This window comes from Paenibacillus barengoltzii NBRC 101215 (assembly GCF_004000745.1).
GTDB classification, from domain to species: domain Bacteria; phylum Bacillota; class Bacilli; order Paenibacillales; family Paenibacillaceae; genus Fontibacillus; species Fontibacillus barengoltzii.
Genome location: NZ_BILV01000037.1, coordinates 1 through 57,671, shown reverse-complemented (window position 1 = coordinate 57,671; position 57,671 = coordinate 1). Strand labels below are relative to the sequence as shown.

The 57,671-nt window shown below is 50.3% G+C and carries 54 protein-coding genes and 2 pseudogenes (1 of these 56 running past the window's edge); 47 read left to right on the top strand and 9 right to left on the bottom strand.

Features of this window, described 5'->3' with window-relative positions; genetic code table 11:
• A protein-coding gene (locus tag PBA01S_RS12085; protein ID WP_127576063.1) for an IS256 family transposase crosses the window boundary here: on the top strand, positions 1-1,041 show its 3' portion. 180 nt of this gene lie to the left of the window's left edge; only the last 1,041 of its 1,221 coding nucleotides appear in the window; its start codon lies off the left edge, out of view; the stop codon is at positions 1,039-1,041.
• 53 nt (positions 1,042-1,094) lie between these two features.
• Complete coding sequence (locus tag PBA01S_RS12080; protein ID WP_127576062.1) at positions 1,095-1,634, top strand: DUF6414 family protein; 540 nt, start codon at positions 1,095-1,097, stop codon at positions 1,632-1,634.
• Between the two features lie 291 nt (positions 1,635-1,925).
• Here the strand turns inward: PBA01S_RS12080 and PBA01S_RS12075 are convergent, their stop codons facing one another.
• Complete coding sequence (locus tag PBA01S_RS12075) at positions 1,926-2,159, bottom strand: hypothetical protein (protein WP_127576061.1); 234 nt, start codon at positions 2,157-2,159, stop codon at positions 1,926-1,928.
• Between the two features lie 464 nt (positions 2,160-2,623).
• Here PBA01S_RS12075 and PBA01S_RS12070 point away from each other — a divergent pair, with 464 nt between their 5' ends.
• The 9 genes and pseudogenes from PBA01S_RS12070 (at position 2,624) to PBA01S_RS12030 (ending at position 9,607) form a co-directional block, all read left to right on the top strand.
• Positions 2,624-2,869, top strand: coding sequence for a hypothetical protein (locus PBA01S_RS12070; RefSeq protein WP_127576060.1), 246 nt, complete (start codon positions 2,624-2,626; stop codon positions 2,867-2,869).
• Positions 2,866-3,243 carry a retropepsin-like aspartic protease gene (locus PBA01S_RS12065; RefSeq protein WP_127576059.1) on the top strand — a complete coding sequence of 126 codons (378 nt, stop codon included), beginning with the start codon at positions 2,866-2,868 and terminating at the stop codon, positions 3,241-3,243. The genes PBA01S_RS12070 and PBA01S_RS12065 overlap by 4 nt, the downstream gene beginning before the upstream one ends.
• A gap of 150 nt (positions 3,244-3,393) precedes the next feature.
• Positions 3,394-3,462: pseudogene (locus PBA01S_RS23340) on the top strand (TetR family transcriptional regulator); the annotation flags it as partial.
• A 338-nt stretch (positions 3,463-3,800) separates the two neighbouring features.
• Complete coding sequence (locus tag PBA01S_RS12055; protein ID WP_127576058.1) at positions 3,801-4,553, top strand: sugar phosphate isomerase/epimerase family protein; 753 nt, start codon at positions 3,801-3,803, stop codon at positions 4,551-4,553.
• A 178-nt stretch (positions 4,554-4,731) separates the two neighbouring features.
• Positions 4,732-5,598 (top strand): helix-turn-helix transcriptional regulator, encoded by an 867-nt coding sequence (locus PBA01S_RS12050; RefSeq protein WP_127576057.1) that lies wholly within the window; start codon positions 4,732-4,734, stop codon positions 5,596-5,598.
• A 162-nt stretch (positions 5,599-5,760) separates the two neighbouring features.
• Positions 5,761-6,834 carry a Gfo/Idh/MocA family protein gene (locus PBA01S_RS12045; RefSeq protein ID WP_016311987.1) on the top strand — a complete coding sequence of 358 codons (1,074 nt, stop codon included), beginning with the start codon at positions 5,761-5,763 and terminating at the stop codon, positions 6,832-6,834.
• An 18-nt stretch (positions 6,835-6,852) separates the two neighbouring features.
• Positions 6,853-7,563 (top strand): ThuA domain-containing protein, encoded by a 711-nt coding sequence (locus PBA01S_RS12040; RefSeq protein ID WP_127576056.1) that lies wholly within the window; start codon positions 6,853-6,855, stop codon positions 7,561-7,563.
• Between the two features lie 24 nt (positions 7,564-7,587).
• Positions 7,588-8,556: a sugar phosphate isomerase/epimerase family protein gene (locus PBA01S_RS12035; RefSeq protein ID WP_016311989.1), complete on the top strand. Its 969-nt coding sequence runs from the start codon at positions 7,588-7,590 to the stop codon at positions 8,554-8,556.
• 13 nt (positions 8,557-8,569) lie between these two features.
• Positions 8,570-9,607, top strand: coding sequence for a Gfo/Idh/MocA family protein (locus tag PBA01S_RS12030; protein WP_127576055.1), 1,038 nt, complete (start codon positions 8,570-8,572; stop codon positions 9,605-9,607).
• 36 nt (positions 9,608-9,643) lie between these two features.
• Here the strand turns inward: PBA01S_RS12030 and PBA01S_RS12025 are convergent, their stop codons facing one another.
• Complete coding sequence (locus tag PBA01S_RS12025; RefSeq protein WP_127576054.1) at positions 9,644-10,810, bottom strand: epoxide hydrolase family protein; 1,167 nt, start codon at positions 10,808-10,810, stop codon at positions 9,644-9,646.
• Between the two features lie 107 nt (positions 10,811-10,917).
• On the opposite strand from PBA01S_RS12025, the gene PBA01S_RS12020 reads away from it, so the two are divergent.
• Positions 10,918-11,772, top strand: coding sequence for a helix-turn-helix domain-containing protein (locus PBA01S_RS12020; protein WP_016311992.1), 855 nt, complete (start codon positions 10,918-10,920; stop codon positions 11,770-11,772).
• 32 nt (positions 11,773-11,804) lie between these two features.
• On the top strand, positions 11,805-12,221 hold the full coding sequence (locus tag PBA01S_RS12015; RefSeq protein WP_255315349.1) for a hypothetical protein: 417 nt from the start codon (positions 11,805-11,807) through the stop codon (positions 12,219-12,221).
• Between the two features lie 20 nt (positions 12,222-12,241).
• On the opposite strand, the gene PBA01S_RS12010 is transcribed toward PBA01S_RS12015, so the two are convergent.
• The 3 genes and pseudogenes from PBA01S_RS12010 to PBA01S_RS12000 form a co-directional block, all read right to left on the bottom strand.
• The gene (locus PBA01S_RS12010; protein ID WP_028537753.1) at positions 12,242-12,811 is read right to left on the bottom strand and encodes a YdeI/OmpD-associated family protein; all 570 of its coding nucleotides are present in this window, start codon (positions 12,809-12,811) and stop codon (positions 12,242-12,244) included.
• 3 nt (positions 12,812-12,814) lie between these two features.
• Entirely contained in the window at positions 12,815-13,339 is a 525-nt protein-coding gene (locus tag PBA01S_RS12005) for a DinB family protein (RefSeq protein ID WP_085278268.1), read from the bottom strand.
• A 97-nt stretch (positions 13,340-13,436) separates the two neighbouring features.
• Positions 13,437-13,646 (bottom strand): annotated as a pseudogene (locus PBA01S_RS12000) (helix-turn-helix transcriptional regulator); the annotation flags it as partial.
• A gap of 138 nt (positions 13,647-13,784) precedes the next feature.
• Between PBA01S_RS12000 and PBA01S_RS11995 the strand changes: the two are divergent.
• The 19 genes from PBA01S_RS11995 to PBA01S_RS23335 all read left to right on the top strand — a co-directional run bounded on the left by PBA01S_RS11995 (position 13,785) and on the right by PBA01S_RS23335 (position 36,355).
• Entirely contained in the window at positions 13,785-13,994 is a 210-nt protein-coding gene (locus PBA01S_RS11995) for a hypothetical protein (protein ID WP_127576053.1), read from the top strand.
• 146 nt (positions 13,995-14,140) lie between these two features.
• The gene (locus tag PBA01S_RS11990) at positions 14,141-15,796 is read left to right on the top strand and encodes an extracellular solute-binding protein (RefSeq protein WP_127576052.1); all 1,656 of its coding nucleotides are present in this window, start codon (positions 14,141-14,143) and stop codon (positions 15,794-15,796) included.
• A gap of 61 nt (positions 15,797-15,857) precedes the next feature.
• The gene (locus PBA01S_RS11985) at positions 15,858-16,781 is read left to right on the top strand and encodes an ABC transporter permease (RefSeq protein WP_028537757.1); all 924 of its coding nucleotides are present in this window, start codon (positions 15,858-15,860) and stop codon (positions 16,779-16,781) included.
• Positions 16,782-16,791: 10 nt separating this feature from the next.
• Positions 16,792-17,673, top strand: coding sequence for a carbohydrate ABC transporter permease (locus PBA01S_RS11980; RefSeq protein ID WP_028537758.1), 882 nt, complete (start codon positions 16,792-16,794; stop codon positions 17,671-17,673).
• Positions 17,674-17,717: 44 nt separating this feature from the next.
• Positions 17,718-18,848 carry a glycoside hydrolase family 88 protein gene (locus PBA01S_RS11975; protein WP_127576051.1) on the top strand — a complete coding sequence of 377 codons (1,131 nt, stop codon included), beginning with the start codon at positions 17,718-17,720 and terminating at the stop codon, positions 18,846-18,848.
• A gap of 259 nt (positions 18,849-19,107) precedes the next feature.
• A complete protein-coding gene (locus PBA01S_RS11970) occupies positions 19,108-21,480 on the top strand; it encodes a helix-turn-helix domain-containing protein (protein ID WP_028537760.1) in 2,373 nt (790 codons plus the stop codon).
• Positions 21,477-23,147: an extracellular solute-binding protein gene (locus PBA01S_RS11965; protein WP_127576050.1), complete on the top strand. Its 1,671-nt coding sequence runs from the start codon at positions 21,477-21,479 to the stop codon at positions 23,145-23,147. Before PBA01S_RS11970 ends, PBA01S_RS11965 begins: the two co-directional genes overlap by 4 nt.
• Before the next feature lie 114 nt (positions 23,148-23,261).
• A complete protein-coding gene (locus PBA01S_RS11960) occupies positions 23,262-25,919 on the top strand; it encodes a discoidin domain-containing protein (protein WP_036699252.1) in 2,658 nt (885 codons plus the stop codon).
• A gap of 168 nt (positions 25,920-26,087) precedes the next feature.
• Positions 26,088-27,008, top strand: a complete 921-nt coding sequence (locus PBA01S_RS11955) for a TraB/GumN family protein (RefSeq protein ID WP_028537763.1) — start codon at positions 26,088-26,090, stop codon at positions 27,006-27,008.
• 242 nt (positions 27,009-27,250) lie between these two features.
• The gene (locus PBA01S_RS11950; protein WP_028537764.1) at positions 27,251-27,718 is read left to right on the top strand and encodes a hypothetical protein; all 468 of its coding nucleotides are present in this window, start codon (positions 27,251-27,253) and stop codon (positions 27,716-27,718) included.
• The gene (locus PBA01S_RS11945; RefSeq protein WP_028537765.1) at positions 27,718-28,740 is read left to right on the top strand and encodes a CehA/McbA family metallohydrolase; all 1,023 of its coding nucleotides are present in this window, start codon (positions 27,718-27,720) and stop codon (positions 28,738-28,740) included. Before PBA01S_RS11950 ends, PBA01S_RS11945 begins: the two co-directional genes overlap by 1 nt.
• Before the next feature lie 16 nt (positions 28,741-28,756).
• Positions 28,757-29,500 (top strand): glycerophosphodiester phosphodiesterase, encoded by a 744-nt coding sequence (locus PBA01S_RS11940; protein ID WP_009226562.1) that lies wholly within the window; start codon positions 28,757-28,759, stop codon positions 29,498-29,500.
• On the top strand, positions 29,497-30,531 hold the full coding sequence (locus tag PBA01S_RS11935) for a LacI family DNA-binding transcriptional regulator (RefSeq protein ID WP_009226563.1): 1,035 nt from the start codon (positions 29,497-29,499) through the stop codon (positions 30,529-30,531). The genes PBA01S_RS11940 and PBA01S_RS11935 overlap by 4 nt, the downstream gene beginning before the upstream one ends.
• A 5-nt stretch (positions 30,532-30,536) precedes the next feature.
• Positions 30,537-31,361, top strand: a complete 825-nt coding sequence (locus PBA01S_RS11930) for an ABC transporter permease (RefSeq protein ID WP_009226564.1) — start codon at positions 30,537-30,539, stop codon at positions 31,359-31,361.
• Positions 31,362-31,391: 30 nt separating this feature from the next.
• The gene (locus tag PBA01S_RS11925) at positions 31,392-32,432 is read left to right on the top strand and encodes an ABC transporter ATP-binding protein (RefSeq protein WP_127576049.1); all 1,041 of its coding nucleotides are present in this window, start codon (positions 31,392-31,394) and stop codon (positions 32,430-32,432) included.
• Positions 32,433-32,448: 16 nt separating this feature from the next.
• Positions 32,449-33,633 carry an extracellular solute-binding protein gene (locus PBA01S_RS11920; protein WP_127576048.1) on the top strand — a complete coding sequence of 395 codons (1,185 nt, stop codon included), beginning with the start codon at positions 32,449-32,451 and terminating at the stop codon, positions 33,631-33,633.
• Complete coding sequence (locus tag PBA01S_RS11915) at positions 33,630-34,469, top strand: ABC transporter permease (protein WP_009226567.1); 840 nt, start codon at positions 33,630-33,632, stop codon at positions 34,467-34,469. Before PBA01S_RS11920 ends, PBA01S_RS11915 begins: the two co-directional genes overlap by 4 nt.
• A gap of 124 nt (positions 34,470-34,593) precedes the next feature.
• Complete coding sequence (locus PBA01S_RS11910; RefSeq protein WP_255315348.1) at positions 34,594-35,859, top strand: MFS transporter; 1,266 nt, start codon at positions 34,594-34,596, stop codon at positions 35,857-35,859.
• Positions 35,860-36,064: 205 nt separating this feature from the next.
• Positions 36,065-36,355 (top strand): ATP-binding cassette domain-containing protein, encoded by a 291-nt coding sequence (locus PBA01S_RS23335; RefSeq protein WP_371859528.1) that lies wholly within the window; start codon positions 36,065-36,067, stop codon positions 36,353-36,355.
• A gap of 38 nt (positions 36,356-36,393) precedes the next feature.
• On the opposite strand, the gene PBA01S_RS11900 is transcribed toward PBA01S_RS23335, so the two are convergent.
• Positions 36,394-37,104, bottom strand: a complete 711-nt coding sequence (locus tag PBA01S_RS11900) for a GT-D fold domain-containing glycosyltransferase (protein ID WP_164744149.1) — start codon at positions 37,102-37,104, stop codon at positions 36,394-36,396.
• A 232-nt stretch (positions 37,105-37,336) separates the two neighbouring features.
• Between PBA01S_RS11900 and PBA01S_RS11895 the strand changes: the two genes are divergently transcribed.
• The 5 genes from PBA01S_RS11895 to PBA01S_RS11875 all read left to right on the top strand — a co-directional run bounded on the left by PBA01S_RS11895 (position 37,337) and on the right by PBA01S_RS11875 (position 41,577).
• Positions 37,337-38,026: a glycosyltransferase gene (locus tag PBA01S_RS11895; protein ID WP_085170328.1), complete on the top strand. Its 690-nt coding sequence runs from the start codon at positions 37,337-37,339 to the stop codon at positions 38,024-38,026.
• A 121-nt stretch (positions 38,027-38,147) separates the two neighbouring features.
• Positions 38,148-38,837 (top strand): glycosyltransferase, encoded by a 690-nt coding sequence (locus PBA01S_RS11890; RefSeq protein WP_028537772.1) that lies wholly within the window; start codon positions 38,148-38,150, stop codon positions 38,835-38,837.
• A gap of 35 nt (positions 38,838-38,872) precedes the next feature.
• Positions 38,873-39,628 carry a class I SAM-dependent methyltransferase gene (locus PBA01S_RS11885; RefSeq protein ID WP_085170329.1) on the top strand — a complete coding sequence of 252 codons (756 nt, stop codon included), beginning with the start codon at positions 38,873-38,875 and terminating at the stop codon, positions 39,626-39,628.
• Between the two features lie 108 nt (positions 39,629-39,736).
• Positions 39,737-40,765 (top strand): daunorubicin resistance protein DrrA family ABC transporter ATP-binding protein, encoded by a 1,029-nt coding sequence (locus PBA01S_RS11880; RefSeq protein WP_028540120.1) that lies wholly within the window; start codon positions 39,737-39,739, stop codon positions 40,763-40,765.
• The gene (locus PBA01S_RS11875; RefSeq protein WP_028540119.1) at positions 40,762-41,577 is read left to right on the top strand and encodes an ABC transporter permease; all 816 of its coding nucleotides are present in this window, start codon (positions 40,762-40,764) and stop codon (positions 41,575-41,577) included. Before PBA01S_RS11880 ends, PBA01S_RS11875 begins: the two co-directional genes overlap by 4 nt.
• A 68-nt stretch (positions 41,578-41,645) precedes the next feature.
• Here the strand turns inward: PBA01S_RS11875 and PBA01S_RS11870 are convergent, their stop codons facing one another.
• The 3 genes from PBA01S_RS11870 to PBA01S_RS11860 are packed head-to-tail and all read right to left on the bottom strand — an operon-like array spanning position 41,646 to position 43,815.
• Entirely contained in the window at positions 41,646-42,848 is a 1,203-nt protein-coding gene (locus tag PBA01S_RS11870) for a MalY/PatB family protein (RefSeq protein ID WP_254899701.1), read from the bottom strand.
• Positions 42,849-42,878: 30 nt separating this feature from the next.
• Positions 42,879-43,451, bottom strand: a complete 573-nt coding sequence (locus PBA01S_RS11865; RefSeq protein ID WP_028540117.1) for a beta-class carbonic anhydrase — start codon at positions 43,449-43,451, stop codon at positions 42,879-42,881.
• A 40-nt stretch (positions 43,452-43,491) separates the two neighbouring features.
• Entirely contained in the window at positions 43,492-43,815 is a 324-nt protein-coding gene (locus tag PBA01S_RS11860; protein WP_028540116.1) for an iron-sulfur cluster biosynthesis family protein, read from the bottom strand.
• 135 nt (positions 43,816-43,950) lie between these two features.
• Between PBA01S_RS11860 and PBA01S_RS11855 the strand changes: the two genes are divergently transcribed.
• From PBA01S_RS11855 to mutL, 10 genes are all read left to right on the top strand, one after another.
• A complete protein-coding gene (locus PBA01S_RS11855) occupies positions 43,951-45,468 on the top strand; it encodes a carboxypeptidase M32 (protein ID WP_085170972.1) in 1,518 nt (505 codons plus the stop codon).
• A 195-nt stretch (positions 45,469-45,663) separates the two neighbouring features.
• Positions 45,664-46,665 (top strand): ABC transporter substrate-binding protein, encoded by a 1,002-nt coding sequence (locus PBA01S_RS11850; protein ID WP_085170973.1) that lies wholly within the window; start codon positions 45,664-45,666, stop codon positions 46,663-46,665.
• Positions 46,666-46,699: 34 nt separating this feature from the next.
• Positions 46,700-47,479 (top strand): ABC transporter ATP-binding protein, encoded by a 780-nt coding sequence (locus PBA01S_RS11845; protein WP_016312018.1) that lies wholly within the window; start codon positions 46,700-46,702, stop codon positions 47,477-47,479.
• An 87-nt stretch (positions 47,480-47,566) separates the two neighbouring features.
• Positions 47,567-48,313: an ABC transporter permease gene (locus PBA01S_RS11840; RefSeq protein WP_232228388.1), complete on the top strand. Its 747-nt coding sequence runs from the start codon at positions 47,567-47,569 to the stop codon at positions 48,311-48,313.
• A 273-nt stretch (positions 48,314-48,586) separates the two neighbouring features.
• The gene (locus tag PBA01S_RS11835; RefSeq protein ID WP_028540111.1) at positions 48,587-49,078 is read left to right on the top strand and encodes a hypothetical protein; all 492 of its coding nucleotides are present in this window, start codon (positions 48,587-48,589) and stop codon (positions 49,076-49,078) included.
• Positions 49,079-49,462: 384 nt separating this feature from the next.
• A complete protein-coding gene (locus PBA01S_RS11830; protein ID WP_028540110.1) occupies positions 49,463-50,458 on the top strand; it encodes an aromatic acid exporter family protein in 996 nt (331 codons plus the stop codon).
• A 64-nt stretch (positions 50,459-50,522) separates the two neighbouring features.
• Entirely contained in the window at positions 50,523-51,068 is a 546-nt protein-coding gene (cotE, locus tag PBA01S_RS11825; protein WP_016312022.1) for an outer spore coat protein CotE, read from the top strand.
• Positions 51,069-51,225: 157 nt separating this feature from the next.
• Positions 51,226-52,734: a putative amidoligase domain-containing protein gene (locus PBA01S_RS11820; protein WP_255315347.1), complete on the top strand. Its 1,509-nt coding sequence runs from the start codon at positions 51,226-51,228 to the stop codon at positions 52,732-52,734.
• 74 nt (positions 52,735-52,808) lie between these two features.
• Complete coding sequence (gene mutS / locus PBA01S_RS11815) at positions 52,809-55,667, top strand: DNA mismatch repair protein MutS (protein WP_127576043.1); 2,859 nt, start codon at positions 52,809-52,811, stop codon at positions 55,665-55,667.
• A gap of 863 nt (positions 55,668-56,530) precedes the next feature.
• The coding region (gene mutL, locus PBA01S_RS11810) for a DNA mismatch repair endonuclease MutL (RefSeq protein WP_127576042.1) at positions 56,531-57,671 on the top strand (1,141 nt) is incomplete at its 3' end.

Genomic DNA, 57,671 nt, shown 5'->3' with positions numbered 1-57,671 from the left:
CCAAATAGCCGAAATGGCAAGAGCAAAAAGACGGTAGTCAGCGAATACGGAGAGCAGGAAATTATGGTTCCACGGGATCGGATGGGTGAGTTCGAGCCCATTGTTGTGCAGAAACACCAGAAGAATGTAACTGGCATTGAAGATCAGATCATCGCCCTGTACGCCAAAGGTGTCAGTACACGAGAGATTCAAGACCATCTGCAAAACCTTTACGGTATCGAAGTCTCGCCTACGCTCATTTCCAATGTCACCAACAAAATCGTGCCTCTCATTAAGGAATGGCAGAATCGGCCGCTTCAAGGCGTCTACGCGGTCGTCTACATGGATGCGATTCACTTTAAAGTGAAGCAGGACGGGGCCATAGTTAACAAAGCGGCCTACATGGTGATTGGCATCGACCTGGACGGGAACAAGGATGTACTCGGGATGTGGATCGGGGAGAATGAATCCAGTAAGTTCTGGCTCAGCGTGCTAAATGACCTGCGAAATCGTGGTGTCCAAGACATTCTCATCATCTGTGTGGACAATCTGAGTGGTTTCTCCGAAGCGATTGCGGCCTGCTATCCAAAAACCGAGATTCAAAAGTGCATCATTCACCAGATCCGCAACTCCACTCGTTACGTGTCGTACAAGGATTTGAAGAAGGTGACTGCCGACCTCAAGCCCATTTACAAAGCCGCAACCGAGGAAGGAGCGCTGCTAGAGATGGACCGCTTCGAGGAAGTCTGGGGCGCTAAGTATCCGCTTATAGTCCGCTCTTGGCGCAACAACTGGGAGGAGCTCTCCACCTTCTTCAAGTATCCGCCTGAGATCCGCAAACTCATCTACACCACAAATATGATTGAGAGTTACCATCGGCAGCTTCGCAAGGTGACCAAGGGGAAGAGTATTTTCCCTACCGATGAAGCCCTGCTGAAAATGCTCTACCTGGCCACGATGGATGTGACACGAAAATGGACAGGCCGTGTCCAAAACTGGGGGCAGATGCTCCTTCAGCTTTCGGTCTTCTTTCCGGATCGGGTCAGTAACTATTTACGTTAGAAGCGCCAAATCCCCCTCGGGGGGATTGCTTGGAATGAGTTTACACAGAAATCTTGACAGACCCTATTGATCAGTTGCAGATAGGAGAATTTATCGAGATTGATGGGACAGTATCATTATCACCTGTTGAATCAGCATTATCTTCTTTAGTCGACCTAGTAAATCAATTCAAGGGGCTATTCTCAGAACAGGCAGGGACTGAACAAGTGACGCTACTTGCAAACTTATTGAAACCTAAAAATGCAACTGTTATTTTGAAACCATACAATGATGTTTCAACATCCTTTATTGCTTCACTAAATTTAACCGAGGATAACTTATTTGCTGAACACTATGAAATAGAGGGAGAATTTACTATTTTCGGAAGAGTGAGAAAAATCACGCCTGAACCAGGAAAGGTTGAGTTGATCAAATTCTTGCCAGGTAAACTTCGAATGAAAGAGGACGATATGTTAAAGTTGTTTTCGGGATTTAATGATATAAGCAATCACGGATTCTCTTTCGGAAACGGCATTGATTTTGATGAAAAATCTTTTTATCTTGATGGCCCTGTCATTGAAATTAGTCCGATTGCAGTCTATCAAAACTCCTGAGGTTTCACTTGTTAAAGAGAATTTGCATATGTATATCAGAAATCAGGAACTTCATGTAGCTTCGTTTATGGAAGATGGTCAGATAACAAACGAACCAGCCTGTGATAAGGGCTGCTTCGTTTCATTAAATGAAAATTGTTAGGTCAAATACATCTAATAATTTCAAAGTCTGTTATATACATCGCCACGCGTTGCTATGCTGATGACTACGAGAGAGTAGTTCAATATGAAGAGATAAACGTCGTTTTAGGATCAAGCTTCTTTAGGTATTTATATGCTTTTTTAGATAATTCAATTTTGTAATTCATGCTTAATATCCTCGAATTTTATGGTTTTACCTTCAAGGAATTCTTGTCGTGCCTCTTTAACTGCTTGAATATCTTCATCTGTTAGAGGTTCGTCATCATATGGGATATGATGATCTGCAGGATGAATAAGGCGTCTAACCAAATCAGCTACAAGTGGAATGTCTTGATCAGAAAGTTTATTAATTAATTCATTAAGTTCACTTTTGCTTATAGACATAAGAATCATCTCCTTAAATAAGGATATGGTCACAAACAATGCGTTTAATACATTATATCATACAGAGAATGTTTGATGGTTAAGTTTCAGGCGAACAGCTTTATCGAAAACAAGAGGAAGTGAGAAAAGTGGGTTTATTTTTCGGATCAATATCCAGTTTCAATGTCTCGGTGGCAGGAGTAATGTGGGGAAGGAAACAACTGATACCCGGCCGTGCTCCATGTTTGATCGCGGACTCGTAAAATTATGCGAATACTTCATAAAATTCCAATTCACCTTCATTCTTTCGATTAAACTTGTGTTGAGGAAGAGGAGGCGGAGGCGTGGATAACTTCCTACAAGTTATTTGAGGGTAACAATAATTTACTAAGAGATGGTTATTCCGTTTATGTGAATTTATATCTAACCGACATGTCCATCTTGTTTATGATACAATTAAGAAAAATTATTGGAGGAATTAACTTATGAAATGGGATGAAGTTAGAGCCATTTATCCAAATCAATTTGTTAAATTCGAAGTTCTCCAATTCAATAAAATTGACGATAAAGAAGTTGTTTCTGAAGTAGCTGTAATTGGACCTGTTCGTGACGAAGATGCTACTTATGAACTACTAAATAGCAAGGACAATACTTTGGTTTATCATACATCCAATGACAAGATTATTGTAAGGATTAGAAAAAGTATTGGGTTAAGGAGCAAGATAAAATGAAATTTGAATATCGAGATGGATTGCTCTTTACGACAATTTTACTTTCTTATGAAGGCCGCTCAAAGACGATTGATAATATCGTGATTGACACGGGAGCGAGTCACACATTAATTTCACAGGATGCTGTTGATGATTTAGGCATTCGAGTGCAGGCTGGGGATGAGATATATACCAGCTATGGAATTGGTGGAAAAGAGCATTCTTATGTTAAGAAAGTAGACTCCATTCAGATAGCTGAACTTAAAATAGAGAATGCATTCATTGACTTTATGTCGTTTCCATACGAGCACATTAATGGATTACTAGGACTTGATATATTAATGGAAGGAAAATTCAAAATTGACCTAAACACCTTAGAACTTCGTCTGCAATAAAGATGGAAGTTTTTTTGTTTTTGACGGTAGTCGGAACAATAGTATTCATTAATCGATCATTCTTTATTAATCATTCTCAAACTTGTATGATGAAGAAGAAAGGAGGAGCTTAGAATGGAGTGACCAAGGGAATTTGATCAGGAGACCGCACTGCAGCAAGCGATGGAATTGTTCTGGGAGAAAGGATTTGAGCGAACCTCCATTCAGGATTTGGTCGATCGGACTGCAAATGTAAAAGCACCAAAAGCAAGTCCTGCGGATATTGCGAAGATTGCCATCGACGGTGTTGAAGCAGACAACTACGAAATTGTCGCCGATGAATTTAGCCGTAACGTGCAACGTGACTTTGCTGGCGGCGTACATGCTTTGTATCCCCAATTGTTCCAACAAAATTAATAGAAGGAAGTCATTATCTACCGGCTGCAACAAGGATTTCTTGTTGTGGCCTTTTATCATGTCGGTTATGAAAGCGCATTATTCAGGAGCTTTTCGGAAGAAAGCGGGAAGAATGTGGGAGGTGATTTCGCTATAATGGACTCGTGAAAGGAGGAGGTTCGATGAAACCCCAAATTGCCTTGCAATTATGGAGTATTCAGGATGCATGTAAAGCGGACTTTTATGGAGCGCTCAAAAAAGTAAAAGAAAGCGGTTATGACGGCGTTGAATTTGCCGGTTATCATGGGAAAAGTGCCGCTGAAGTGAAAAGTTACTTAGATGAATTGGGGTTACAGGTTGCGGCTTCGCATCTTTCTTTTGAGGCTCTGCAACGGGATTTCGAAGGAACGTTGGCCTTCGAGAAGGAAATTGGAAATTCTCGGATCGTGATTCCTTATGCCAGCTTCCAGACCTTAGAAGCTTGGCACGCCTTCATTGAGGAAATGGAGGAGGTCGCGAAAAAGGCGGCAGAGGAAGGCTTCGAATTTTACTACCATAATCATGCCAATGAACTCACGGAGATCCCCGGCGTGGACATTCTGGATGAAATGGTGCAACGTACGAAACAGATCGATCTGGAAGTGGATCTATACTGGCTGGCGGATGCCGGCGTGGACGCGTTTTCTTGGTTAGAGGCGCATAAGGATCGGATTGGTCTTTTTCATATGAAAGATATGCAGGATTCTCCTCGGGAAAGCACGGAAATTGGCTCCGGCGTCCTGCCGATGAAGGAATACGTCCAGATCGCCAAGCAGATCGATATTCCATGGTTAATTGTGGAGCAAGAGGAGTTTCAGAACTATCCGCCGTTAGAGGCTACAGCGATTGATTGCCAGCGTCTTCGGGCGATGGTGGATGAGGTTCATTCAGCATAGAAGGAATTATTTTAACCCACCCAAAGCTAAGATGCAGAGGGTGGTTTTTTCATGTACATTTCTAATCATAAGTGTAAAAACTAAAGGTAAATCCCCTCTCGGGTTGTCCGGACAAGTGATGCCCCTTATAATCAAACTGAACACGACAAAATCCAACGTACAGGGAGTCATCAGGTTTATGAGCGAGTACTTGGAAATCCCGGAGTTTCAGGATTCCCTCTTGTTTCGAACGTTCCAAAATGACGGAATGACGATTGTCTATCCGCATTGGCATAAAGAAATTGAAATCATCTATTCCCGAAAAGGCAAAGTGAACATCGGCGTTCGGGAAGAGATCGTTCAGCTGGAGGAAGGGGAAATCTTCATTTTTCCTAGCGGGGAGGCCCATTATTTCTTGGCTTCGCCTGAGAGTGAACGGTATGTCTATCAGTTTAATTTGAAGCTGTTTGATGAGCGAATCCTGCGGATATCGGAGGACTCCTTATTAAATCTCTTCGAGACTGGCGAACCGCATAGCCGCAACTGGCCGCAGGGGCTAGCCCAGCAAGCGACGGAATTATTGATTCATTTATATGAAGTCGACCAGACGAAACCGATGGGCATGAATTATTTGACCTTAGGGTATCTGTATCAATTAATCGGCGAGTTCTATTTGCACTTGCCAAGACGCCAAACCTCAAACTTGCCCAGCAAGCGATCCACGATTCAGCACAAAGAAACCTTGGATTTGCTGAATCAAGTCTTTGAATATGTGGAAAATCGTTATCGGGAAGTGATTACCCTAGAAGACGTGGCGAAATTCGTGGGCTTTAGTCCGTACTATTTCACTCGATTTTTTAAGGCGAATACAGGGCAGACGTTTATGCAGTTCCTGACGGAGTATCGGATCAATCAAGCGAAGTTTATTTTGGCCAATGAAAATATCCCAATGGCGGAAGTCGCCGACAAAGCCGGCTTTGCCAGTGTCAAAACGTTCCATCATGTGTTTAAAGATGAGGTGGGACAATCGCCGCTGCAATATCGCAAAAATCTAATAGAGTCTTAAAAGATCAAAGGCTTTTACGAGTTTATTCTCGCTAGAAGCCTTTGTTGTTTTTTGAAATGAAGAGCAATATTCGGGAGTATCATGCGAGGAAATTGGGAAGAAAGCTATTATCAAATTGGCTATAATGAATTCGACAATAGAAACGCTTTCAGGAGGGATAAGATGAAACTTAAAGTTGGTATTATCGGATGCGGCGGGATTGCAAACGGCAAGCATATGCCAGCACTTTCCGAGGTCAAAGAAGTAGAAATGGTAGCCTTCTGCGATATTGTCGTGGAACGTGCGGAGGAAGCGAAGAAGAAATTTGGTACTGCGGATGCGCAGGTTTTTGATAACTATGAAACGATGTTAGCGAACACGGATTTGGATGTCGTTCACGTATGTACGCCGAACTCCTCGCATGCGGTAATTTCGATTGCAGCGATGGAAGCCGGTTGCCATGTAATGTGTGAGAAACCGATGGCGAAGACAGCGGAAGAAGCTAGAAGCATGATCGAAGCGTCGAAACGTACCGGCAAAAAATTAACGATCGGTTATCAGAACCGGTTCCGGACGGATTCAAGATATCTGCATCAAGTATGTGAAGAGGGCGGATTGGGTGAAATTTACTTTGCCAAAGCTCATGCGATTCGTCGTCGCGCGGTACCTACTTGGGGCGTATTCCTGGATGAGGAAGCGCAAGGCGGAGGTCCGTTGATCGACATCGGCACCCATGCGCTGGACTTAACTCTCTGGATGATGAACAACTACAAACCGAAGTACGTGGTGGGGAAAACGTATCATAAATTGTCCCAAACGAAAAATGCTGCGAATGCATGGGGACCTTGGGATCCGGAAAAATTCACTGTAGAAGACTCTGCATTTGGTTTTGTTGTGATGGAGAACGGCGCGACGATCTTCCTGGAATCCAGCTGGGCGCTGAATAGCCTGGACGTAAAGGAAGCCAAAACGACGCTGTGCGGAACGAAAGCGGGCGCCGATATGAACAACGGCCTGACCATCAACGGGGAAGACCACAGCTTGTTGTATGAGAAGAAGATCGAGCTGCAAACCGGCGGCGTAGCCTTCTACGACGGAGCAGGGGAAAGACCGGAAGTGCTTGAAGCCCAATCCTGGATTCAGGCAATCCTTAATGATACCGAGCCAGTCGTGAAACCGGAAGAAGCTTTGGTCGTTACGGAAATCCTTGAGGCGATCTACAAATCCTCGAAGACCGGCGAGCCGGTTTACCTCTAAAATCAAGGAGCGATATCCATGATTCAAGTCACCGTATGGAACGAGTTTCGGCATGAGAAGACTAATCAAGTCGTTCAAGAAGTATATCCGGAAGGGATTCACGGGCAAATTGCCAAGTTTCTCCGTGAGGATCAATTTAAAGTGAAGACGGCAACGTTGGACGAACCAGAGCACGGCCTGACGGAAGAAGTGCTAGAAGATACGGACGTCCTGATCTGGTGGGGGCATATGGCCCATGATGAAGTCCAGGATGAAATCGTGGAACGCGTGCATAAACGGGTGCTGGAAGGCATGGGGCTGGTTGTACTGCATTCGGGGCATTTTTCAAAAATCTTCAAAAGACTGATGGGAACCTCTTGTGACCTGAAATGGCGTGAAGACGGGAAACATAGCCGCATTTGGAACGTGAACCCGAGCCACCCGATTGCTGAAGGCATCGGCGATTTTATCGAATTGGAGAAGGAAGAGATGTACGGGGAGCATTTTGATATTCCGGCACCGGATGAGTTGATTTTTGTCAGCTGGTTCCCGGGAGGCGAAGTGTTCCGCAGCGGCTGTACGTTCCGGCGGGGGAACGGGAAGATCTTCTATTTCCAACCGGGCCATGAAACGTATCCAAGCTACTATAACGAAAAAGTGCAGAAGGTCATTAAGAACGGGATCCGCTGGTGCGCCCCAACCCAGAACCTGTACCCTCTCTACGGACACTATGAAGCACGCGAAAAATAAGGTAAACCAGTAGGAGTGAGAGCAATGAAACTCGGTGTATTTACACCTTTGTTTAATCATTTAAGCTTTGAAGAAATGATTGAAGAAGTAGCCAAAAAAGGATTGCAGACGGTTGAAATCGGAACCGGCGGCTATCCTGGCAACGCTCATTTAGATATCGACAAATTGCTGGCAAGCAGCGATGAGCGTAAAGAATATCTTGCCAAATTAGCGGACAAAGGCCTCGAAATCTCTGCGCTCAGCTGTCACAACAATCCGATCTCCCCGATCCCGGAAGTGGCTGCCGAAGCAGACACTTTGCTGCGCAAAACGATTAAGCTGGCCAGCCTATTGAACGTTCCGGTCGTCAACGGCTTCTCCGGCGTATCGGGCGGTAAACCTGGGGATACCCAAGTGAACTGGCCGGTCTTGCCTTGGCCAACCGAATACGACGATAACTACAATTACCAATGGGAACAGAAGCTGATTCCTTATTGGAAGGAGATCAACGCAGAAGCGGAAGCGGCTGGCGTGAAAATCGGGATCGAGCTCCATGGCGGCTTCCTGGCTCATACGCCGTACACCATGCTGAAATTGCGTGAAGCGACCGGTAAAGCGATCGGTTGTAATCTGGATCCAAGCCATTTGTGGTGGCAAGGGATTGATCCCGTTGCTGCGGTGAAGATCCTTGGCGAAGCTGGCGCCATCCACCACTTCCATGCGAAGGATACGTATCTGGATCAAGATAACATCAACATGTACGGGTTAACGGACATGCAGCCTTATGGCAATGTGAAGACACGGGCTTGGACGTTCCGTTCGGTGGGCTGCGGTCATGACTTGAAGGTATGGTCGGATATCATCTCCGCTTTGCGCGTATATGGTTACGATTATGTGCTCAGCATCGAGCATGAAGACCCAATTATGTCAGTGGATGAAGGCCTCACGCGTGCCATTACCAACTTGAAATCCATCATGATCCATGAGCAGCCTTCTGCCATGTGGTGGGCGTAAAGGAGCAAGCAAGATGTCGAAGATCAATTTTGCCGTCATCGGCTATGGCGGGATGGGCTCTTATCATGCCCACAGCCTCATTCCGGCAGAAAGCTCTCGCTTTCATGTCGTGGGAACCTACGATATTTCCGGAGAAAGACAGCAAATCTCCAAGGGCAAAGGCCTGCATATTTATGGCAGCCTGGAGGAAGTATTAACTGATAACAACATCGAAGCGGTCTTAATCGCGACTCCCAATGATTCGCACAAGGAAATCGCGATCCGCTCGATGCGGGCTGGCAAGCATGTCGTTTGCGAAAAGCCGGTAGCAATGAATACCGAAGAGCTGGATGAGATTTTGGCGGTGGCGGAAGAGACGGGCCAGGTCTTTATGGTTCACCAAAATCGGCGGTGGGACCCGGACTTCCTCATCATTCGCCAGTTGTATCAGAACCGAACGATTGGGGAGATTTTTCAAATTGAATCCCGCGTTCAAGGGGCGAACGGTATTCCAGGCGACTGGCGTCATTTGAAGAAGCATGGCGGCGGGATGCTCCTGGACTGGGGCGTTCATCTATTGGACCAACTGCTGTGGCTGGTCGACAGTCCCGTTCAAAGCGTATTTTCGGATTTAAGCTACATCTTAGGGGATGAAGTTGATGACGGATTCATCTGCTACATTACCTTTGAGAATGGTGTCAAGGCGTTGGTTGAAGTCGGCACCACCAACTATACCAAGCTTCCGCGTTGGTATGTGAAGGGCCTTGAAGGGACAGCGAAGATTAACGATTGGGATCTGTCCGGCGAGATCATCGCAGCTACCGGCCGTGAGGATGTGGCAGCTCCAACCCCAATCCAAGCGGGCGTAGGACTCACGAAGACGATGGCGCCTCCTTCGGAGGAAGCTACGGAGAAATTGGATTTCCCTGAGCCTAGAGCGGATTTCGTACCGTTCTATCAGAACTTCTATGAAGTTGTACGCGAAGGCGCTGAGCCCATCGTGAAGAATGCTGAAGTTCGCAGGGTTATGAAGCTGATGGATGATATTTTACAATCCAATTATAAAAAATAATGCTACAGGAAGTTGAAAGGCTAACCGCCTCTGCGGTTAGCCTTTTGCTGTTTGATGGGACGCTCGAAATGATCGGAAGAACGCCCAAAGGTCTTTGGCCATCAGCTCCGGCTCCTCCATGGCGGTAAAATGACCGCCGCGGGGGAGGGTTGTCCAACGCGTGATATTTAGGTTTTGTTTAGCCCATGCCTTAGGCGGAGGCAAAATGTCCTTTTTAAACAACGCGAGAGCAGTTGGAACCTCGATGTATCCGAGAGGCGGAAGGGTATGCGCATTTTCATAATACATATGGGCTGAGGAGCCGGCCGTGTTCGTTACCCAATAAATCATAATATGGGTGAGCAACTCGTCTTTGGTGTATTTTTGATCAAGATCCCCGTTGCAATCACTCCAGGCGCGCAGCTTCTCCAAAATCCAACTGGCCAATCCAACAGGTGAATCGGAAAGCCCATAAGCTAAGGTTTGGGGGCGAGTAGATTGAATGGACATATAGCCCCCTTCTTGAGCGACCCAAGCCAAAGCAGCTTGTTGATATTCCCGTTCTTCAGCTGAGAGCTCCTCTCCTGAGGCGTTCATGAGCGACCGGATGATCCCGATGTCCGTGAGATGGATACCGTATAACAGCTCTGGATGATTTGCGGCCAGATACCGCGTTACCCCAGAGCCGATGTCCCCACCAGCGGCAGCGAATTTCTTATAACCTAGCTCCTCCGTCATCAGCTTGGCCCAAAGCTCTGCAACCTGGGCGTTGTTCGTGCCCGGATGCGAAGGACGGCTAGAGAACCCAAACCCGGGAACGGATGGGACAATCACATCAAAAGCATCCTCCGCACGGCCCCCGTAACTTGCCGGATCGGTAAGGAGCGGGATGATTTTTTCATAACGAAGGAAGCTGTCGGGCCATCCATGAGTCAGAATCAATGGCAGAGGATTAGGGCCTTTCCCGCGTTCATACACAAAGTGGATATCGATCCCGTCGATACGGCTGCGGAAATGATAGAAGCGGTTTAATCTAGCTTCTTGGGTTCGCCAATCAAATTGATCTCTCCAATAAGTAACTAGGGATTGCAAATACTTTAGTTCGGTGCCTCGTTCCCAATCGGTATGTTCGGGCTGATCGGGCCAGCGGACACGTTGAAGTCGATGGTTCAGATCGTCCAAAACTTCTTCGGGAACATGAATGCGATACGGCATAGGTGCCATTGCGTTTCCCTCCTTCTCTTGCTATATCGCTCATTATATCCCTCGGGTAGATATGATACACTGACATAAATGAAGGATCTGACTATACGATTTGATAGGTGAAGCCCATGCCGCTGCTAGACCGCTATAAGAACCGCATTGTTAACATTGAGTTTGTTCCGATGGAGGAGGTCACTCGGCTGCCTTATCCTGAGCGCCGTTCCCTGGTCTTGATTACCTCTGGAAGCCTTCAAGCCACCCTGAACGATCACCCGATTGCCATCACGGCTCCAGCAATTCTCTGTTTGGTTGAAAGCGATGATTGGAAGATTACCAAGATGCAAGGTATAGCTGCCCAATCGTTTCATTTTCACCCTGAATTTTTGAAGAGCGTTAGGGTGGCTGAAACGGAGGACCTATTTCCGTCAGCACCAAGTATCCAAACCGGGCGATCGTTTTTTCAACGCGTGGAACCGTATCCGATCATTCCCCGAATGACGAGTCAAGCTTATCCGCATATCTTTGAATGGTTTTTTGTCCTGGGGATGGAAGTGATGGCACAGAGCGATGAACGCTGGGCTTGTCGGATTAAGAAGTATCTGATTCAAATTCTGGGCTTGTTAGAGGAGTTGAATCAAATTCGGGAGCCTTCCCCGGTGGATCAAGTGCTAGAGTTCATTCATGCCAACTATTCCCGCAAAATCACCTTAGGGGATCTCACTCAAGCTGCGCACTTGAACCGGGTCAGCTTAAACAAGTTGTTCCAAGCAAGATGTGGTTCAACCGCGATGGGTTACTTGCTCTCGTATCGTTTGAAAGTCGCCTGCGAACTTCTAACCCATACCGATATGAATCTGAACGACATTGCACGTGCGACGGGGTTTGAATACGATACCTATTTCATTAGACAGTTTACGTCCAAGAAGGGGATATCCCCGACAACGTACCGGAACACTTCTCGTCATTTTTCGAATGCGCAATAATAGTATAAGTCGTTTTAGTAGGGGAGGTTAGGATGAGGAAATTACATCTTGTTGGCTTCTTTTTATTCATGTCCTTGATATTTTCGGCATGCAGCTATTCCGCTGAACCCCAAGAACCTCAAGCCCAGGATAAACGAGCTCAAATTGTTGAAGTTACCGTGGATTTGCCGCATAACGAAGGCTGGTGGGTTGTTCGCGACGGTATGAAGTCGATGACCCTTCAGGTGAAAGCCTTAAATACCGAAACCGTATTGTTTTGGGTTGTTCCTACAGGGACGGAAACGTGGGGAGAACGGCAACTCCTCGGTTATGACCTCGATGGAAGCGATGGATGGTCATTCACGTGGAACTTTGGCAGCCGTAGCATGCACGACCGTATCGTAGTTCAAGCCTTAGACAGTGATCACACATCCCAAGCTCAAGAGATGGTTCTGGTTACCACAGAGTGATTACTGCGCGATTGAAGTATCTAAACCTCCAGCAATCGTCCGCCATCATGCCATTGGCCGTACATTTGATTTGCTTTCGTGCAGGCGATAAATTTATCCAGCCTGCGCTGAAAAAGTTCCGGCTGTTGGAGGACGCTCTGGATCGTATCGATCCGAACTCGTTGATAGAGCGCCGGGAAGTTCTTGAAATTCTCGTAGACTTGCGGATCTTCTCGCAGCCGTTGTTCGATCTGTTTATTAATTTGAAAAGCCTCGGGAGCCATATTGGGAAGAACCTGTCGTCCCTCTTCGGTCATAAGCCCCAACTTCTCAAGGCGACGAACGCGTGCTTTGTTTAACTCCGTCCATGAGCTGTTTGATTGACGTGGAGACAGCCTTTGGGCGGTCTCCGTATCATTGATTTTCTTCTTGGTGCTGTCAATCCAACCAAAGCATAAAGCTTCTTCAACCACATCTAAGTAATAGAGCGTGTCGGGGCTAGGCTTCATGCGTACGACAACCCAACAACACTTCGCAGTACGGCCATGCTCTTGAAGCCAACCCCTCAATTCCGCTCTGGACCTCACGGGAAGCAGATTCTCGATCTTCATCGTTTATTCCAAGGAAGCCGCAGGCTGCTGATACCAATACAGCGCATAGTCATTCATCGTAGAGGCGTGCCCGAGCTGGCGCAACATGGTGGACACGTTCCCTCGGTGATACGAACCATGATTCACCACGTGAAGGATCATTTCCGATAAACGGGTTTGGCGGGGACCGGCAAACGGATTGTTTAACAACACCGATTGATCCCAATCGGGTTGGGTCTGGAACCATGCGTTAAACTTCTGAGCCAACTCGGTATAGGCATTCGCATAATCATCCACGGATTCTAGCACCTGTTCATTTAGCGAACGGCAGGCTTGAAAGGCTTCGGGCATGTCCATCCCAGTCAGAACCAGATACCACATCTGATCCACCGCATAAATATGGCTTAAGGCATGGGCAAGAGTGGGGAAGGAGCTATTTACTTCTTGGTGGAGCAACGAAGACGGGAGTTCACGTATTCTTCCTAGGATCGTTTGGTTTGCCCAAGCGTGGTAGTTGTACATGTCGAAAGGAATATTTTGTTTACTCATTTGAATCTCTCCTTTGGTTGTTGATGTTCTGATTATAAAAAAAGAAGTATGACAACAGGCTGTCATACTTCTTCATAAAGTTTTAGTGCTTTTTGGAGCTGTTCTCCATTTTGTACCCGTCCATCAGACCGTACCCGCCTTTGGTTCCTTGGTATGCCACAACCGGAAAACCAGCTGCGCTAAGCACATCCATATCCCGATAGATCGTCCGCGGCGACACCTGAAACTCTTCCGCCAACACCGCTGCCGACAAGACATCATGATTTAGCAATTTATAAATGATGGAGATTAATCGCTCCAATTTCATAGGCTTCTCCTTTGTTCTGCTGATAATCCGCCATTCCCATAAGTTTCGGGTAGTACCTATCAAAATAGTGCGTACGACTGCATATTTTGTGCACAGTTTATCCTATCCTTATTTTGATGTAAAGGAGAGAAAACAAAGGTGGAGATTAATTTGACTCGACCGCTGGAGGATATTGAAACGGTGATTGGATTGTTGAAAGCGGATGTGGGGGAAACCCTGCTAGGTATTACTTACTTGGTATCTCCCGAACAGCTGATCGAAATCAGCGCTGTCGCTCATCTGAATTCAAACGGAGCAAGCAAGCGAATGAGCTCACTGAACTACTGTTCGGCGGGATTTTTTACATAGATCATCAACCTCATTGCACAAATCATCAATCCGCCTCAAATGAAATCAACATGCCATTGGAGGTTTTGCCCATAGGCTGCTCTTCGAATCGTTCGTATGCTGAGGATGGGTTCACTCCCATCACAAATCATGGAGGGGAAAGGTATATGAAGACAAAATCCTTAGCCCGCTGGGTCTCCACTGGCCTAGTAATCGGCTTGCTTGGCACCATGCTGCTGGCATGCTCTAACGGGGGGCAGACGAACAGCGCGAAATCGAATGAAGGGGGAGCAGATACCGGCGGCAACAATTCAGTCACCGAAACTGCGACAACGTATCCGATCCAAACCGATAAGAAGCTAACGTATTGGGGGGATTTGACCGGGAACCTGATCGGGATCGTGAATTCCCATAACGATGTCCCGTTCTTCCAGAAGTGGCAAGAGAAAACGGGGGTTTCGCTCGAATTTACCGCACCGCCGGCAGGTCAAGCCCGCGAGGCGTTGAACGTCATGCTGGCCTCGGGCGATTTGCCGGATATGATCGAGTACAACTTTATGAGTTTTCCCGGCGGACCGGAGAAAGCAATCAGTGACGGGTATATTTTGCGCCTGAATGATCTGATCGACAAGTACGCGCCTAATCTGAAGAAGTATTTAGCGGAGCATCCCGAGATCGATAAGATGGTGAAAACCGACAGCGGCAGCTATTACGTCTTCCCGTTTATTCGGGGCGATGAGTACCTGCAGGTCTTCCAAGGCCCGATGATCCGTAAGGATTGGCTGGATGAACTGGGCCTGCCGGTGCCGGAAACGATTGACGAATGGACGACCACGCTTCGTGCGTTTAAAGAGAAGAAGGGGGCTGCCGCTCCGCTCTCGCTGGTCAGCAAGCCACGCTTCTTTAATGAATCCTACAACGGGGCGTTTCTAGGTGCCTACGGGGTAACGCAAGGCTTTTACCAGGAGGACGGCAAAGTCAAATTTGGCCCTGCAGAGCCCGGATTTAAAGAGTATTTAAGATTGTTCCAGTCTTGGTATAAGGAAGGATTGCTCGATAAAAATATTGCGACGGTGGATGGGAAAGCGCTCGACAGCAACCTGGCCTCCGGCGCCACGGGGGCAACGATTGGCAACGCCGGCGGCGGGATGGGGAAATGGCAGCCGCTGATTGAAGCCAACGATCCGAAAGCCGTGCTTGTGGCAGCCCCATATCCGGTGCTGAGCAAAGGCGAGAAGCCTAAATTCGGACAGCGCAACCAACCGTACTCCTCTGAAGGCACCGTCGCCATCACGACAACGGCCAAGGATCCGGAGTTGGCGGTGCGGATGCTGGATTACGGCTACAGCGAGGAAGGCCATATGTTCTTTAACTTTGGCGAAGAAGGCGTCAGCTACGAAATGGTGGATGGATATCCGAAATACACCGACTTGCTCATGAATAATCCAGAGAAGCTCGCACCTGCGCAAGCGATCTCGTTACATGCCCGCGGCAGCTACAACGGACCGTTTGTCCAAGACAAACGGTATGCGGAGCAATTCTTCGCCTTGCAAACCCAGCGGGATGCGATTGAAATCTGGAAGAACACCGATGTCGCGAAATACCAATTGCCGCCGATTACGCCAACGCCGGAGGAAAGCTCGGAATACGCTACGATTATGAGCGACATTAACACGCTGGTGGATGAGATGACGATCAAGATCATTTTAGGGGAAGAATCCGCAGACCAATTTGAAAGTTATGTAGAAAAAATGAAGTCGCTTCGCCTGGACCGTGCAATCGAGATCCAAACTGCAGCGCTGGAGCGTTACAACAACCGATAAGAAGCATGCGGGAGGGCGGATCTGCCCTCCCGACTTGAAATGAGGTGAACCCCTAAAGCCCATGAATAAACCCGTGTCCTTCAAACGCCGGTTCATCCGGGATTTTCGGTTAAACAAATACTTGTATCTCATGATGATTCCCGTCATCGCCTACTACGTGATTTTTCATTATGGTCCGATGTATGGCGCGATTATCGCCTTTAAGGATTTTACCCCGGTGAAGGGGATCTTGGGGAGCGACTGGGTCGGTCTAAAGCATTTTGAAGAGTTCTTCGGAAGCTACTATTTCTTGCGAGTGCTTAAAAATACCGTTCTCATCAGCTTATATACGTTAATCTTCGAGTTTCCCGCACCGATCATCCTGGCCTTATTGATCAATGAAGTGCGCCGCCGCTACTTCAAACGGGTCGTGCAGACCATTACGTACATGCCGTATTTTATCTCTTTAGTTGTCATCTGCGGGATAATTACGGACTTTACGAATGCGGATGGACTGATCAACCGGCTGTTCATGCTGTTTGGATACGATGGTCAAGCGATGCTGCAAAAGCCAGAGCTGTTCCGGCCGATCTACGTGCTGTCGGAAATCTGGCAACGGATCGGTTGGGAATCGATTATCTATATTGCCGCGTTGATGAGTATCGATCTTGAGCAGTACGAAGCCGCGCGAATCGACGGGGCGAGCCGGCTGAAGCAAATGTTCTACATCACCTTGCCCGGTCTGGTGCCTGTCATCACCATCATGTTTATTTTGCGGATCGGAAACTTGTTGAATGTAGGTTTTGAAAAAATCATTTTGCTCTACAATCCGATTACCTACGAAACGGCGGATGTTATTTCCACATTTGTGTACCGCAAAGGGCTATTGGAATTTGGCTGGAGCTACAGCTCGGCCGTAGGATTATTTAACTCGGTGATCAATCTCGCGCTGCTCATCTCCGCGAACTACATCAGCCGCAAAGTGAATGAAAACAGCTTATGGTGAGGTGGAAGCGATGAAGACGGAAAGCGGTTGGCTGGATCGATTATTTAATGTAGTGAATTATACGCTGCTCATTTTGCTCGTGATCGCGACTTTGTATCCGTTGGTCTATGTTCTGTTAGCTTCGCTGAGTGATCCAGCACGCCTGTTGGCCTATAAAGGGTTCCTCTGGAAACCGATCGGTTTTAGTCTGGAAGCTTATCGGGCTGTGCTCGCCAACCCAGGTATCGGGATCGGGTTTCGCAATACGTTGTTTATCGTCGTGTTTGGGGTGACCGTGAATATTTTTATGACCGCCCTGGGCGCTTACGTCTTGTCCCGCAAAAACGTGATGTGGAACAAAGTCTTTATGTTCATCATCGTGTTCACCATGTTTTTCGGCGGCGGCTTAATTCCGATGTACCTGATCGTCAAGGGCGTAGGTCTGTTGGACTCGTTATGGTCCACGATCATTCCGTTTGCTGTCAGCACGTTTAATTTGATTATTATGCGGACGTCGTTTATGGGCATCCCGGACAGTTTAGAGGAGTCGGCCAAGATTGATGGAGCGAACCATTTTACGATTTTGTTCCGAATCATCATCCCGCTCTCAATGCCCGTGATTGCTGTAATGATCTTGTATTATGCTGTAGATAAATGGAACGGTTGGTTCTACGCCTCGGTATTCATTCGAAGCCGGGAGCTGTTCCCTTTGCAGCTCGTACTCCGTGAAATCCTGATCTCGAACTCGACGGACAGTATGTCGATTGGTGCCTCCGCTGGAGATCGGTTCCAGATCGGGGAGACGATTAAATATGCCACGATCATTGTGGCTACGTTTCCGATCATGTGCGTGTATCCTTTTTTACAACGATATTTCGTGAAAGGTGTTATGGTCGGATCCTTGAAGGGGTAATGGATGAAGGGGATATCCACGAGTACAGGTAGAGGAGGAGAAGCATGACAACGACCTTAAATACGATCGGTCAGGAGATCTGGCCGCGGTTGGAGTCCAAGGTGTCGCAGATGAGGGATTCCTTGGGGACCAAGGCTCCGCATGTTGCAGGACAAAACGGGATTTATGATGATACGAAGCTGGACTGGTGGACCTCCGGATTCTGGCCGGGAATGCTTTGGCTGATGTACGACATGACAGGAGATGAAGGTTGGCGGGAGGCGGCCTGGTCTTGGGATGAGCGGTTGTTTGCGCTGTTCCAGCAGGAGAATGCTTTTGATCATGATGTTGGGTTTCATTTTTTGCCGACAGCGGTTTTTAAGTATAAACTGACCGGCGACAAAGACGCCTTGCGGCGAGGCTTGTTCGCGGCAAACTTCCTAGCCGGTCGTTTCAACCCAAAGGGCGGCTATCTTAGGGCCTGGAACGGCATCGAAAAGACCGGCTGGTCAATCATCGATACGATGATGAACATCTCACTGCTCTTCTGGGCTTCTGAGGAAAGCGGCGACCCGCGGTTTGCGCATATCGCCAAGGCTCATGCAGATATGGTTATGAAGCAATTCGTACGGGCGGACGGGTCGACCCATCACATCGTGGTGTTTGATCCTGAAACAGGTGAACGTGTGGGGGCATTAGGCGGGCAAGGTTCGGGTCCTGACTCGGCTTGGAGCCGGGGGAACGCCTGGGCGCTATACGGTTTGACGAATACGTACCGTCATACGAATGATGCCGTGTACTTAAGTGCAGCCCAGCGGGTGGCGAATTTCTTTATCGCCAGCTTGCCTGAGGACAATGTCCCTCCGTGGGACTTCCGGGCTGTGCGGGAAGGCGGAGAGGAAGAAATTCCTCGTGACACCTCGGCCGGAGCGATCGCTGCCTCCGGATTGTTGGAGCTTGCCGACCAGCTGGATGAACCCACTGGCCGACCGTACCGCTCTGCAGCTGAGCGGATCTTAAGCTCCCTCGCGGCGAATTATGCTACTTGGGACGTGCCGAAGCATGAGGCGATCCTGCTTCAAGGCACGGGTCATAAGCCAGCGAATCAGAACGTGAACGTGTCGCTGATCTATGGAGATTATTACTTCGTTGAAGCTTTGGCGAAGCTCCAAGGTTGGAGGCGGCGAATTTTCTAAGAACTTGAACTCGATTATAATCAGCCCGAAGGACGACTAAGTCCCTCGGGCTATTGGCATTGGATAGGTTGCAGAACGGCCTGTAAGCAGAATTATCAATCGAATTGAACTTTTTATCTATAGGCTTGGGCCGGGGAAACACGTTATAATTAGGTCTTGATCTGACATACTGACAAACGCATAAAGCCAACGTACCAACGAACCGATTAACCCAGTTACCTGCTTATTTACAAACCAGAAGGATACGGGGGAGGAACGGATGTTGAACATTCAATCTTTGTGGCGGAAACGGGAAAGCGTGATCGTAACCTGGCTCGTTTCGTACAGTGCAGTGTTGTTTGTGCCGATTCTGTTCAGCCTCATCATTTACGCTCAGGCCAATACGGCATTAAAGAGCGAAATTCATCGGGCGAATGATTCATTGCTGAAGCAAATGCGCTACACGATCGATACGCAAATCGATTTGATGAAGCGGCTCAACATGGAGATGACCTGGAGTCCGAACTTGCAAACTTTGATGTACTCAAGCCAATCTGACGCCGAAGCGCCTTACACCGCATATCAGCTTGTCAAGGAGTTCCGCCTGTTCAAGACGTCGTACGCCACGATCGATGAATTTTACGTAGTCTGGAAAAAAGGGGATGCGGTTCTCCGGGCGGGGAATATTCGGGATATCCCTACCGCCTTTCATACGATTCACGAAACCGGAGACCTTAGTTTGGAGACATGGAAACGGTCAGTTTTGGAAGCGGATACAAAGCGCTTTATGGTGCTCCCTCACCTCAATGCGGGGCCTGCGGAATCCTCGATCGCTTATGTCACGCAGCTGCCTGCTGATCTAAATGGGCAAGAGACCGGGACCGTTGTGGTGATGACGGATACGAGCCGATTCCAGCAGGCACTTGAGGGGATCTCCGGCTTCAGTGATGGTCTGCTAATGATCCTCAATCAGAATGACGAAGTGCTGATGACCAATCGGGACCCTGCCGAGGAGCTGCTTCCCTTTATGGAGGGCAACCGCGTAAGGCTGGATCAGGCGAAGGTCGGAGAATCGGAGCTGTTCTATATGGATTCGGCGGTATCGGATCTTAAATATGCGTTGATCATCCCAAGCGGGTTGTATTGGGAAAAAGCCGTGAACGTCCGCAATTTCACGTATATCAGCATCCTGGTCAGCTTGGTCGGTGCCAGCGTGTTGACGTGGTTTTTTATGCGCCGTAATTATTCTCCTATCCAACAGCTGGTGGAGTCGTTGAAGGACAAAACGTCGCAGTCTGTACCTGGAGAACCGAATGAGCTCCGGTTTATCCAGAACATGATCCAGCGGGCCCGGAGCGAGAAGAATGAGATTGCCCAGCAACTCCAGAAGCATCAGCAGGTGCTTCGTTCGAATTTGATCTATCGACTGCTGAAGGGGAAGACCGACCCGCTTGTTCCTTATGAGGAATCGTTTCGTTCCTTTCAGATGCCGCTGTATTCGCGGGATTTTGCAGTTATTTTATTTGTGATCGAAAATGAAGATCGGCTCTATGACAAGTTGCCTGGCGTGGGATTAAGCGAACGGAGCAAACTGATTCAGCTGATCATCTCCAATGTGGTCGAGGAACTGGTTGCCACGCGAGGACATGTGGGCTATGTTGCGGAGGTCGACGAGATGATCGTATGCCTGGTGAATTTGCAGGCGGATTCCGTGACATGGAGCGAGGATTTGAGAGCGATTGCGGCGGAAGCTCAGCGATTCTTGGAGCGTTACGAGATGGAGCTGACGATTTCGTTCAGCGGTCGCCATCCATCCTGGATTGGCATTCATGAGGCGTATCAAGAAGCAGTGGATGCGATGGAATACAAGATGGTTTTGGGGAAGAAAGGGATCATTGCTTACGGGGAAATCCAGCAAGAGACGACAGGTGGGATGTATGGGTATGACTATCCGCTGCAGACCGAGCAGCAGCTGATTAACTTCATCAAAGCCGGGGATGCCGAACAGGCCGGTCATTACATGAATGAGATCATGAAGCGGAATTTGGAGAAGCCGGTGATGTCGCTGAATGTGGCTAAATGCCTCATGTTTAATTTGGTAAGTACGATGATCAAGGTCATCCATGAACTTGGCGGACATGAGGATGATTGCCGGCTGGCCGATTATCCGCTATGGATCGATGAGGTGCTGGCCTGTGATACCGTACAGGAAATGCAAAGCGCTCTGCAAAGCTTGCTGCATGAGGTCTGCACCTTTGCCGCCGACAAACGTGCAAGCCATCTGTTAAGAGAACGGGAGGACTCGCTCCGCAACCTGATCGAGAAAGTGTCGGCGTATATCGCGGAACGATATAACGACGCCAACTTAAATGTCAATGCGATTGGTGATCATTTTGGGATGAAAGGCAGTTACCTCTCCAAGCTTTACAAGAATCAGACGGGAGAAGGCTTGCTGGACAGCATCCACCGATGTCGAATTGAGAAGGCGAAGGAGCTCATGCGAGCGCAATCGGAATCGATCAGCGAGCTGTCCAAAGTAGTGGGGTATAACGATGCCGCTACGTTTATTCGGGTGTTTAAGAAGTATGAAGGCATCACGCCAGGCAGATATAAAGAGATCAGCGGCATGAATGGGAAGGAGGTTACGGTATGAGTCGGAATCGAGATCAGGTTCAGCCTTATGCAAACCGAGGACTCGCGATGGTGGTGATCCTGGCGTTGTTTGTCTTGTTGAGCTCTTGTGATTCCAGTGTGAGGCCTTTCCATGGGTCATCCGCTGCTTCGGTGGAGAGTCCACAGGAGATACAACAATCGGTCGGGAAAGAAGCGAAGGAACAGGTGACGCTGACCTATTGGGCTGAGCTCAACGGAAATGCAGCCAGTATCAAATCTAAGTTCAGCGAAGTTCCCTTCTTTCAAGAATGGCAACGGAGAACCGGAGTCCAGCTTAATTTCATTCAGCCTCCAGCCAATCAAGGGAAGGAGGCAATCAGCGTCCTGCTTGCTTCCGGAGAACTGCCGGATTTGATCGAATATGAATGGATCAATTATCCGGGCGGCCCGGAGAAGGCAATGAACGATGGTTATATTCTGAGGCTTAACGATATCCTGGACCAATATGCCCCGAATTTGAAAAAGTATCTCCAAGCCCATCCCGAAATTGATCTCCAAGTTCGTACTGCAAACGGCAGTTACTACGCTTTCCCTTTTATTCAGGGTGAACCGCGGCTTCGCACTTACCAAGGCCCGATCATCCGCAAGGATTGGCTGGATGACCTTGGGCTTGAGATTCCGGAGACAATCGAGGAATGGCATGATGTGCTGAAGGCGTTCAAAGAACGGAAGGGAGCAGAGGCTCCGCTCACCTTCCTTGGCGTACCCAATCCGTTGTTTGGTATCGAAGGCGGTGGATTCGTTGGCGCTTTTGGGATTAAGAAAAACTTCTACCAGGAGCAGGGGAAGGTCAAATTTGGCGCCATCGAGCCGGAGTACAAGGCGTTTCTTGCACTGTTCCGCGACTGGTATCAGGAAGGGCTTATCGATCCCAACCTTGCTGCAGTGGACTCGGAAACCCAGGATACAAGCATGATTCTCGGGCGCAGCGGCGCCAGCATCTGGAACGCCGGGGCGGGAATCGGGACTTGGTTGCCGGTGATGCGAGCCCGGGACCCGAAGGTCGAACTGGCGCCGACGCCTTATCCGGTACTGAAAAAGGGGGATCGTCCGAAATTTGGTCAACTTGCTCCGGTCGCGGGAGTCAGCGGCAGTGTTGCGATCTCAACAAGCAATCAGCATGTGGAGGAATCGGCCCGGATGCTGGATTATGGTTACAGCCCTGAGGGGCATATGCTGTTCAACTTTGGGATCGAAGGGGTTAGCTATGAAATGAAGGACGGTTATCCAGCTTATACCGACCTCATTTTAAACAATCCGAACCAGTGGGCTCCATCACAAGCGCTGGCGATGTATACACGGGCTAGTTATTTTGGTCCGTTCGTGCAAGATGTACGGTATATGGAGCAGTATTATGCGTTGCCAGAGCAGCAGGAGGCTGCCCGGCTGTGGTCCGACACGGACGCTGCGCTGCACATCTTGCCGGTACTGCCGAAGACCGAGGAGGAGAGTACGGAGTTTTCGGTCATTATGCAGGACGTGAACCGCCTCGTGGATGAAATGTCGCTTAAGATCATCTATGGGATGGAGCCGCTGGATGCGTTTGAAGGTTACGTGGAGCAAATCCATGCCATGGGGATCGACCGGGCAATTCAAATCCAACAACAGTCCCTTGATCGATATAACGCGGCATTATCTGCGAGATGATGGTTGGATTTGGATAAAATGGCAACGCGAGTGGCGTTTTTGAGCATCGATAAACAAGCTTTCTCGCTTTACAATCGGGGGTGAATCCCATATACAAAGGAGGAAGATGATGTGATGCGCAAAAGATGGCCCGCTCTGCTGCTCGCCCTCGCCGTTGTCGCCGGATTCGCTGTTCCGGGAGGAGGTGCTGTCTCGGTGTCAGCTGAAGAAGCGAATCCTACAGCTAATCAAGGTCCGTCCCTTGGTCGTGATGGGAGAAGCCTGCTTTATCCCAAGGGGTGGTATCCGGGATACCGGACGGAAGAGGGGCAATTTTTGCATGACTTCTCCTATGCAGGCTATCGGAGAGGTGAGATGCCGATCCCTTCCGTTAACAAGCACCGGGGCATTAATGTAACGAAATCTCCGTACCGTGCGGACCCTACGGGGCGTACAGACTCCACACGCGCCATTCAGCAAGCGATTGATGATGCGGCGGAGCGCGGTGGAGGCGTGGTCTACCTTCCCAAAGGGACGTACCGTGTGACACCCCAGGAAGGGAAGGATTATGCTCTGAATATCCACTCCAGCGGGGTGGTGCTTAAGGGTGACGGGCAGCAACAGACGCATATTTACAATACTCAGGAGTTTATGAAACAAAAGGACATCATCCGGGTTGGCAATGGAGATTGGAAACGGACCAGCACGGTGACCAAGCTGCGCAAAACGGTGTCCGAACCTACGGTGCTGTTGCCCGTAGAAAGCACGGATGGCTTTCAAGTGGATGACTTTGTCGTGATCACCTTTGAGACGACGGAAGGCTTCCTGAAGGAGCATGGGATGCAGAATAAATGGGCTTCCCGTCTAGGTAAGGTGGAGCCGATATTTTATCGGCAGATCGTGGCGGTTGATCCCAAGGCCAGAACCCTGACCCTAGATATTCCTACCCGATATCCTCTGAAGCTTCGCGATGACATTACGATTACCAAAACGGAAGCCCCCATTACGGAAGTTGGCCTGGAGGACTTCTCGATCGCGAACGTTGAGAACTCGAAGCCGGGGCTTGGGGAAGATGATTTCAAAGTGGAAGGAACCGCCGGGTACGAATCTGATAATGCTAAAGCGATCAATATGATTGCAGTGGCTAACAGTTGGATCCGCAATGTTAGCACGTACAAGCCGCCGGGGAATGCCACCTACCATATTTTATCGAAGGGCATTATTTTAGACCGGACAAAAAATATCACCGTCGACAACGTCACGATGCAGTATCCGCAATACCGGGGAGCCAACGGAAACGGCTATCTGTACCAATTCATCGGAAACGATAACCTGATTAAGAACAGCCGTGCCGTTGGGGCGAGACACAGCTTCACCTATGCCAATTTCTCAGCAAATGGCAATGTGTTGCTCGATTCGTATTCTGAGAACTCTTTTTACCTCACGGACTTCCACATGTATTTGAGCATGGCCAATTTGATTGATAATTTCACGGTGAACGGGGACGCGATATCCGCGATTACAAGGGATTACGGCTCGTCCGCAACGAGCCGGCACGGCGTAGTGACAACCGAAAGCGTATTTTGGAATACGAAAGGCATCGCTGCCCATTCAAGTAAACCTGGGGTCATTATCGAATCGGAGCAGTTTGGCAACGGGTATATCATCGGTACCCAAGGGAAAGTGAACGGGGTGAAGGTCGATATTGTAGGCTCGATCCCGGATGCCGATACCTCGCCGTTTGATTGGGTTGAAGGCGTTGGGCAAGGGGAGCGGCTATTCCCGCAAAGCTTGTACAAGGATCAAACGAAGCAACGGTTGGATCTTCAGGCCTTAGGTCTCCAGTCGATCCTCGTCAACGGGGAAGCCGTAGCGGGCGTGCAATTTTTGCGAACGCAATATGATTACGTACTGCCCTTTGGCACGACAGAAACCCCAGTCCTTTCTGCACAGGCGGTTTCCGAGGATGCCCGTCTCAAGATCGATCAACCTAAAGGGATCGACGGAACTGGTGTAATTACGATTACACGGCGTGGAAAGACACAAACGGTTCGGGTGAAGTTCAGCGTGGCGAAGACGCCGGTGCTGCCGGAGAATATTACGATTGCTCCGGACAAAAGCGTACCGGGCTGGCGTTCCGCCGGTTATGCGATCAGTGCAGGCAAGACCGGACGTCTGCAATCTTTCCTGACGCTCGATAATGGAGAAGTCGTGAACACTTCCGAGTTGAATATCCCGGTAACGTACCGGGTTAGTGACGAACAGGTGGGCTATATCGAAGGGAATACATTTTACGCTGAACGGCCCGGTGTCGTTGATATCATTGCCAGCTGCCAGCTCCAAGGCGTGATTGTTGAAGCGCGCCAGACCTTTGAGGTGCTGGAACCTATCCCTGAGCCGGAGGGACCTTTAGCCGCAATTGCCAAAGTATCGGCCAGCGCAGATGACGGCAATGTGCCGAGCAACACACTGGATCGTGATCCGGACACCCGTTGGTCGGCGGATGGGAAAGGCCAATATTTACAGATAGAGCTGGATGAGGTCACGACGGTAGATGGGGTGAGCCTGTGGTTTTATAACGGTCACACCCGTTCGAACTATTTTGATCTGGAGGTCTCCGTGGATGGCGTGCATTTCGAACCCGTTCTAACGGGGATGGCCAGCAAGAAACAAACGGAGCTGGAGACGTTTGAGTTTACGCCGACGCCGGCAAAATTTATCCGATATGTGGGGCAAGGTAACGAGATCAATACGTGGAACAGCTTGCTTGAAGTTTGGGTTCACGCTGAATAATGTCGAATAATCAGGGCTGGAATCCCTCTACAATAGGCCAAACAGATCATTTGCGCTCCTCCGTTTTATGTTAATCTCATTCTGAATCAAATCGCCCTGGAAGAAGTACGGACATTTGAGGATCGCATCACAGGGAAATCAGAGAAGGAATGGAGTGTAGAGGAACGAGTGAAGAACAAGGCAATCTTGCTGTTGTTGGCAATCTGTTTGGCGGGAATTATGGGAGTCACCACTCCGGCCCAAGCAGAGGCAAGATCAACCAAAGCCATTTGGGCATGGGATTTCTATGATGCGGCTTCCAACTCACAAAAAATTACGTCTTTGCTGGAGTTTTTGAAGGACCAGAACATCAACCTGTTGTTTATTGGAACAAGCAGAACGCTGCCGGATCAACCGGCAACCTATACGGAGCTGATCAATCGTGCACATGCGGAGGGGATCCGCGTCTTTGCGCTGGTCGGAAGAGCCGAGTGGGCCTTGGAAGGACGACATCGCGATGCGCTCGCAGAGCTTCGTCAGGTGCTGGCGTTTAATGCTTCCCACCCGGACAGCACCTTTGACGGCATTCAATTTGATATTGAACCGCATGTCTTGCCGGAATACCAAACGAAGCGAGGTTCTGTCAATTATCAATACCTGCAGGTGTTGAAGAAAATCGCGGCAGAAATTCGCACCAGCGGCAATCCGCTCGAGTTTAATGCGGCGATTCCTTGCTGGTATGCGACAGGGGAAAATCCGGTGATGGTGGAGACAGGCGGACAACGGAAGCCGTTAAGTTACTTCGTATTGGATATCGTGGATACCGTATCCCTAATGGCTTACCGCGACACGGCTGACCGGCAGATTCGCGCGTCATTGGCGGAAGCCGATTATGCCGCAAGCTTGGGGAAGAAGGTTTATATCGGTGCAGAGACCAGTCCGCCTAATGGCTCTACGATTCCCAGTGAGATTACGTACTATAATAAAGGCTTAGTTTACATGAACCAACAGATTCAGGCCATCAACGCTTATTTTGCGCAGCATGCCGGGTTTGGCGGCATCGCCATCCATCAATACCCTGCTTACCGAATTATGCTGCAAGACCGGTAAGAAGCAATCGGCGGGTAAGGCTTATCTGTACGCATACGGACAACTGAACATGAATAAGGATGAAAAAAGAAGGATGCGAACCTGTTCGCTTCCTTCTTTTGCTTTTACACAAGATTAACACGCGGATGATACCGCCTTGATGTTCGAGCAGTACCATGAGAACATGTGGGACCGTTCCCACTTCAAGATAGGTCATTAGGCTTTGTGATGATTCTATAAAACAAGAAAGGCGATGAGCCGTATTGCTAGTACTCGATGTGATGGGGCGTGTGACGCCGGACAATAACAAGACGCATATTCGTATTCCGTTTCAATTGGATGAGGATTGCAGCCGGTTGCGACTGAAATTTGAATATACTCCGAAGCTGCTGGAAGAGCGCGGACGATCTTTGGAACTGCTAAGTCAAAGCTTCGACGCATATCTGCTGCCGGAACAGAAGGCACCGGCATTAGCCCAAGCAGACAAATATATCCCCCTGAAAAACCTGATCACGCTCTCGCTTGACGATCCGCTAGGTTATCGGGGCGCCTGTCATCGTCATGATCCGGTACAGGAGCTGGCGCTTTCGGCAAGGGAAGCTTCCCCTGGGTTACTTCCAGGCCCTCTACCCGCCGGAGATTGGGAAGTCACGCTAAGCGTTCACTCGATCGTCACGGATACCTGTAATTATTTGCTCCAAGTTTGGGCGGAAAAGGAGAATGAGGCGTAATGAAATGGTTGGCTTGTGAGCTGCATACTCATACGCTGCATAGCGACGGCGCCCAGACGCTGGAAGAGTTAGCAGAGGGCGCGGCAAAACTTGGGTTCGATGCAATTGCGCTTACCGATCACAATACGATGACCGGGCTCGCAGGGAAGGAGACGATCTCCAAAAAGTTTGGACTGCTCATCGTTCCTGGGATGGAGTGGACGACATTCTATGGCCATATGGTGACGATCGGATTAAGCGAATATGCGGATTGGCGGAAAGCCGACCGCAGCAAGATCGATGAGGGGATTCAAGCGGTGCATCGACTCGGCGGGATTGCCGGTTTGGCTCATCCGTTCCGGATCGGCAGTCCGGCTTGCACCGGATGCTTCTGGGAGTATGAGATTCAGGACTGGTCCGTTGTTGACTATATTGAGGTTTGGTCTGAGACGTTTGCTTCCATTCGCACCAACAACCGACGAGCGTATGCCCTCTGGACCGACAAGCTGAGTGAAGGCTTGCGGATCTCAGCGACGTCTGGCCGGGATTGGCATGTGCAGAAGGAGACGGATGAGCCGCTGTCGGTGACCTATCTCGGCATCCCGGAAGACGAATTGCCGAAGGAGGAACATCTGGTCAACGCACTTCGAGAAGGGAAAGCTTCGGTGACGATCGGCCCGTTGCTGCTGCTCTCGGTGAGCTGCGGCGGCGAAAGCTACGCTCTGGGTTCCGTCATTCCGTCACCTCTGCAACCGGAAGAGGACACGGATATGCAAGCGGAGATCACGATTGATTTCTCCGTTCGGCCGGGGTTATGGTCGTTGCCCGATCAAAATTTCAAGCTGATCCTCTGCTCGGACCGGGGCCAGGAGCTGGATACCGAGGTGATGTGGAACGGCGGCAAACCGGGCGACGATGTCATCCGTCTATCCGGTTTGCCGCTCTCGTCTGAGCCGAGAAAATGGCTGCGAGCCGAGCTTTGGGGGAGGGTGCGCGAAATTTATACGTTAATTGCTTTTACCAATCCGGTTTATTTCGATTAAGGAGGTAATTCATGACATGAAGCAATTCCCTTTGATCACAGCTCATACCGGGTGCATGGGGCACCCCGATCATTCCTTAGCCTCATTTAATGCTGCATTGGCCCTTGGAGTGGACGTTTATGAAGACGACATTCGGATTACGCGAGACGCAAAGTTGGTGTTGGCTCATGACGACGAGGTGGTGCTTGCAGATGGACGGCAGACCCGATTATCAGACATTACACTGGCGGAGCTGGAGGAATTTTCGAAGGAGGAGCGTCTCCCTCTGGAATCCGTTCTGCGTTGGATCAAAGAAACCGGAAAAACGATGAACCTTGATATCAAATCAGCGGCCTGCCTGGAACCAGCGGCTGCGACGCTGCTCCAAATGGGAATGACGAATCAAGCCTTCTTCAGCGGATGTGGGTATGCGGTTGCCATGGAAGCTGAACGTCTCACCCCGTCCATTCGTAAGCTGCTGAACGTCAATATCGACAGCTTTCGATTGAGCTCATATGCAGAGGCTGTTGCCCAGGCCTGTGATGAAGCCCGTTCGGCGCGATGCTTCGGGTTAAACGTTCCGTACCAGTTGGTTCGACCGGAGCTCATAACCGCGGCGAGACAAGTAGGGCTGGCGGTCTATGTGTGGACGGTCGCAGAGCCAGACGTTATGCGGCGAATGGCTGGCTTGGGCGTAGATTCGATCACATCCCGGAATGTTGCCGAGCTGATCGCTGTGAAAAACGAAATGATCGCAAGTGAAGGAGAGACTCTACGTTGACTAGGAAGCCGAACCATGGCTTGCGGGAGATAGCCCGGGTGGCGGGAGTATCCAAGTCCACCGCCTCCCGGGTGATCTCCGGCAACGGATATGCCAGTGCGGAGGTGAAGGAACGGGTGCTGCAAGCGGCGGAAGCTCTCCATTACAAGCCGAATGCTGTCGCCCGGGCGATGGTGACCAAACGCACCTACAATCTTGGGGTCATCGTATTTCGTGAGAAGCCGCCGATCGTCTCTCATCCGCTGTACGGCAAAATCATTGACGAAATTCTGTTCGCTTCCGAAGCCCGCGGGTATTCTGTCTTCTTGAAGACGGATCGAGAGATGAGCTTACGCTCCACCGATTTTTTACTGGAACAGCGGGTGGATGGATTGATTCTGGTCAGCCGTTTGCAGAAGAACGTGATCGATTACGTCAAAAAATTTCATCTGCCTTACCTCATGGTCAACGGTTCGACCGACGATCCGGATGTGATTCATCTCGTCAGCAACGATGAAACTGGCGGCGCGCGGGCAGCCGAATATCTATACGGGCTGGGACATCGTCAATTTTTCGTCATCGCCGGACCCATAGAGCATCGCAGTCACTCGCTCCGCTTAACGGGATTCCTCCGGCGTCTGGAACAATTAGGCCTCTCGGAGCAATCCGGCGCTGTAAGGGTGATTCCTTCTCCGGAGTCCAGCTTTGATACCGGCTTCCAACGGATGGAGAAGCACTTCTCGGACTTTCGGAAATACGGATATACCGCGCTGTTCACGACCAACGACATGCTGGCGCTGGGCGCCATGAAGTTGCTGCTGGATCGAGGCGTTCAGATTCCCCAGGAAGTTGCTGTCTTGGGGTACGACGATATCGAGCTTGGCCGCATGTACTCACCGTCGCTGTCAACGGTTACCGTAGATGCCGTCGGGATCGGACGAGATGCGGTGGAGCTGTTGGACAAGCTGATCCGCGGCGAAGCCGATTTGCCGAAGCTGGTGGAATATGAGAGTTATGTGGTCAAACGTCAATCAACGGAAGGGAAGGAGTGACCTGAATGGGATGGTATTGGAAAAAAGTAGGGGCAAGGCGAATTATCGAGTTTGTGCTGCTTACCGTGTTTGCGATATTTTTCGCCGGCCCGCTCTTGAACCTGCTGGTGCTGGCGTTCAGTGAGAAGTGGAACTATCCGGACGTCTTGCCGACGACTTGGGGATTCAAATGGTGGAACTTCGTATTAGCCAAGGACGACATCGTCTCCTCGATTTCATTGTCGTTCTTGATCGCAGTGATCGTAACGGCGTTATCCATCCTGATCTGTATTCCAGCTGCGTATGCATTCGCGAGAATCCAGTTTCCGCTGAAGCGAATGTTCTTGTTCTCGTTCCTGCTGACGCATGCATTCCCGAAGATGGGGTTATATGTCTCGATTGCGGTGTTGTTTTATCGAATTGGTCTCATGAATACCCTGCTGGGTGTCGTCTTGATTCATATGATTAATGTGTTGATGTTCATGACTTGGATTCCTACGGCTGCCTTCCGTAATGTGCATCGGGCGCAGGAGGAATCGGCACGGGATGTTGGGGCAACTCCATTTCGGGTGTTTCGGAGTATCACGTTGCCCATGGCGATGCCCGGCATTATGGTTGCTTCGGTCTTTACCTTTCTCAACTCGTTGGATGAGGCGCAAGGGACCTTCCTTGTGGGGATTCCGGATTTCAAGACAATGCCGATCGTGATGTACTCCATTATTTCGGACTTTCCGAGCAGCGCAGGAGCGGTGTTCTCCATCATTTTAACCTTGCCGACCATTATCTTGCTGCTTGCTGCACAACGTCTGGTCAGCGCAGATGTGCTGGCGAGCGGGTTCCAAACGAAATAAGCCGACCCAAGGGAAAAGGGGGTAAACCGCATGCAATTAGTGGTGCAAAATTTGACGAAACGTTATAAGACAGGGGACGGAGTCAGCGATATCAACTTAACCGTGAAGCAAGGTGAGCTCGTGACCCTGCTGGGTCCATCGGGATGCGGAAAGACGACGGTGCTGCGCAGTATCGGCGGCTTTCTCGAACCAGATGGGGGGGACATCCTGATCGAAGGCCGTAGCGTTATCGGGGTGCCGCCGGAGAAGCGCCCTACGTCGATGGTGTTTCAAAGTTACAATTTATGGTCGCACATGTCTGTGTACGAAAATTTGGCGTTTGGGCTGAAGATCCGTAAAATGCCCAAATTGGAAATCCGTGCTGCCGTCGCTGACGCGTTGAAGCTGGTCCGGTTATCGGGTTACGAGAAGAAGTATCCTGCTGAATTGTCGGGCGGACAGCAGCAACGCGTCGCCTTGGCCCGCTCCTTGTTGCTGAAGCCGGCTGTGCTGCTGTTGGACGAGCCGTTCTCGGCGCTGGATGCGAAGCTACGTCACGAGATGCGTGAGGAACTCCGTGAAATTCAAATGCAAACCGGACTTACGATGGTGTTCGTAACGCATGACCAAGAGGAGGCCTTGTCGCTCTCCGACCGGATCGTGGTGATGAATCACGGGCAAATCGAGCAAATCGCAGGCCCGCAACAAATTTACGATGCGCCTGAGACTTTATATGTGGCAAGCTTTATCGGCAAGATGAACTTTTTGGAGGGGGTGGCGGATGAACGAAGCATCCGGATCGGCGCGCTCCGCTTTCCGAATGAGAAGCGGCTCAGCGGCAAAGTTACCGCAGCTATCCGACCGGAGGATGTCGTGTTAAGTGAGGCAGAGGAGAATGAAGAGAAGTTGGCGGGGAGAATCAAGCAAGTGATGGTACTAGGGCATTATGCCGAAGTGACCGTGGAGCTGCCGGGATGGGGGACGCTGCGTACGTTCCAATCGAAGGAAGCAACACAGCACTTGTCGGTTGGGAAGGACGTTGGCGTCAAGATTGTCAAATTGATCGGGTTTCCGTCAGGTGAACCCAACTAAGGGAGGATAAACGAACATGAGATCCAAGAAACCGTGGTTAACTCTATTGTCTACTGCGTTGTTGTCAATGACCTTGCTTGCCGGATGTGGGGGTGCGGGTATAAATGGAGCGGCGTCAAATACACGAGCACAGGGCGAATCAACGACAACGCCGGCAACGGCGAATGCACCGGTGAAGTTTAACTTTTACTTTACAGGCTCGCAAAACGTGAAGGATCTGTGGGATACACTGATTCCGATGTTCGAGAAGCAAAACAATCAAGTAGACGTGAACCCCGTTTATATCCCGTCCGGAACCGGTGCGCAGCCGACCTATGATCGGATTCTGGCTGCCAAGCAGGCTGGCAAAGGCTCGGGGGACATCGATTTGTATGAAGACGGAATCGGCGTTGTATCCCAAGGCACGAAGGACGGAGTGTGGCAGCAGTTAGATTCGAACGCTATCCCGAATCTGGCCAAGGTCAATCCCGATACTATGAAAGACGTGGATAACTACGCAATTCCTTACCGTTCCTCCGCCGTTGTTCTAGCTTACGACAGTACGAAAATCTCCAACCCGCCAAAAACGTTGGACGAGCTGTTGGCTTGGATCAAGGCGAACCCTGGACAATTTGCTTATAATGACCCGTCCACCGGCGGTGCGGGCAGTTCCTTTGTTCATACGGTAATCTACAAGGACTTACCAGAGGAAGATATTCACAATTCCGATCCATCCGTGATGGCCAAATGGGATCCTGGATTCCAAACGCTCAAAGAGCTGGGTCAATACGTTTACGGTGATGGGATTTACCCTAAGAAGAACCAAGGCACCTTAGATCTTCTGATGAACGGCGAGGTATCGCTGATTCCGGCATGGTCGGATATGGTGCTGCAGCAAATTAACGAAGGCTTGCTTCCCGATACGATCAAAATGCAGCAAATCACGCCTGGCTTTAACGGCGGGCCTACGTATCTGATGGTCAACGGAGAGTCCGATAAAAAAGAAGCAATCTACCAGTTCCTCGACTTTGTCCTGTCGCCAGAAGCACAAAACGTCATCGTCGAGAAAATGAACGGGTTCCCGGGGATCGAATTGTCCAATATGCCGCAGGAAACACAGGATAAATTCAAAGGGGTGGCCGAAGGCTTCCGCACCTTCAACATTGGCGACCTCGGCACAGAAATCAACAAACGTTGGCAAAGTGAAGTTGCTGCACAATGAGTAAAGAGTGGAAACAAGCGATGGCGGGGCTGGCAATGGTCCTCCCCTCCTTCGCCATTTTATTGGTTGTCGTCATCATCCCTATCATCCAATCATTGGTGCTAAGTCTCACGAACGAGGCTGGGGGATACGATTTGAGCCGGTACCATTACCTGTTTGCGGATAAAGGGATGCGGGCGAATTTACTGTTTACCTTGCGGATCACCCTCATTACCTGTGCCTTGGTGCTGCTAATCAGCTATACGCTGGCGATCTACATGCGTTTTAATCAGGGCCCCATCGTCGAGCTGATACGCAAGACGTATATGATCCCGTTGTTCATTCCAGGGGTGATCGCGACTTATGGGCTGATCAATCTGCTCGGGAACCACGGCTGGTTGGCGCGCCTGCTTACGCACATCGGCGTCACGCTGCCGCGGATTATTTTCGATGAGAAGGGGATCATCATTGCGAACCTCTGGTTCAATATTCCGTTTACGACCATGCTGCTCAGCTCGGCGCTGGCCGGAATTCCTTCATCGGTTATCGAAAGCGCCAAAGACGTCGGAACAGGGAAGTTAAGATTGTTTGCGAGATTTATTTTACCGTTGTCCTACAAAACGTTTCTCGTTGCGCTAACCTTCGTGTTTATGGGGGCTATTGGCTCCTTTACGGCTCCATTCTTGCTGGGGGCTAACTCACCGCAAATGCTGGGCGTGTCCATGCAGCAGGTGTTTAGTGTCTTTCAGGAGCGAGAGCAGGCAGCAGCGATGGCGTTCTTCTCGTTTCTGCTTTGTTCCGTGCTGGGAGTGTTCTACATTCGTTCCATGGCCAAAGAGGAGAACGCCAAATTATAACAAGGCTCGATGTACCCCGGGATTCGGGGTTCTTTTTTTATAACCATCTTTTCCATTGATTTGGTGATTTGGAGTCGCTTACAGTATAATTATTCTGTAATTTTCAGATCGAGAGGGGATGTCCGTGAATAACGTAGACAGGTCAAATCAAGCGACAACAAAAGAGCAGTGGAAAAGAAATATCATCCTGTTCCTGAGCAGTCAAACCATTTCACTGTTTGGTTCTTCGCTGGTGCAGTATGCCATCATGTGGTATATTACGCTGAATACGAAGTCGGGGATTATGATGACGTTATATATCATCTGCGGGTTTATTCCCACGTTCCTGTTATCCCCGGTGGCGGGTGTTTGGGCGGACCGATACAACCGAAAATGGTTAATTATGCTGTCAGATGGCATGATCGCTTTGGCCACCCTGATCCTCGCGCTCCTGTTCCTGATGGGATATGAGGAAGCATGGCTGCTCTTTGTTATGGCTGCGATTCGTGCGCTTGGCTCGGGTGTGCAGACGCCGTCAGTTGGGGCAATTTTGCCGCAAATCGTACCGTCCGACCAATTAACGAAGGTGAACGGAATTAACGGAAGCATTCAAGCCGTCATTATGTTTGTGTCCCCTATCGTCAGCGCTGCACTGCTTACCGTGGCTACGATCGAAACCATTTTCTTCATCGATGTGGTTACGGCGGCGATCGCAATTTTGACACTGTTGCTTTATTTCCGGATACCGCCGCATCAACGTGCCACCGACCAGCAGTCGTCCAGCTATTTCAGCGATCTTAAGGAGGGGCTGCTCTACATTCGTCGGCAAGCGTACTTAAAATCCTTTTTCGCTTTCATGGCGGTCTTCTTTATTCTGATGGCCCCCGCCGCATTTTTAACCCCGCTTCAGGTGACTCGAACTTACGGCGAGGAAGTCTGGCGGCTTACTGCAATTGAAATTGCTTTTTCCGTCGGCATGATGGCGGGTGGGGGATTGATTGCCGCATGGGGCGGCTGTAAGAATAAAGTCCATACGATGACGCTGGCTACCGTTCTGATGGGGGCATGCACGTTTTTGCTCGGCGTCATTCCCGTCTTTTGGATCTATCTGGCGTTTATGGCCTTGTTTGGGGTAGCCATGCCGGCTTTTAATACGCCAACGATGACGATGATTCAGGAAAAAGTCGATGAGAGCTATTTGGGAAGGATTTTCGGGGTGTTCAGCATGATTTCCACGTCGATGATGCCGATCGGGATGTTGATCTTCGGGCCGATCGCCGATGTGATCGCGATCGAATGGCTGCTGATTGCGACCGGCCTTCTCATCTTAATTCTTTCGATCTTTCTTGGACGGAATCAAGCATTGCTGGAAGCCGGCAAACCGGTCATTCAGGAAGGCGCACTGCCGTGACAAACGTAGCCTCGAAATCGATTCATGTTAAGTGACAGCGCAACTCGGAAAGCATAAAATCCCTAGGCTTATTTAAGTGTGCTTGAAACCGGTGTATGAATGGATGGGCCAAGGACAATGTTATGTCCTTAGTCCTTAGCGTTTTTTAAGGGAGTTCCCGTAGCAGAGGACCGGCGCCGACAGGCGCTAGTTTCTCTGCTTTTTTATTTTTTCAGCGATAAGGGAAGTTAGCTATAAGGTTATTAGAAATAAGCGGTGTAACGCACCGAATTGGAGACAAGGAACTTCTCTGGAATTACATGCGAGTGAGCATATGGGGTTTGTCGGACAGAACGGTGCAGGAAAAAGTACGCTGATCCGCATGCTTATCGGCGAGTTGATTCCGGATCAAGGCCTCATCAAATGGCAGCCGCGTCTGCGGCTAGGACACCTGGATCAATATGCCCGAATTCCGGGGGCGATGTCGATCCGGGATTATATGCGGATTGGAAAGTAAGACAGCTAAGTTTAAAACCTAACGAGGGCGCCCACAGGTTAATTGGGGCGCCCTTTCAATATGATATTGTTAGCTTTGCCAAAGTCGAGAGCGACTTTGCCCGTTTTCGCCGCAATCTGTTCCGCGAGAACTACTGCACTGACTCCGCAGGAAATCAGAGACACGTCAAAGCTATTCTTATGAGCGATAACCCACTTCATCGTATTCCGATACTCCGACCATTGGTCAAACGGCAGTGCATGTACGATCTTTTGATTATAGGGTTCTTGTTCAAGCCGTTCCTTGAGCTTTGCAGCTTCCCGTGTGATGATCAGAATTCTCCGGCCGGAAAGGAGGGACCAGAATTCCTCCATTTTGGCCAACTCCCGGTTCACTCCGGCATGGCAAATCAAAGGCGGCTCAATCTTGTAATAGGAGAACACTTCGTCCGTTAAGGGTCTTTTTAAATAATTCGGTGCTTTAATCGTGTTGTCTCCGGGAGGAAGGATTCCAACAACGGTCGCCTTTTTTACAGAAGAAATCACGGCGTTTCGCAGATGTAAATTTGGTAGGGTCAGGCCTTTTTCCCCTCGGTTGGCTTTGATGGCCCACCGTTCCTGAAGCACTTTAGACACAGGCCAGACATGATGTTGAGACATGACCAAATTCTCCCCGTCACCAATCCTTACTAAGGAAAATGCCTTCTGATTCTTGAGTGCGTCTTCGATTGTCTTTAGCAAGTCTTTAGTATCTAAATAGATTTGTTGCATCCGACAATTCATTCCTTTCGCATGCTTAATCATTTCAGTCTATGATTGCGAGCACGGAATGAATTGTGTGCTTGTACTGCCAAGTAGTAGAGGAGGGTACAAGACTATTTTCAGCAAGCAATGGAATCCGTCCTGTCCGTTCGTTATCACAAACATATAGTAAAAAGTAGAAGGCCTGTTTTCCAGAACTAGATTAAGCTGAGTGAGCGGCTATAAGCAAGGAGGATTGTAGATGTCAAAAAGGATCGTAATCGAAAGCAATTTTAATACATTTGGATTTAGTCCGCACCGGCTGACCCGTCCCTGGCTAGAGAATCGAATTCAGATTTTTCGCGAGTTCACACTGAAGTCGCTGTTAGTTCAAACCAATCAAGACTTTATGGCGATCTTCAAGGTCGTGCCCGAGACAGAGAAAATGATCAACGAGATTTTGGCTAAATACCCTCGTCTACCGAAAAACATCATGTTTGTAACCCATCAAGAAGGGATGGAGCGCATTAAAACCTATGCTGGATCCTGCGAGAATTTGTATTTAGTTCGCATGGAATCTGACGATATGTACCATAAATCCTATATCCAACAGCTGCATGACCATCGACCGAAGCCAGGCACCCTTGCTTTAATTAATCAAAACGGTTACGCTTACGACTCGATCCATGGAGAAATGGTACCGATGTTTCGAAAATCTCCTCCATACTATGTCTTCTTGTATAAGACATCGGAATTTACATCCGGATATCGCATCAAGCTGCCAGGAAGGGCCACACACGGGAACGTGATTGAATTACCTCATGAAATCTTAACTCCTCGTAACTTTGTCGAAGTTATTCACCGCTATAATTCGATCCCGAGAACGCTCCCGGTTAGAGGACGACTGTCGAAAGAGGAGCAGAAAAAAGTGCTAAAAGAATTCATGGGGTAACTGCGTTATTGGAAGACGGCCCTGTCCTTCTCCTCACGTCCAACATATAGTGAAAGATCGGTAGCTCCGTTACACGAAAGTAAAAGTAACATACGGGCTATTATGACAAGGAGGGAAGTGCATGACTAGAAAAGTAGTGATTGAAAGCAATTTCAATACGTTCGGGTTATCGCCAGATCGGCTGACTCGGCCGTGGTTGGAGAAGCGCATCGCGATCTTTCGTAACTTTACCTTGAAATCATTAAGAGCCCAAACGAATCAAAACTTTCTGGCGATATTTAAGATTGCCGAAGAAAGCGAAGCGATTGTAGCAGATATCCTGTCAAAATATCCGCCGCTGCCAAACAATATCTGGTTTGGAACGAAACGCAACAGTATCGAGAAAATGAAAGCATACGCCGGAAATAGCGAGGATTTATATATCGCACGTTTGGATTCTGACGACCTGTATCATAAAACGTATGTCCAGCAGTTGTACGATTATCAACCGAAGCAAGGAACGATTGCTTTGATCAATCAAAACGGCTATTTATGGGACACGGTCAATGGAGAAATGGCACCAACCTTTCATTATTCCCCGCAATTCTATGTTTTTCTTTACAAGACTGCCGAGTATATGAAGGGATATCGCGTGAAGCTTCCAGGGCGGGGTACACATGGCAATGTGATTGATTTACCCCATGAACTGTTGGCTCCCCGAAATTATGTGAATGTCATCCATCAAAATAATACCTTAGTCAAGAAGGTACCGCAAAAAGACCGTCTAAGCCCGGCAGAAATCCAGAAAGTCCTGAAAGAATTTATGAGTTAACCGCGGTTTCCTCGAAATAGAGGAGGTGAAGGATTTTGGTAAACCAAGATCGGGTCAACGAGCGCTATTATGGTCAGGTGAACTCGGAAAAGTCCCATGAAGCAACAAGAGCACGCATTCATTGGATTTGCCGTCAAGTAACGGGTAGAAGAGTGCTCGACGTTGGGTGCAGCCAAGGGATTACTTCGATCCTGCTGGGCCGAGAAGGACGCAAAGTTCTTGGATTAGATTTGGAAGAAGGGGCGATCCAGTATGCGAAAAGGGAGTTGTCCCGGGAATCTAAGCCTGTCCGATCCAAGGTTCAATTTAAAGTCGCCGATGTTACGGAATTCCAAGGTCATAAGCTATTTGATACCGTCATTCTAGGACAAATTCTGGAGCATTTTGCGAATCCCGGAGTGTTGATCAGTCATGCTTATCGATTGCTGGCAGACGGCGGCACTCTGATTGTAACGGTGCCATACGGATATCATCCCTTCCACGATCATAAGCAGACCTTTTATGCCGGGAACCTAGGTATCTGCCTGGATCCTTGGTTCGAGGTCACGAAGATGGAAGTTCATCATAACTATTTGTGCTGCGTGGCTGTGAAACGTAAAGAGATTCGGAATCAAATCTTTCCTGATGCTTCCATGATGAAGCAATGGATTCTTTTTGACAGTGTAAAATTTGCCGAGATTGAACGCCAGCACATGAAAGACATCGAGCAGCGAAAAAAAGCGCTGGGGCAAGCAAATGAGCAACTGAAAGAACTGCGAAAATTGAAGTCCAATCAAGCGCCCAAGGTTTGAAAACACCCGATCCATCGGGTGTTTTTTATTGTTTAAATTCAGTTTAACTACCTCCGTTACTCTCCTAACTGTAAAACAAATTGATTGAAGGATAGGAGGACATCATCGATGATGACGAAAACTTCCGCTTTCACGGGCGGCGCAAGTAAGCCGGCGATTGAGGCTGAGGGACTCGTGAAAATATTTGGAACGAACCGTGCGGTTGATGGAGTGAATTTGCAGGTGGGGAGCGGGATGATATATGGCGTTCTGGGACCCAATGGAGCGGGAAAAACAACGACGATTCGTATGCTGGCGACTTTGCTGCGTCCCGATGCGGGTTCCGCCCGCATTTTTGGACACGATGTTGTCAAAGAGCAGCATATCGTCCGTCAGTTGATCGGGGTGACCGGACAGTACGCCTCGGTGGACGAAACGCTGAGTGCTACGGAAAATCTCATAATCTTCTCCAGGCTGTTAGGCTTGGGGCGCAGCGAGGCTCGCCGGAAAGCGGCAGAGCTGCTGGAGGAGTTCGGCTTGTCGGAAGCGGCCAAGCGCCCGCTGAAGCACTTCTCTGGCGGAATGCGCCGGCGGCTGGATTTGGCCGCGAGCCTGATTGCCCAGCCGCCGCTGATCTTCCTGGATGAACCGACAACCGGGCTGGATCCGCGGACGCGCTCGCAGATGTGGGAGACGATTCGCCGTCTTGTGGCGACTGGATCAACGGTGTTGTTAACCACTCAGTACCTGGATGAAGCTGACCAACTGGCAGACCGGATCGCCGTTATTGATCGCGGACAGGTCATCGCAGAAGGCACAGTCGATGAGTTAAAGACGTCGGTAGGGGCTTCGTCGTTACAGTTAAGAATTAAGGATCCGCTTCATTTGACAGCAACTCGCCAAATTGTGGAGCGGGTGCTGAAAGTGCCTTCCACCCTCACAGCAGAGGCAGGGAAAATTACCGCCCCAATGGCGGAGGCTGATCTGGTGACTGATCTATTGATCGCTTTGCGTGAAGCAGGCGTGGATTTGGCGGAATTAAGCGTTCAGAAGCCAACGCTGGATGAAGTCTTCTTAACACTGACCGGGCGGGGTGTTGAAGAGAACACTGCAGATCCACAGGCGTATGTTCTTGATCAGAAGGGGGTCATTGCATGAATCATGCGGATATTAATGCGAAGGCCGTACAGCCTCTAAAGAATCAAACGAACTTCCGACAATCACTTCATCACTCGTTGACCATGGCGTATCGAGGATTGTTAAAAATCAAGCGGACACCGGAGCAATTATTTGATGTGACGTTTCAGCCGATTATTTTTACACTGATGTTTACGTATATTTTTGGCGGAGCGATCTCGGGGGATGTGATGAGCTACTTGCCGGTGATTATTCCAGGGATTTTGGTGCAAACCGTCATTTCTACTTCTGTCGTTACGGGCGTACAGCTGCGCGAGGATATGGAGAAGGGCGTCTTCGACCGCTTTAAGTCGCTGCCAATCGCGCGGATTGCGCCATTAGCCGGCGCCCTGCTGGCCGATACCGTCCGATATACGATTGCAACGGTGCTGACGTTTGCCATGGGTTACATCATGGGACTTCGTCCAGATGGAGGATTGGGTAATGTCGTGCTAGCAGCGTTGCTGGTGATCGTATGTTCCTGGGCAGTTAGCTGGATCTTTGCTTTCTTTGGCGTCATCGCACGAACGGCATCCAGCGTACAAGGCATATCCATGATCGTGTTGTTTCCATTAACGTTCCTGTCCAATGCGTTTGTTCCAGTTGAAACGATGCCGAAATGGCTGCAATGGTTTGCAAACATCAATCCGATTTCGCATTTGGTGACAGCGGTACGGGAACTGGTGAACCATGGAACCATCGGTGGGGATATGCTGAGCTCGCTCTTTGGAGCAGCCGTGATTGTAGCGGTATTTGCACCGATGACGGTGCGCGCTTACATGAGAAGAGCATAAAAAAATAAGCCGGAAGACTTATCGTCTTCCGGCTTGATATGTTTACGCTGATTTCATGATACTGGCCATCAAGCTTGATGAGCAGCAACGGCTGTGCAAAAGCGTTCCAGAGCTTCCTCCAGCAACGAGCGTGGACACGCCAGGTTGATCCGCAGGAAACCTTCGCCGTTCTGGCCGTAGATGGAACCTTCGGTAAAGGCGATTTTCGCTTCTTTATACATCACTTGCTTCATCTCGGCTTTCTTCCATCCGAGTGCACGGCAATCCACCCATAATAAGTAGGTTCCTTCGGATAGAACAGGGACCACCGCTGGCAGATGTTCGGCGAGATAGGCGACGGCGAAGTCACGGTTGGCACGAATATAGATCAGGACGGCATCAAGCCATTCTTCACTTTGCGTATACGCTGCGATTGTCGCGGTAGGGCCAAAAAAATTCAGCGAACCGATGGCTTGGGCTTTGATCCGTTCGCTAAATTGCTTACGGATAGCCACGTTGGGAATAATCGTATAAGCTGTCGCGAGTCCAGGGATGTTAAACGTCTTGGAAGGAGCCGCGCAGGTAATCGTAATTCCCGCCAGGGCTTCGGACATCGAGGCAAACGGCACATGACGGTATTCGGCGAAGACCAAATCGCTGTGAATTTCGTCCGAGACGACCTTCACACCATAGTTCAGACACAACTCGCCAACCCGTTCCAGCTCCTCCCGGGTCCAGACCCGTCCGCCGGGATTATGGGGGCTGCACAACAGCAACAGCTTCGCTCCGTCTTGCATCAACGATTCCAGATGATCGTAGTCCATCCGGTAACGTCCATCCTTGAGAATCAACGGATTTTCGGCAACTTCACGGCCATTGTTGCGGATCACATCATAGAACGGATTATAGACCGGGGATTGCAGGATCACCCGATCTCCTGGCTCGGTTAATACCTGTACAGCTACGCTAAGCGCTGGTACGACGCCGGGAGTGTCGGTCAACCAGGACGGATGAACGTTCCAGTTATGACGGCGCTCCAGCCAACCGGTGATCGCCTCCAGATATTCTTTAGGCCGGGAAGTATAGCCGTAAATCCCCAGCTTGGCCCGTTCCGTGACGGCTTGGACAATGGCTGGTGCACAACGGAAATCCATGTCCGCTACCCACAAAGGCAATACGTCTGGATCCCCAAACAGCTCCTGTCCAGTATCCCATTTCTCGGAGTAGGTTCCTTTTCGCGGCACACGTTCGTCGAAATTATACGTCATCTCTCTGTTCCATTCCTTTCCCATAGATGCAGGTAAACTCCAGTCGTGTCGGACTTATTTCGGAAGAGGCTGGTACCCGTCAATAACCAGCTCCAGTTCGCCTGTCGTCGAATCAATCAATAACCCGTGAACCGGAACATCAGCAGGAAGGAGCGGGTGTTTCTTGACAATATTGACGGTCCGAATAATCCCTTCCTTCTCGTTATCGAAACCGCGCAGCCATTTGTTTAGCTTAATGCCGGAGTTTTCGATCGTGTTCAGCGTGTCATCGCTGATGCCTCTCTCCCGCATGGAACCAATCATCCGGTCCGAATTGAGCGCAGCCATCCCGCAGCCAGTATGACCCACGATAAAGACTTCCTGAGCATGCAGTTCGTAGATCGCAACAAGAAGACTACGCATGACGCTTCCAAAAGGCTGAGAGATGATGGCACCAGCGTTCTTGATCAGCTTCACATCACCGTTGCGCAGGTTCATCGCTTTCGGGAGTAGTTCGACGAGCCGCGTATCCATGCAGGTCACGATCGCCATTTTCTTCTCCGGAAATTTATCCGTTACATATTTCTCGTATTCCTTCTCCTCGACAAATTTGCGGTTGAACTCCAGTATCGACTCTAATTGATTCATGTTATTGCCTCCTTGTCTGCTGTTGGCACATATCCGCGAATTACCGGCGGTCAACCAATGGAATATTGGATTTGTAGAACTGGGAAGGCCCATCCAAGCGGAATGTCCCGGTTGCATCTTCGCCTTTCAGGGACAACTCCTCCTCAAAAAAAACAGCCTGCATTTTGTCAATCCAAAATGGGTAGGCTTCATTGTCCATAGGAATATCGTAGGGTCCTGGCTCAGATACGATATTCAATACGGGAACGCCGCTCATGCCGCAGCCGCAGTTTTCCGTATCGTAGACGAGGCGGAGCAAGCCAGGCTGGCCAGCCAATTTGTCGTCGATCAGTTTTTTGGCCGCTGCGTTAAGCGTAATTTTCATAGGGAGAGGCAACTCCTTTTCTTGAAAGTAATATTTCAATTTGCGAATTCGTCTACTTAAAATTTGATTATACGTTTAGTTAAAAGTATCATCAAGAGTAGCAACTATATTTCACCAGTAAAGGCGGGAGTTGTCATGAAACAGGAAACGGTTGAGAAATGGGAGCTCTTTCGGGAGCTTCTGCAGAAGATTCATGCATACGGGGAAGCGGTATCTCTGATGAACTGGGATTTACGCACCGGTGCACCGCGCAAAGGGGCGGAGACTCGGGCAGCGACCATTGGTTTGTTGTCCACGGAAGCCTTTAAGCTGCAAACGTCAGCCGAGATGGGCGAGTATTTAGCTTATTTAAACCAGCCTGCCGTCCTGGAGGAATTGGATGACGTGCAGCGCCGGATGGTGCTCGATGTGCAGGAGGAATACGACAGAAGCGTCAAGATTCCGCCGCAGAAATTCCGCGAATATACAGAGCTGACGGCCCATGCTGAAACGGTGTGGGAAGACTTTAAGGAGAACAGCGATTTTGCCGGATTCGAGCCTTATTTAACGAAAATTGTGGCAAAGATTCAGGAGTTTATCGACTACTGGGGTCCGAAGGCTACGCGTTATGATACGTTACTACATATGTATGAACCGGACCTGACTACGGAGAAACTCGATCAAGTTTTTGGCCAGCTGCGCGATCGACTCGTTCCCTTGGTTGAGGCGGTAGCTGGAGCGAAAAATAAGCCGGAAGCTCCATTCCTGAACCAGCTGTATGATAACCAGCAGCAAGCGAAGTTTAGCCGGTTCCTGCTCAAACAAATCGGCTACGATTTTGAAGCCGGACGGATTGACGAAACGGTTCACCCGTTCCAAACCACGATCAACCATGGCGACGTGCGGATCACTACGAACTACAAGCAGGATGATGTCGCCAGTGCCATCTTCAGTTCCTTGCATGAAGGCGGGCATGCGCTTTACGAGCAGAACGTATCGAAAGAGCTGGCTGGAACGCCGCTGGGCCAAGGAACGTCGATGGGGATCCATGAGTCCCAGTCCCGTTTCTGGGAGAACTTCGTTGGGCGCAGCCTGCAATTCTGGCAACGGTATTTCGGCGAGTTGCAGCAGCATTTTCCAGAACAGCTTCAAGGGGTTACGCCGGAGCAGTTCTTCCGCGGCATCAATCGTGTAGAGAACTCCTTAATCCGGATTGAAGCGGATGAGCTGACTTATAACTTGCATATTATTATCCGTTATGAGATTGAGAAGATGCTCTTTAATGAAGGGTTGCCGGTCAGCGAGCTGCCGAAAGTCTGGAATGAGAAATACCGCGACTATCTCGGCTTGACTCCGCCTAACGACGGGCTTGGCGTTCTGCAGGACGTACACTGGTCGGCCGGTCTGTTTGGGTACTTCCCATCCTATGCGCTTGGCAACATGTATGCTGCCCAAATCGCCAATACGCTGCGGAAAGAGCTGCCGCAATTTGAAGAACTCATCGCCGAAGGGAACTTCCAGCCGATCAAGGAATGGTTGACCGACAGAATCTACAAATACGGCAAGAGCCGGAAACCGTCGGAGCTGATCCTTGCGGTCACCGGCGAGGAGCTAAACCCGGACTATCTCGCAGATTATCTAGAACAGAAATTCAAAAGCATTTACGGCATCTAAAGCGATGCCGGTCGAAAGCTGCCCCTAAGGCGGATTCATCCGCTCTTAGGGGCGGCTTTTTTTGTGCATCAAACTTGGAGTGCCCCGGCACGGCTTAACCTTTTGTTAGGCTATCGCATAGTATTTAGTATCTTCTGGCCAACCGATAGACAACGATTGGCTATGAAACCCCATTTAGAAGGAGAGGTGAATGGCATGAACAACGTGAGAAAGGGGTTATGGATTACGCTCATCGTCCTCCTAACCGCAGCACTTAGCGCTTGCGGAGGAAGCGGCAAAGCACAAAAGGTCAGAATCGGGGAAGTTACCCGTTCCGTATTTTATGCCCCTCAGTACGTCGCATTGGAAAAAGGCTTCTTTAAAGAAGAAGGATTGGACGTGGAGCTGCAAACAACAGCGGGTGGTGACAAAACGATGACGGCGCTGCTGTCCGGAGCCATCGACGTGGCACTAGTCGGAGCGGAGACGTCGATTTACGTATACCAGCAAGGCTCTACAGATCCAGTGATCAACTTTGCCCAATTGACGCAAACCGACGGTACCTTCCTGGTTGCCCGGGACTCCGCCGAATTTGATTGGGAGATGCTGAAGGGGAGCGTCTTTCTGGGTCAAAGAAAAGGAGGCATGCCGCAAATGGCGGGCGAGTTCACCCTGCGCAAGCATGGAATCGATCCGCATCAGGATCTGGAGTTAATCCAGAATGTGGACTTCGCCAACATCACGGCTGCATTCATATCGGGAACGGGACAATTCGTTCAACTGTTTGAACCTCAAGCCTCCATCGTGGAGAAGGAAGGGAAAGGATATGTCGTCGCTTCCTTTGGTACGGAGAGCGGAAGGCTGCCTTATACGGTATTTATGACCAAGCAGAGCTATATCAACGGACACTCGGAAATCGTTCAGAAATTTACGAATGCGATTCATAAAGCCCAGCGCTGGGTTCAATCGCATACGCCGGAAGAAATCGCTGAGACGGTTGCGCCATATTTCAAAGATACGGACATGGAGATCTTGGTCAGCTCGATCAAGCGGTACCAGGAGCAGGGAAGTTATGCAGAAACGCCGGCTTTGGCAGAGGATGCCTGGAACAACCTGCTTGATGTGATGGAAAGCGCCGGAGAACTCAATGAACGGGTAGAAGCCAATAAGCTGGTGGATAACAGCTTTGCCGAGAAAGTCGTCAACTCCGTCAAATAACATGAACGTGAACGGAAAAGGAGCGTGAGCGCTTTTGCCATCTGTCGTGGAACTAAAAAACCTAGATTTGGTCTACGTGACGGACCGGGAGGCCGTCCTCGCCTTGCAAGGGATGAACTTAGCGGTAGAGCCTGGCGAATTCATCAGTTTGGTTGGTCCCAGCGGTTGCGGAAAGACCACGCTTCTTTCCGTCATGGCTGGTCTGTTAGCCCCATCTCGAGGAGAGGTGCTCCTGCACGGCAAACCGGTAACGGGCCCTACTCCGCAAGTGGGTTATATGTTGCAGCAGGACTATTTGTTCCCGTGGCGGACGATTCTGAGCAATACCGTGCTGGGGTTGGAGCTGACCGGAAGGTTAACGCCGGAAGGAGTGGAGCACGCGCGGGCATTGCTGGCCGAAATGGGGCTTGGCGATACCGCGGACTTGTATCCCCATCAGCTGTCGGGCGGAATGCGTCAACGGGTGGCCCTTGTGCGAACGCTGGCGACCGATCCGGAGCTGTTGCTGCTGGATGAGCCCTTCTCGGCGCTGGACTACCAAACAAAGCTGCAGCTTGAGGATTTGGTGTGGGGGACGCTAAAGCAGCGGAAGAAAACGGGGGTACTGGTGACCCACGATCTATCGGAGGCGATTGCGGTCAGCGATCGGGTGATCGTGCTGGCGCCCCGACCAGGCCGAATTCGCAGCATGTACGAGATTCCGGAAAATATCCGGAAAGCTCAACCGTTTTATGCCCGGGAGGCCGAAGGCTTTAATGAACTATTCCATGAAATCTGGCGCGATCTGGAGACGTCGGAAAGGGAGGAGGGATAGCCATTGGCACCGCCTGTGACAAAACCGGCCGCTTCAGAAGACTGGCTGCAGGAGAAATGGCTGCAACACCGCAAACGCAAACGGCGAATGAGTCGTTACGTATTGAGTGTGCAGACCTTGATCCTCGTATTGTTTGTAGGATTATGGGAGCTGGCAGGCCAACTGAAATGGATTGATGTGCTGATCTTCAGCTACCCGTCCAAGGTAGGACGACAGATCGTAAAGGATGCGCTGAGCGGAGAATTGTGGCCGCATCTGGCGATGACGGTTGGCGAGACAGCGGTAGGCTTCCTGCTGGGAACGCTGATAGGCACATTGCTAGCTGTGCTGATTTGGTGGTCGCCGTTTCTATCGCGTGTGCTGGATCCTTACATGGTCGTGTTTAACAGTATGCCGAAGGTGGCGCTGGGCCCGATCTTTATCGTCCTCTTTGGTGCTGGCTTCACAGCAATTGTGGTTACGACGTTATCGATTACGGTGATTGTGACCACCCTTGTCGTCTTTAACAGCTTCAACGAAGTCGACGCGAACTTTGTGAAGGTGATTCGCACGTTTGGGGGGAGCCGACGCGATGTATTTTTGAAGGTAATTCTGCCGGCTTCGTTCCCAACCATCGTATCTACGCTGAAGGTGAACGTAGGGATGGCTTGGGTCGGGGTTATCGTTGGAGAATTCCTCGTAGCCAAAATCGGTCTTGGTTACCTGATCGTCTACGGGTTTCAAGTGTTTAACTTCACCCTGGTGCTGTCGAGCCTGGTCATCATCGCCATCGTGGCGACGGCGATGTACCAGATGGTCGTTTATATCGAGCGGAAGCTGGTAAGGGAGCGGTAACGCTCCCTACAAGATTTCCCCATTATCAGGAAATCAAAAGTCAAAATAAGCGCACCGTGGGCTGGCATATGTTGAATTATCGCGTTAGGAACAAGTTCACTGGTCAATAAACAACTTAAAACTAAGAAAAAAGAGGGAAATATAGAAAAGTATAAACTTCGGTTTCTTAAAAATGAAAAAAACGTAACCGCCAGAATTGGCTAATATTGTATGATATCTACACAAACCGTTTATTTACATAAATTAGAATTTTTTTTGGAGGTTTACAAGTCTGTGAAGAAAACAAAGGTATCAGCTGTTTTGATCGCATCGGCTTTGTTATCTCTTGCCCCGGTTGCATCTGCGTCTGAAAATGTTGCTCCGGTATCCGCTCAATCTGTGGTGTCATTGTCAGCTACGGAAGAAGTATCAAACATTAAACCTACAATTATTGATGACAACATGTTCTATCCAATGGATGCGCATCTCATTAATAATGTCACTCATACAGGTTCTTCGGCATATACTGGTAAATTTACTACAGCGCCCGAAAATGGTATCTATTTGAACGTTTGGGTTAAAAATAATGCTTCTTCATCTGTCTTTATTGATATCAGCCGTAATGGTCTGAAAATTACAGATGGTTATGAATTAAAGGGAGGAAGTCAAAAAACAATAAGCTTTGAAGATATGTTAGGTAATGGATTATCCGGAGATTGGGAAGTTTATATCTATAATAAAACTGGGGATAAATACAAACTTAATATCAATGCAAGACAGTTCTGATTCTAATTATTTAAGAAAACAGGAAGATCGCCCTATCCGGCCAGCTTGGTCAGGTAGTTGGCGATCTTCTTCTTTGCTGTCCTGTGCCAGGCATGTAGGGTCAGGCCCTTTTGCTTGTTCAGGTGCACTCCTCAAGCAAGGGACAGTCTTTGCAGCTCTTGGAGTCCGACTTGTGTTGACGTTACCCTGCCGGTCCGTGGTCGGTGATCAAAACGGCCTGCGACCATTCGAATTTCGAATGAGGATTTCACGGATCATTGTTGTGCAAGGTCGCTTTGCAGCATGATCCCGTTCGATCAGATCAGGAGAAATGGGATTGTTTGGATTCCGAAAATCAAGTAGGATATTTTCATAGATCGCTTTCGACAAAAAGGGTGAGAATTCATGGGTTTTCGAGTCATCAAAACGGCCATTGCCACGTTAATGGCAATATTTATTGCGGATGCCTTAGGGGTGCCTGGTGCCAATTCGGCGGGACTGCTGGCGATTTTAGGGGTCGACGTCACCCGCAAGCGCAGCCTGGCATCGATAACGGCACGTTTTTTTGCTTCAACTTTGGGGTTGTTGCTTGCTTTTGGCATCTTCTACTTCCTCGGGTTTCATATTTGGGTGCTGGCCATTTACATCCTCGTCGCTTTCCCATTGATCGCTCGCGCGGGCTTCAAGGAAGGGATTGTGACCAGCTCCGTTGTCGTGTTCCGCGTATTTAGCGGCGGGGAGATCTCCTGGCACGTGCTGTTAATCCAGGTGGAGCTGCTGATCATTGGGTTGGGTTCGGCCATGGTTGTCAATTTTCTGTACATGCCCAAAACGGAAGACAAGCTGCTGGAAACTCGGCGTGAGGTGGATGCTTTGTTTTCCGGCATATTTCAGGAGATTGCCGCTTCGTTGCGTGATCCCTACCGCTTATGGGATGGCAAGGAGATCACCGATGCGGCCCGAAAGATCGACGAGGGTTATGCGCTCGCGAAGCGGGCAGCCGAGAACCAGATGATCTCGCCCAACGAGGCCTGGACGGCGTATTTTATCATGCGCAAAGAACAGTTAAGCCGGATCGAAGGGATGCTGGAGCTGATTTCGCAGGTGTACCATCGGATCCCGCAAGGCGAATTTGTGGCTGTATTGTTTGATCGGCTTAGCGTAGATGTGAATCAAGAGGAATATACGGGGATTACCGAGCAGATGCTCGCGGAGCTGGAGGAGGAGTTCAAGAAAATGGAAATGCCTTCAACCCGTGAGGAATTTGAAATGCGTTCAGCCATTTTGCAGTTATGCCGAGAACTTTCCTTATATCTAGCTGTCTCCAAAAAAAATAAGGCTCCCATTCCACGAATCGCGGAAAAACGGGGAGCAAAACGAAAACAGGCGTCAATAAAATAGTTGTCACCCTAGACGAATGTCCTGCATACACTTGTATTGAATGATGTATGGAGGAGGTTCTAACATGTCATTGAAATATCAAAGTAGAGAGATCATCACGAAAGCGATCTGCGGCAAAGGTCGTAAGTTCTCTACCGTAACACATACCGTGACTCCCCCTCATAAACCGTCGAGCATCCTGGGGGCCTGGATCATCAACCACCAGTACGAAGCGGTCGCAGCGGGAGACGGAATTGAAGTTATTGGTACTTACGATATTAACATCTGGTATTCGTACGACAAGAACTCGCAGACCGAGGTCGCTAAAGAAACGGTATCGTATGTTGAGAATGTACCGCTGAACTACTTGGATTCCAGACACCGTTCGTCGACGGTGGAAGTGTCCGCAGAAGCCACGCAGGAACCGAGCACCGTCGAAGCCACCGTATCGGGAGACGGCCGCGTATCCATTCGGGTGGAACGCGAATTCGCGGTGGAACTGGTTGCCGAAACGAAGTTGAACGTGCTGGTCGTGCCGAACAGCGGCATTGATGACAAGGACTACGATTTCGGCTCCGAGCTCGGCGATTATGAAGATTTGGATCCGGATCTCCTCGACGACGAACTGTAATTCGATCAGGAAGCAAGTAGGCAAAGGGGTAAGTATCAACAGTTTCAGTGTACACTGTAGCATATGCGGCAGGGGCGTCGTCGAAGAGGGCGGCTGCCCTCTTTTTGTTTTTATTTTTGAATAATACCTCTATCGAAGACGGGGGATGAACTCAGTGGTGAAGGATGAGCACCTCGTACTAAAAATGCGTCTGGGCTCCAGCACATTTAAAGCTCGGCTGCTGCAGGCGTTGGAACGTTTGGGCGGACCCTACCGGGTGTTGAAAGGACCGGAATCATCCAGCAGAGCGTTATTGCGTACATCTTCGAGTTTCGGCAGGAAGTCAGCGGGGGCAGGTGCCGCTTCGGGAAGGCGGCTCGTACGAACCGCTGCAGACGATTCCCAATGGATTTACTACGGACGTGAGGAGGCGTATTGGGGCGGCCGGGTACAAGAGATCGTGCTGGGCCGGCCGATGCACTCGCTGGAAGACTGGCGCCGCCGGCTCGAAGCGGCTGGGCTGAAGCCAACATCGCAGGTACGAAACGCTCATGCGGCCAGGGGCACTACTGCGTCATATCTCCGCCGCTATGCCGTTACGGTATTCCACTTGCGGGCCTGGGAGGTACGTCCGCTTGGTAAAGCGGGGCTAACGCTCCCGCTCTTGGGGGAAGCCTTGTCCCCGGAGTCACCGCTTTATAAACGCCTGACGAACACGGCGGTTCGGGCGCTATACGCCGTGGGACTTGATTTTGGTGAAGTGGTGATCTCGGCCGGGGAAGAGGGGAAATTTACGGTGGATTCCATCACCCCAATCTCGGACCTCGGCAGCGCGGCAACCAAGGCCATCGCCCAGGCGATGCGAGATACCCTGGAGGAACAGGAGAAGCTGCTGGACTCACCGACAGAGCGGTTGATTGGGATGGACCCCGAGTTTTTGCTGTTTGATCGTGCCCATGGGAAAGTGATTCCGGCTTCCCGTTTCTTGCACTTTCATGGGGAAGCGGGCTGCGATGTGTTGCGATATCGCGGGCAGCGGATATTTCCGCTGGCAGAGCTAAGGCCGCGCCCCGGCAAGGAACCGCGCGATGTTGTCGTTCATTTGCTGCGCGCATTTCATGAAGCCCGAGCTTCCATCGAAGATCAAGGGCTGATCTGGCAGGCGGGGGCGATGCCGCAACGCGGTTTTCCGTTGGGCGGACACCTGCATTTCAGCGGAGTGTCGTTAACTCCAGAGTTGCTGCGGACGCTCGACAATTACCTGGCGCTGCCGCTGGCTCTACTGGAGGATCCCCGAAGTGCGCTACGTAGACCGAAGTACGGGTTTCTCGGCGATTTTCGGTTCAAGGAGTACGGCGGCTTCGAATATCGCACCTTACCTAGCTTCCTAATCTCTCCGCTCGTCACCAAAGGGGTCGTGGCATTGGCGCGCTTCATTATCGAGCATGCGGAACGCTTAAAGGCACGACCGTTGGAGAAGGAGGCGGTTTGGACGGCGTTTTACACCGGCAGAAAGCAACCGCTTCGCGAAGCGTTACCCCGCCTGATCGCCGATATCCATGAAGTTCCCGACTATACGCGATATCAGGGATATATCGAACCTTTACTGAATGCCATTCAGTCCGGCTATGTCTGGGACGAATCTGCGGATATTCGCCCCGCCTGGAAATTGCAAAATCCTTCATAACCGGGTTGCCCTTTTCTGGTATAATAGGATTCTATGAAAGACCTGAATGTGCTTAGGTTAATTGGAGGGGAATCATGGCTACCTACACGCCGATGATTGAGCAGTATTTACGGATTAAGGCGGAAGCGCAGGATGCGTTTCTGTTTTTCCGGCTGGGCGATTTCTATGAAATGTTTTTTGAGGATGCAATCCTGGCTGCGAAGGAGCTTGAAATTACACTGACCGGGCGGGACGGGGGCGCCGAAGAGAAAATTCCAATGTGCGGTGTTCCCTACCATTCGGCGGACAATTATATTCATCGTTTGATTGAAAAAGGATACAAAGTTGCGATCTGCGAACAGATGGACGACCCGTCGCAAACCAAAGGTATGGTTCGGCGTGAGATCGTCCGGGTCATCACCCCGGGGACGATCATGGAAGGGAAAACCGTCGGCGAACGGACGAACAACTACATCGTGTCGGTCACTGAACGGCAGGGGATGATGGCTCTGGCTGCCTGTGACCTGTCCACGGGGGAGCTGTACGCGACGTCGGCGCCGGCGAACAAAGAGTGGCTGCGCGACGAGATTGGCCTGTACGACCCGGCGGAAATCATCGGGGACAAGGAACTGCTGGATTGGATTGCGGGACAAGCTGCTCCGCTGAGCAAGCCCGTCGTGTATACGCCTTGGGCGAAAGCGAAGGAAGATACGGCACGATCGCTGTTTGGCGAGGCCGAATGGATTCGTCTGGAGCCGGAGCGGCGGGACAATATCGCTGTCCTGGTCGGTTATTTAAGCGAGACGCAGAAGCGCTCGCTGGGACAACTTACGAAAATATCGGCTTATGAGCCGGAGCATTTTATGATTTTGGACCCGTTTACACGACGGAATCTGGAATTGGTTGAGACGGTTCGCGAGCGTTCGAAAAAAGGATCGCTGCTGTGGCTGCTTGACCGCACGGAAACGTCAATGGGCTCCAGGCTGTTGCGGCGCTGGATCGACAAGCCGCTGCTGCAGAAGACGCGGATCGAGGAACGTCTGGAGGCAGTGGAGCATCTGCACAGCGCGTTTATTTTGCGCGAGGATTTGCGCGGCGCTTTGCAGGACATCTACGATCTAGAGCGGCTGGTGGGACGCGTCGCCTTCGGCAATGCGAACGGTCGGGATTTGGTCGCGCTCAAAACGTCGCTGCTTCAGGTGCCGGCGATCAAGACGCTGTGCGCAGACTCGGCCTCAACCACGTTGAAGCGGATTGCTTCGGCAATGGATGAGTGTGCGGATCTGGCCGACATGATTGATGCAGCGATCGCTGACGATCCGCCAGTGTCGGTGCGGGATGGAGGCCTTATTAAGGCTGGGTATCATGCAAGATTGGACGAGCTTCGCGAAGCCAGCGTTAACGGTAAACGCTGGATCGCCGAGCTGGAAGCGGCTGAACGGCAAGCAACGGGGATCAAATCGCTGAAGATCGGTTACAACAAAGTTTTTGGCTATTATATCGAAGTGACGCGCGCCAATCTGTCTGCATTGCCGGAAGGGCGGTATGAACGGAAGCAGACGCTGGCGAATGCCGAACGTTTTGTTACCCCGGAACTGAAGGAGAAGGAAGCACTGATTCTCGAAGCTGAGGAGAAGATGGTCGATCTGGAATACACGCTGTTTAACGAGCTGCGTGAACGGATCGCTGCGGATATCCCTCGCTTGCAGAAGCTGGCCGAGCAAATCGCTGAAATTGATGTGTTGCGCTCGCTGGCGCAGGTAGCCTCGGACAACAGCTTTGTGAAGCCGAAGCTGACCGATGGCTACGACTTCGTCGTGGAGCAAGGCCGGCATCCGGTGGTGGAAGCGGTGATGAAGGATACGGCATTTATCTCCAATAGCACGGAGCTCCGGAAGGATGAAGCAAGCATCCTGCTGATCACGGGACCTAACATGGCCGGGAAAAGTACGTATATGCGTCAGGTCGCGCTGATTTCCATCCTTGCGCAGATCGGCAGCTTTGTCCCTGCAGCTAAAGCGGAAATCCCGCTGGTGGATCGCATCTTCACGCGGATTGGGGCCGCAGATGATCTGATTGGCGGGCAGAGTACCTTTATGGTGGAGATGGCCGATATTCAGATCATGACGGAGAAGGCTACCCCGCGCAGCTTGATCATCATCGACGAGTTGGGCCGGGGCACATCGACCAGCGAAGGGATGGCAATTGCACAGGCCGTGATTGAATACGTCCACGACCGGATTGGCTGTAAGGCACTGGTGTCGACGCATTTCCATGAGTTGGCTTATTTGGAGCACAGCCTGCGCGGGTTGAACAACTACAGCATGGCAGTGCAGGAAAGCGGCGACAAGGTGCATTTCTTGCGCAAGCTGATCCCCGGCGCGGCTGACACGAGCTACGGCATCTATTGCGCGCGGCTGGCCGGCCTGCCGGATGAGATCATTGGCCGGGCGTACGGGCTGCTGAAAGAGCTGGAGGAGAAAAGTCCGTTGGCGGACGGAAGCAGCATTGCAGTTGCAGGTGCGCCTGCGAAAGCAACCGCATCAGCAGACGCGGCAGCAACAGCAGGGTCTTCTTCGCAGGCGGTTTCGCCGCTTGTGAAGGAGCAGACTGCTCCGATAGTGCGGGAAACGGCAGCCACCGATGAAGCTGTTATGGGGTCTTCTGGCGCTGCTTTGGCGGAGGCTGCTGCTACTGCGGCTGCAGGGGCAACGGAAGCTGCGGCATCGGCTGAGCTTAAGTCGGATGCCGGCGAAGTTGGGCCGGTCGTACAGCTTTCAATGTTTGGCGACGATGAGCCGCCAGTTCAAGCGAAGCCGGCAGCTCCGGCGCCGGAAGACCCGGCAACTCGTACGATCATTAACCTCATTAAAAATGCAGATTTAATGAACATGACCCCGCTGCAAGCCATGCAACTGGTTAATGATCTGAAGATGAAGGCGAAGGATTTGTAAACGTACGATAGGGATTGTGACGTAGGAGGGGAACGATCAGTTGTATTTGTGGGCGGCAGATGGTGCAGGTGCTGCAGATGTTAACTGTGGGGGCGAGTGGAGCTTCGACCGACTTAAGCTGTTGAACTGCGGGTGTGAGGGGAGTTCGGCACAGAAGCAGTTGCAACTGCGTGGCTGCAATAAAGCCTGTGGTTAATACGGAAGTGCGGCTGATTCGGCTGAGGTTGAGGTGGCAACATAGATCGATGACTTTCCTAACGCGCGCTACTCCCAGCGCGCGTTTCTGGCGGCACACGGGCGGTCAGGCCGCATGCTGATCTACCGAGTGACCCAACGGTGCATTGAGCGTCAGTTTTTAAGGTTGTAAAGCATGCGCACAATGTAGGATAGAGCACGAAATGACAACTCTATGAACCACGGTATCCAACGGTATCACGTACAACAGGTACTAAGAACAACGACACTACCTACAACGGCACCACGACGTGTATTGCAGAGTTGGCCGATCGGTTCCGATTCTGTCTTGTCCTTATTGTGTATGAAATTTCGCGTATAATTAGCCTTGGTTTGGGGGTTTAGCCCTAATGTATATGAAAAATCGAGTACATTGGAGCGAACCCCCGGGGATGCAGCGGATTATGGATGAAATTTCGAGTAGAATCAAGCTCAGTTTGGTGGTTTGGCGGGATGTAAATGAAAAATCGAGTACATTTGAGCAAAAACCCGGGCTTGTGCCGTATTTATGGATGAAATTTCGAGTATAGGCGGTAATTTGGTCATTTCCTTTCGGAAGTCTATATGAAATTACATATAGATATGTCCAGATGTCGTAAGAGCGGTAAACAAGGAAGGAGGGAATAGCTATGGCAAAAATCGCAATATTGGACGAGCATATCGCCAACCAGATTGCCGCGGGGGAAGTGGTCGAGCGCCCGGCATCGGTAGTTAAGGAGTTGGTGGAGAACGCGATTGACGCAGGGGCTACGAAGATCGAGGTCGCTGTCGAAGAGGGCGGGCTGCAGCTGATCCGCGTAACCGACAACGGCTCCGGGATTGAACCGGAGGATTGTGAAACAGCGTTTTATCGCCATGCGACAAGTAAAATCACTTCCGGACGCGACCTGTTCCAGATTCGCAGTCTCGGATTCCGCGGTGAAGCCTTGCCCAGTATCGCGGCGGTCGCCAAGGTTCGGCTTGTCTCTTCGAGCGACGATTCCGGGCTTGGGCGGGTGATCGAAATCGAGGGCGGCTCGTTAAAGCTTAACGAGGACATCGCTGCCCCGCAAGGAACGGATATTGTGGTGAAGGAATTATTTTACAACACACCGGCAAGGCTGAAGTATATGAAGACGATCCAGACCGAACTGGGTCATATCTCTGATACGATGTATCGTCAGGCTTTGGCTCATCCTGAGATTGCTTTTACGTTGCGGCATAACGGTAATACGTTGTTGCAAAGCCCGGGAGGCGGCGATCTGCTGCAGGTCATTGCAGCCATCTATGGCGTGAATGCCTCCAAAGGTATGGTGCCGATTGAAGCGGAGGATCTGGATTACCGGGTGACCGGGTATATTGGGCGACCGGATTTGGCGCGGTCCAGCCGCTCGGGCATGTCCACGATTGTGAACGGTCGGTATATCCGGAATCAAGGGTTGCATCAGGCAATTTTGCGTGCATATCATACGCTGTTGCCGATTAATCGTTATCCACTGGTGGTGCTCATGCTGGAGATGCACCCGTCCTTGGTGGATGTGAACGTACATCCGTCCAAGCTGGAGGTGCGTTTCAGCAAGGAGCCGGAGCTGAACAGCTTCGTGGAGAACAGCGTGCGTGCGGTGCTGTCCGGGCAGGTGTTGATCCCGCAAGTCGTGCGTCAGACGATCGGGAAAGGCCCGAACCGCTCCGTGATCCAGGAGCAGTTCCACTTCCCCGCGCCGCCTCTAGGCGCGGAGGAGGGCGCCTCCGCCGCCGGCCAAGCGGCTGCGGCGGCGGAAAGCCCGCTCC

Coding starts and splice junctions, on each gene's coding strand:
- PBA01S_RS11915 (WP_009226567.1), top strand. CDS start 33,630: ATGAGTAAAGAGTGGAAACAAGCGATGGCGGGGCTGGCAATGGTCCTC.
- PBA01S_RS12035 (WP_016311989.1), top strand. CDS start 7,588: ATGAAACTCGGTGTATTTACACCTTTGTTTAATCATTTAAGCTTTGAA.
- PBA01S_RS11880 (WP_028540120.1), top strand. CDS start 39,737: ATGATGACGAAAACTTCCGCTTTCACGGGCGGCGCAAGTAAGCCGGCG.
- PBA01S_RS11985 (WP_028537757.1), top strand. CDS start 15,858: ATGAATAAACCCGTGTCCTTCAAACGCCGGTTCATCCGGGATTTTCGG.
- PBA01S_RS12020 (WP_016311992.1), top strand. CDS start 10,918: ATGCCGCTGCTAGACCGCTATAAGAACCGCATTGTTAACATTGAGTTT.
- PBA01S_RS11840 (WP_232228388.1), top strand. CDS start 47,567: ATGAGTCGTTACGTATTGAGTGTGCAGACCTTGATCCTCGTATTGTTT.
- PBA01S_RS11865 (WP_028540117.1), bottom strand. CDS start 43,451: ATGAATCAATTAGAGTCGATACTGGAGTTCAACCGCAAATTTGTCGAG.
- PBA01S_RS11980 (WP_028537758.1), top strand. CDS start 16,792: ATGAAGACGGAAAGCGGTTGGCTGGATCGATTATTTAATGTAGTGAAT.
- PBA01S_RS11925 (WP_127576049.1), top strand. CDS start 31,392: ATGCAATTAGTGGTGCAAAATTTGACGAAACGTTATAAGACAGGGGAC.
- PBA01S_RS12070 (WP_127576060.1), top strand. CDS start 2,624: ATGAAATGGGATGAAGTTAGAGCCATTTATCCAAATCAATTTGTTAAA.
- PBA01S_RS12065 (WP_127576059.1), top strand. CDS start 2,866: ATGAAATTTGAATATCGAGATGGATTGCTCTTTACGACAATTTTACTT.
- PBA01S_RS11875 (WP_028540119.1), top strand. CDS start 40,762: ATGAATCATGCGGATATTAATGCGAAGGCCGTACAGCCTCTAAAGAAT.
- PBA01S_RS11830 (WP_028540110.1), top strand. CDS start 49,463: ATGGGTTTTCGAGTCATCAAAACGGCCATTGCCACGTTAATGGCAATA.
- PBA01S_RS11930 (WP_009226564.1), top strand. CDS start 30,537: ATGGGATGGTATTGGAAAAAAGTAGGGGCAAGGCGAATTATCGAGTTT.
- cotE (WP_016312022.1), top strand. CDS start 50,523: ATGTCATTGAAATATCAAAGTAGAGAGATCATCACGAAAGCGATCTGC.
- PBA01S_RS11940 (WP_009226562.1), top strand. CDS start 28,757: ATGAAGCAATTCCCTTTGATCACAGCTCATACCGGGTGCATGGGGCAC.
- PBA01S_RS11965 (WP_127576050.1), top strand. CDS start 21,477: ATGAGTCGGAATCGAGATCAGGTTCAGCCTTATGCAAACCGAGGACTC.
- PBA01S_RS12025 (WP_127576054.1), bottom strand. CDS start 10,810: ATGGCACCTATGCCGTATCGCATTCATGTTCCCGAAGAAGTTTTGGAC.
- PBA01S_RS11975 (WP_127576051.1), top strand. CDS start 17,718: ATGACAACGACCTTAAATACGATCGGTCAGGAGATCTGGCCGCGGTTG.
- PBA01S_RS11970 (WP_028537760.1), top strand. CDS start 19,108: ATGTTGAACATTCAATCTTTGTGGCGGAAACGGGAAAGCGTGATCGTA.
- PBA01S_RS12075 (WP_127576061.1), bottom strand. CDS start 2,159: ATGTCTATAAGCAAAAGTGAACTTAATGAATTAATTAATAAACTTTCT.
- PBA01S_RS12040 (WP_127576056.1), top strand. CDS start 6,853: ATGATTCAAGTCACCGTATGGAACGAGTTTCGGCATGAGAAGACTAAT.
- PBA01S_RS11960 (WP_036699252.1), top strand. CDS start 23,262: ATGCGCAAAAGATGGCCCGCTCTGCTGCTCGCCCTCGCCGTTGTCGCC.
- PBA01S_RS12010 (WP_028537753.1), bottom strand. CDS start 12,811: ATGAAGATCGAGAATCTGCTTCCCGTGAGGTCCAGAGCGGAATTGAGG.
- PBA01S_RS11900 (WP_164744149.1), bottom strand. CDS start 37,104: ATGCAACAAATCTATTTAGATACTAAAGACTTGCTAAAGACAATCGAA.
- mutS (WP_127576043.1), top strand. CDS start 52,809: ATGGCTACCTACACGCCGATGATTGAGCAGTATTTACGGATTAAGGCG.
- PBA01S_RS11920 (WP_127576048.1), top strand. CDS start 32,449: ATGAGATCCAAGAAACCGTGGTTAACTCTATTGTCTACTGCGTTGTTG.
- PBA01S_RS12030 (WP_127576055.1), top strand. CDS start 8,570: ATGTCGAAGATCAATTTTGCCGTCATCGGCTATGGCGGGATGGGCTCT.
- PBA01S_RS11945 (WP_028537765.1), top strand. CDS start 27,718: ATGAAATGGTTGGCTTGTGAGCTGCATACTCATACGCTGCATAGCGAC.
- PBA01S_RS11850 (WP_085170973.1), top strand. CDS start 45,664: ATGAACAACGTGAGAAAGGGGTTATGGATTACGCTCATCGTCCTCCTA.
- PBA01S_RS12055 (WP_127576058.1), top strand. CDS start 3,801: ATGAAACCCCAAATTGCCTTGCAATTATGGAGTATTCAGGATGCATGT.
- PBA01S_RS12045 (WP_016311987.1), top strand. CDS start 5,761: ATGAAACTTAAAGTTGGTATTATCGGATGCGGCGGGATTGCAAACGGC.
- PBA01S_RS12015 (WP_255315349.1), top strand. CDS start 11,805: ATGAGGAAATTACATCTTGTTGGCTTCTTTTTATTCATGTCCTTGATA.
- PBA01S_RS11870 (WP_254899701.1), bottom strand. CDS start 42,848: ATGGGAAAGGAATGGAACAGAGAGATGACGTATAATTTCGACGAACGT.
- PBA01S_RS11890 (WP_028537772.1), top strand. CDS start 38,148: ATGACTAGAAAAGTAGTGATTGAAAGCAATTTCAATACGTTCGGGTTA.
- PBA01S_RS11990 (WP_127576052.1), top strand. CDS start 14,141: ATGAAGACAAAATCCTTAGCCCGCTGGGTCTCCACTGGCCTAGTAATC.
- PBA01S_RS11860 (WP_028540116.1), bottom strand. CDS start 43,815: ATGAAAATTACGCTTAACGCAGCGGCCAAAAAACTGATCGACGACAAA.
- PBA01S_RS11855 (WP_085170972.1), top strand. CDS start 43,951: ATGAAACAGGAAACGGTTGAGAAATGGGAGCTCTTTCGGGAGCTTCTG.
- PBA01S_RS12005 (WP_085278268.1), bottom strand. CDS start 13,339: ATGAGTAAACAAAATATTCCTTTCGACATGTACAACTACCACGCTTGG.
- PBA01S_RS12050 (WP_127576057.1), top strand. CDS start 4,732: ATGAGCGAGTACTTGGAAATCCCGGAGTTTCAGGATTCCCTCTTGTTT.
- PBA01S_RS11895 (WP_085170328.1), top strand. CDS start 37,337: ATGTCAAAAAGGATCGTAATCGAAAGCAATTTTAATACATTTGGATTT.